The 56,164-nt window shown below is 65.1% G+C and carries 55 protein-coding genes, 1 tRNA gene and 1 pseudogene (1 of these 57 cut by a window edge); 41 read left to right on the top strand and 16 right to left on the bottom strand.

Annotated features, from left to right (window positions below):
• The 4 genes in view from IM784_RS07585 to IM784_RS07570 are tightly spaced (at most 13 nt apart) and all read left to right on the top strand, a layout consistent with a single transcriptional unit that may run on beyond the window.
• Positions 1-205 carry the end of an SDR family NAD(P)-dependent oxidoreductase gene (locus tag IM784_RS07585; protein WP_199554719.1) on the top strand. Its footprint begins 587 nt before the window's first position, so 205 of the gene's 792 nt are visible here — the last part of the coding sequence; the start codon falls outside the window, past its left edge; it ends in the stop codon at positions 203-205.
• 13 nt (positions 206-218) lie between these two features.
• Complete coding sequence (locus tag IM784_RS07580; protein ID WP_199554718.1) at positions 219-746, top strand: cupin domain-containing protein; 528 nt, start codon at positions 219-221, stop codon at positions 744-746.
• Complete coding sequence (locus tag IM784_RS07575) at positions 743-1,828, top strand: zinc-binding dehydrogenase (protein ID WP_235976676.1); 1,086 nt, start codon at positions 743-745, stop codon at positions 1,826-1,828. Before IM784_RS07580 ends, IM784_RS07575 begins: the two co-directional genes overlap by 4 nt.
• Positions 1,819-2,325, top strand: a complete 507-nt coding sequence (locus IM784_RS07570; RefSeq protein ID WP_199554717.1) for a hypothetical protein — start codon at positions 1,819-1,821, stop codon at positions 2,323-2,325. Before IM784_RS07575 ends, IM784_RS07570 begins: the two co-directional genes overlap by 10 nt.
• A gap of 213 nt (positions 2,326-2,538) precedes the next feature.
• Here IM784_RS07570 and IM784_RS07565 read toward each other — a convergent pair whose 3' ends face one another.
• The 3 genes and pseudogenes from IM784_RS07565 to IM784_RS07555 all read right to left on the bottom strand — a co-directional run.
• Entirely contained in the window at positions 2,539-3,318 is a 780-nt protein-coding gene (locus tag IM784_RS07565; RefSeq protein WP_199554716.1) for an enoyl-CoA hydratase/isomerase family protein, read from the bottom strand.
• A gap of 22 nt (positions 3,319-3,340) precedes the next feature.
• Complete coding sequence (locus tag IM784_RS07560) at positions 3,341-4,519, bottom strand: acyl-CoA dehydrogenase family protein (protein WP_199555056.1); 1,179 nt, start codon at positions 4,517-4,519, stop codon at positions 3,341-3,343.
• Between the two features lie 9 nt (positions 4,520-4,528).
• Positions 4,529-5,194, bottom strand: a pseudogene (locus tag IM784_RS07555) (SDR family NAD(P)-dependent oxidoreductase); the annotation flags it as partial.
• Between the two features lie 60 nt (positions 5,195-5,254).
• On the opposite strand from IM784_RS07555, the gene IM784_RS07550 reads away from it, so the two are divergent.
• On the top strand, positions 5,255-5,947 hold the full coding sequence (locus tag IM784_RS07550; protein WP_328799481.1) for a TetR/AcrR family transcriptional regulator: 693 nt from the start codon (positions 5,255-5,257) through the stop codon (positions 5,945-5,947).
• On the opposite strand, the gene IM784_RS07545 is transcribed toward IM784_RS07550, so the two are convergent.
• Together IM784_RS07545 and IM784_RS07540 are read right to left on the bottom strand one after the other, a co-directional pair.
• The gene (locus IM784_RS07545; RefSeq protein ID WP_199554715.1) at positions 5,895-6,824 is read right to left on the bottom strand and encodes a DUF3667 domain-containing protein; all 930 of its coding nucleotides are present in this window, start codon (positions 6,822-6,824) and stop codon (positions 5,895-5,897) included. The two genes, IM784_RS07550 and IM784_RS07545, sit on opposite strands and share 53 nt — an antisense overlap.
• A gap of 9 nt (positions 6,825-6,833) precedes the next feature.
• Positions 6,834-7,466, bottom strand: a complete 633-nt coding sequence (locus tag IM784_RS07540) for a TetR/AcrR family transcriptional regulator (RefSeq protein WP_199554714.1) — start codon at positions 7,464-7,466, stop codon at positions 6,834-6,836.
• Between the two features lie 219 nt (positions 7,467-7,685).
• Between IM784_RS07540 and IM784_RS07535 the strand changes: the two genes are divergently transcribed.
• Together IM784_RS07535 and IM784_RS07530 are read left to right on the top strand one after the other, a co-directional pair.
• On the top strand, positions 7,686-9,167 hold the full coding sequence (locus IM784_RS07535) for an arylsulfatase (RefSeq protein ID WP_199554713.1): 1,482 nt from the start codon (positions 7,686-7,688) through the stop codon (positions 9,165-9,167).
• A gap of 87 nt (positions 9,168-9,254) precedes the next feature.
• Complete coding sequence (locus IM784_RS07530; protein WP_199554712.1) at positions 9,255-9,977, top strand: hypothetical protein; 723 nt, start codon at positions 9,255-9,257, stop codon at positions 9,975-9,977.
• 127 nt (positions 9,978-10,104) lie between these two features.
• Here the strand turns inward: IM784_RS07530 and IM784_RS07525 are convergent, their stop codons facing one another.
• On the bottom strand, positions 10,105-11,322 hold the full coding sequence (locus tag IM784_RS07525) for an NADP-dependent isocitrate dehydrogenase (RefSeq protein ID WP_199554711.1): 1,218 nt from the start codon (positions 11,320-11,322) through the stop codon (positions 10,105-10,107).
• Positions 11,323-11,361: 39 nt separating this feature from the next.
• The gene (locus IM784_RS07520; protein WP_199554710.1) at positions 11,362-11,952 is read right to left on the bottom strand and encodes an LOG family protein; all 591 of its coding nucleotides are present in this window, start codon (positions 11,950-11,952) and stop codon (positions 11,362-11,364) included.
• 180 nt (positions 11,953-12,132) lie between these two features.
• Between IM784_RS07520 and petA the strand changes: the two genes are divergently transcribed.
• The 9 genes from petA to IM784_RS07475 all read left to right on the top strand — a co-directional run bounded on the left by petA (position 12,133) and on the right by IM784_RS07475 (position 20,045).
• Entirely contained in the window at positions 12,133-12,705 is a 573-nt protein-coding gene (gene petA, locus IM784_RS07515; protein WP_199554709.1) for a ubiquinol-cytochrome c reductase iron-sulfur subunit, read from the top strand.
• A 4-nt stretch (positions 12,706-12,709) separates the two neighbouring features.
• Positions 12,710-14,023, top strand: coding sequence for a cytochrome b (locus IM784_RS07510; RefSeq protein ID WP_199554708.1), 1,314 nt, complete (start codon positions 12,710-12,712; stop codon positions 14,021-14,023).
• Between the two features lie 15 nt (positions 14,024-14,038).
• Positions 14,039-14,854, top strand: a complete 816-nt coding sequence (locus tag IM784_RS07505) for a cytochrome c1 (protein ID WP_199554707.1) — start codon at positions 14,039-14,041, stop codon at positions 14,852-14,854.
• A 161-nt stretch (positions 14,855-15,015) separates the two neighbouring features.
• On the top strand, positions 15,016-15,429 hold the full coding sequence (locus IM784_RS07500) for a hypothetical protein (RefSeq protein WP_199554706.1): 414 nt from the start codon (positions 15,016-15,018) through the stop codon (positions 15,427-15,429).
• Positions 15,430-15,479: 50 nt separating this feature from the next.
• Entirely contained in the window at positions 15,480-16,850 is a 1,371-nt protein-coding gene (locus tag IM784_RS07495; RefSeq protein ID WP_199554705.1) for an ABC1 kinase family protein, read from the top strand.
• Positions 16,851-16,973: 123 nt separating this feature from the next.
• Complete coding sequence (locus IM784_RS07490; protein ID WP_199554704.1) at positions 16,974-17,144, top strand: aa3-type cytochrome c oxidase subunit IV; 171 nt, start codon at positions 16,974-16,976, stop codon at positions 17,142-17,144.
• Between the two features lie 45 nt (positions 17,145-17,189).
• Positions 17,190-18,311, top strand: coding sequence for a Re/Si-specific NAD(P)(+) transhydrogenase subunit alpha (locus IM784_RS07485; RefSeq protein WP_199554703.1), 1,122 nt, complete (start codon positions 17,190-17,192; stop codon positions 18,309-18,311).
• Positions 18,312-18,321: 10 nt separating this feature from the next.
• Entirely contained in the window at positions 18,322-18,609 is a 288-nt protein-coding gene (locus IM784_RS07480; protein WP_199554702.1) for an NAD(P) transhydrogenase subunit alpha, read from the top strand.
• A complete protein-coding gene (locus IM784_RS07475) occupies positions 18,609-20,045 on the top strand; it encodes an NAD(P)(+) transhydrogenase (Re/Si-specific) subunit beta (RefSeq protein ID WP_199554701.1) in 1,437 nt (478 codons plus the stop codon). The genes IM784_RS07480 and IM784_RS07475 overlap by 1 nt, the downstream gene beginning before the upstream one ends.
• A gap of 73 nt (positions 20,046-20,118) precedes the next feature.
• On the opposite strand, the gene IM784_RS07470 is transcribed toward IM784_RS07475, so the two are convergent.
• A complete protein-coding gene (locus IM784_RS07470) occupies positions 20,119-20,430 on the bottom strand; it encodes a hypothetical protein (protein WP_199554700.1) in 312 nt (103 codons plus the stop codon).
• A complete protein-coding gene (locus tag IM784_RS07465; protein ID WP_199554699.1) occupies positions 20,427-20,753 on the bottom strand; it encodes a hypothetical protein in 327 nt (108 codons plus the stop codon). Before IM784_RS07465 ends, IM784_RS07470 begins: the two co-directional genes overlap by 4 nt.
• A 132-nt stretch (positions 20,754-20,885) precedes the next feature.
• Between IM784_RS07465 and IM784_RS07460 the strand changes: the two genes are divergently transcribed.
• From IM784_RS07460 to IM784_RS07445, 4 genes are all read left to right on the top strand, one after another.
• Positions 20,886-22,124 carry a sulfotransferase family protein gene (locus IM784_RS07460; RefSeq protein ID WP_199554698.1) on the top strand — a complete coding sequence of 413 codons (1,239 nt, stop codon included), beginning with the start codon at positions 20,886-20,888 and terminating at the stop codon, positions 22,122-22,124.
• Between the two features lie 27 nt (positions 22,125-22,151).
• A complete protein-coding gene (locus tag IM784_RS07455; protein ID WP_199554697.1) occupies positions 22,152-22,532 on the top strand; it encodes a VOC family protein in 381 nt (126 codons plus the stop codon).
• Between the two features lie 11 nt (positions 22,533-22,543).
• Positions 22,544-23,746: a serine hydrolase domain-containing protein gene (locus IM784_RS07450; protein ID WP_199554696.1), complete on the top strand. Its 1,203-nt coding sequence runs from the start codon at positions 22,544-22,546 to the stop codon at positions 23,744-23,746.
• Positions 23,747-23,834: 88 nt separating this feature from the next.
• On the top strand, positions 23,835-24,635 hold the full coding sequence (locus IM784_RS07445; protein ID WP_199554695.1) for a THxN family PEP-CTERM protein: 801 nt from the start codon (positions 23,835-23,837) through the stop codon (positions 24,633-24,635).
• Positions 24,636-24,682: 47 nt separating this feature from the next.
• Here the strand turns inward: IM784_RS07445 and IM784_RS07440 are convergent, their stop codons facing one another.
• Both IM784_RS07440 and IM784_RS07435 read right to left on the bottom strand, forming a co-directional pair.
• Positions 24,683-25,600 carry a TraB/GumN family protein gene (locus IM784_RS07440; protein WP_199554694.1) on the bottom strand — a complete coding sequence of 306 codons (918 nt, stop codon included), beginning with the start codon at positions 25,598-25,600 and terminating at the stop codon, positions 24,683-24,685.
• Positions 25,597-27,111, bottom strand: coding sequence for an AMP-binding protein (locus IM784_RS07435; protein ID WP_199554693.1), 1,515 nt, complete (start codon positions 27,109-27,111; stop codon positions 25,597-25,599). Before IM784_RS07435 ends, IM784_RS07440 begins: the two co-directional genes overlap by 4 nt.
• Positions 27,112-27,175: 64 nt before the next feature.
• Between IM784_RS07435 and IM784_RS07430 the strand changes: the two genes are divergently transcribed.
• The 13 genes from IM784_RS07430 to IM784_RS07370 all read left to right on the top strand — a co-directional run bounded on the left by IM784_RS07430 (position 27,176) and on the right by IM784_RS07370 (position 44,070).
• Positions 27,176-29,251, top strand: a complete 2,076-nt coding sequence (locus tag IM784_RS07430) for a molybdopterin oxidoreductase family protein (RefSeq protein WP_199554692.1) — start codon at positions 27,176-27,178, stop codon at positions 29,249-29,251.
• Positions 29,252-29,292: 41 nt separating this feature from the next.
• Positions 29,293-30,240, top strand: coding sequence for a glycine--tRNA ligase subunit alpha (locus IM784_RS07425; RefSeq protein WP_199554691.1), 948 nt, complete (start codon positions 29,293-29,295; stop codon positions 30,238-30,240).
• Positions 30,240-32,348, top strand: a complete 2,109-nt coding sequence (gene glyS / locus IM784_RS07420; protein WP_199554690.1) for a glycine--tRNA ligase subunit beta — start codon at positions 30,240-30,242, stop codon at positions 32,346-32,348. The genes IM784_RS07425 and glyS overlap by 1 nt, the downstream gene beginning before the upstream one ends.
• A gap of 7 nt (positions 32,349-32,355) precedes the next feature.
• The gene (gene ppdK / locus IM784_RS07415; protein WP_199554689.1) at positions 32,356-35,031 is read left to right on the top strand and encodes a pyruvate, phosphate dikinase; all 2,676 of its coding nucleotides are present in this window, start codon (positions 32,356-32,358) and stop codon (positions 35,029-35,031) included.
• Between the two features lie 33 nt (positions 35,032-35,064).
• Positions 35,065-35,994: an alpha/beta fold hydrolase gene (locus IM784_RS07410; RefSeq protein ID WP_199554688.1), complete on the top strand. Its 930-nt coding sequence runs from the start codon at positions 35,065-35,067 to the stop codon at positions 35,992-35,994.
• Positions 35,991-37,121, top strand: a complete 1,131-nt coding sequence (locus tag IM784_RS07405; protein WP_199554687.1) for an NAD(P)/FAD-dependent oxidoreductase — start codon at positions 35,991-35,993, stop codon at positions 37,119-37,121. The genes IM784_RS07410 and IM784_RS07405 overlap by 4 nt, the downstream gene beginning before the upstream one ends.
• A gap of 90 nt (positions 37,122-37,211) precedes the next feature.
• Positions 37,212-37,952 carry a DsbA family protein gene (locus IM784_RS07400; RefSeq protein ID WP_199554686.1) on the top strand — a complete coding sequence of 247 codons (741 nt, stop codon included), beginning with the start codon at positions 37,212-37,214 and terminating at the stop codon, positions 37,950-37,952.
• A gap of 19 nt (positions 37,953-37,971) precedes the next feature.
• A complete protein-coding gene (smc, locus tag IM784_RS07395) occupies positions 37,972-41,436 on the top strand; it encodes a chromosome segregation protein SMC (RefSeq protein ID WP_199554685.1) in 3,465 nt (1,154 codons plus the stop codon).
• A gap of 153 nt (positions 41,437-41,589) precedes the next feature.
• Positions 41,590-41,937, top strand: coding sequence for an AtpZ/AtpI family protein (locus IM784_RS07390; RefSeq protein ID WP_199554684.1), 348 nt, complete (start codon positions 41,590-41,592; stop codon positions 41,935-41,937).
• A gap of 14 nt (positions 41,938-41,951) precedes the next feature.
• Positions 41,952-42,698 (top strand): F0F1 ATP synthase subunit A, encoded by a 747-nt coding sequence (locus tag IM784_RS07385; protein WP_199554683.1) that lies wholly within the window; start codon positions 41,952-41,954, stop codon positions 42,696-42,698.
• Between the two features lie 39 nt (positions 42,699-42,737).
• On the top strand, positions 42,738-42,965 hold the full coding sequence (locus tag IM784_RS07380; RefSeq protein WP_199554682.1) for a F0F1 ATP synthase subunit C: 228 nt from the start codon (positions 42,738-42,740) through the stop codon (positions 42,963-42,965).
• A 26-nt stretch (positions 42,966-42,991) separates the two neighbouring features.
• A complete protein-coding gene (locus IM784_RS07375; RefSeq protein ID WP_199554681.1) occupies positions 42,992-43,471 on the top strand; it encodes a F0F1 ATP synthase subunit B family protein in 480 nt (159 codons plus the stop codon).
• Positions 43,471-44,070 carry a F0F1 ATP synthase subunit B family protein gene (locus tag IM784_RS07370; protein WP_199554680.1) on the top strand — a complete coding sequence of 200 codons (600 nt, stop codon included), beginning with the start codon at positions 43,471-43,473 and terminating at the stop codon, positions 44,068-44,070. The genes IM784_RS07375 and IM784_RS07370 overlap by 1 nt, the downstream gene beginning before the upstream one ends.
• A 67-nt stretch (positions 44,071-44,137) precedes the next feature.
• Here the strand turns inward: IM784_RS07370 and IM784_RS07365 are convergent, their stop codons facing one another.
• Both IM784_RS07365 and IM784_RS07360 read right to left on the bottom strand, forming a co-directional pair.
• On the bottom strand, positions 44,138-44,509 hold the full coding sequence (locus IM784_RS07365) for a hypothetical protein (RefSeq protein WP_199554679.1): 372 nt from the start codon (positions 44,507-44,509) through the stop codon (positions 44,138-44,140).
• Positions 44,510-44,530: 21 nt separating this feature from the next.
• Entirely contained in the window at positions 44,531-44,860 is a 330-nt protein-coding gene (locus IM784_RS07360; RefSeq protein ID WP_199554678.1) for a chorismate mutase, read from the bottom strand.
• Between the two features lie 46 nt (positions 44,861-44,906).
• Here IM784_RS07360 and IM784_RS07355 point away from each other — a divergent pair, with 46 nt between their 5' ends.
• From IM784_RS07355 to IM784_RS07335, 5 genes are all read left to right on the top strand, one after another.
• Positions 44,907-45,917 carry a polyprenyl synthetase family protein gene (locus IM784_RS07355; protein WP_199554677.1) on the top strand — a complete coding sequence of 337 codons (1,011 nt, stop codon included), beginning with the start codon at positions 44,907-44,909 and terminating at the stop codon, positions 45,915-45,917.
• A 22-nt stretch (positions 45,918-45,939) separates the two neighbouring features.
• A complete protein-coding gene (hrpB, locus tag IM784_RS07350; RefSeq protein ID WP_328799480.1) occupies positions 45,940-48,372 on the top strand; it encodes an ATP-dependent helicase HrpB in 2,433 nt (810 codons plus the stop codon).
• A 61-nt stretch (positions 48,373-48,433) separates the two neighbouring features.
• On the top strand, positions 48,434-49,630 hold the full coding sequence (locus IM784_RS07345; RefSeq protein WP_199554676.1) for a M48 family metallopeptidase: 1,197 nt from the start codon (positions 48,434-48,436) through the stop codon (positions 49,628-49,630).
• A 31-nt stretch (positions 49,631-49,661) separates the two neighbouring features.
• The gene (locus IM784_RS07340; RefSeq protein WP_199554675.1) at positions 49,662-49,943 is read left to right on the top strand and encodes an ETC complex I subunit; all 282 of its coding nucleotides are present in this window, start codon (positions 49,662-49,664) and stop codon (positions 49,941-49,943) included.
• 57 nt (positions 49,944-50,000) lie between these two features.
• Positions 50,001-50,077: transfer RNA gene (locus IM784_RS07335), tRNA-Arg, on the top strand.
• 109 nt (positions 50,078-50,186) lie between these two features.
• On the opposite strand, the gene IM784_RS07330 is transcribed toward IM784_RS07335, so the two are convergent.
• Entirely contained in the window at positions 50,187-50,834 is a 648-nt protein-coding gene (locus IM784_RS07330) for a thioredoxin domain-containing protein (RefSeq protein WP_199554674.1), read from the bottom strand.
• Positions 50,835-50,897: 63 nt separating this feature from the next.
• Here IM784_RS07330 and IM784_RS07325 point away from each other — a divergent pair, with 63 nt between their 5' ends.
• A complete protein-coding gene (locus IM784_RS07325) occupies positions 50,898-52,628 on the top strand; it encodes an N-acyl-D-amino-acid deacylase family protein (RefSeq protein WP_199554673.1) in 1,731 nt (576 codons plus the stop codon).
• Between the two features lie 54 nt (positions 52,629-52,682).
• Positions 52,683-53,330 carry a hypothetical protein gene (locus IM784_RS07320; protein WP_199554672.1) on the top strand — a complete coding sequence of 216 codons (648 nt, stop codon included), beginning with the start codon at positions 52,683-52,685 and terminating at the stop codon, positions 53,328-53,330.
• A gap of 33 nt (positions 53,331-53,363) precedes the next feature.
• Here the strand turns inward: IM784_RS07320 and IM784_RS17145 are convergent, their stop codons facing one another.
• A complete protein-coding gene (locus IM784_RS17145; protein ID WP_199554671.1) occupies positions 53,364-53,645 on the bottom strand; it encodes a helix-turn-helix transcriptional regulator in 282 nt (93 codons plus the stop codon).
• Positions 53,642-53,950: a hypothetical protein gene (locus tag IM784_RS07310; RefSeq protein ID WP_199554670.1), complete on the bottom strand. Its 309-nt coding sequence runs from the start codon at positions 53,948-53,950 to the stop codon at positions 53,642-53,644. Before IM784_RS07310 ends, IM784_RS17145 begins: the two co-directional genes overlap by 4 nt.
• 482 nt (positions 53,951-54,432) lie before the next feature.
• Here IM784_RS07310 and IM784_RS07305 point away from each other — a divergent pair.
• A partial coding sequence (locus IM784_RS07305; RefSeq protein WP_199554669.1) for a DUF262 domain-containing protein occupies positions 54,433-56,164 on the top strand: 1,732 nt, incomplete at its 3' end.

The raw sequence follows: 56,164 nt of genomic DNA, 5'->3' as shown, positions 1-56,164 counted from the left end.
CCCCGGCCTGCGCGCCGAATGGGAGGCGATCATCCCATCGAAACGCTTTGCCCGCGCAGACGAGATAGCGGCGGTCGCCGCCTTCCTCGCCTCCGACGACGCAAGCGGCGTGACAGGGGCCGCGATCCCCGTCGACGGCGGCCTGACCGCCCATACCGGACAACCCGACCTGCGCGACCGCATGGCCGCCGCAGCCAGCGCCTGAGGAGGAACTGACCATGGCTTCCGAACCCAAGAGCGACGCCCCCCGTTTCCAGATCTACCGCGCCGCCGACGCCACACCCTACAGCGAGACGACCGTGATGGACGTGGCCGGAATGAGCGATATCCTCGCCGACGCCTTCGTCCGAGCCGCCGAAGCCGGCGACGCCGACGGCAATGAGGTAAAGCTGCTGTTCGCGATGCCGGGCATGAGCCTGACCTATGCGTGGTTCAAGAGCGGCTTCCCGCTGCCGCTGCACACCCACAATGCCGATTGCCTCTATTATATCGTCGCGGGCACGCTGAAGCTTGGCACCGAACAGCTGGGGCCCGGCGACGGCTTTTTCGTCGGCAGCGACGTTCCCTATACCTACAAGCCCGGCCCGGAGGGCGTGGAGGTGCTGGAATTCCGCACGTCCAGCAGCTTCGACATCCAGTTCATGGGCAAGACCAAGGCCTATTGGGACAAGACCATCTCGGCGCTGAAGGCCGAGCATCCCAAATGGGAAGGCCAGCGGCGTCCATCCGAGCTCAGCAAGGCATGACCAGCATGCGCGCGGTGGTGCGGCGGGGGCCGCGCCTGCTGCTGGCGGATGTGCCGGATGCCGTGCCGGGGGCAGGGCAGGTTGTCGCGAAAACGCTCGCCTGCGGGATCTGCGGCTCCGACCTCCATGCCGTCCACCATCTGGAGCATGGGGTGGAAATCGGCCTGCGCTCCGGTGCATCCGACACCATCGATCCAAGTCAGGATCTGGTGCTGGGGCACGAGTTCTGCGCCGAGATCCTCGACCATGGGCCGGGCACCGAAAAGACGCTGAAGGTGGGGACGCGGGTAGTGTCCACGCCCTTCGCATTCGGGCCGGTCGGGCCGGAACTGATCGGATTTTCGACCCGCTATCGCGGGGCGTTCGCCGAGCGGCTGGTGCTGACCGAAGCGTTGCTGCTGCCGGTACCGAACGGGCTGGAGCCCGAGGCTGCTGCGCTTACGGAACCCTTGTCGGTGGGCGAACATGCAGTCGGTATTGCCGCGCCGTCGAAGCAGTCGGTGGCGCTGGTTGTGGGCTGCGGCCCGATCGGGCTGGCGGTGATCGTGGCGCTGAAGCGGCGCGGCATCGGGCCGGTGATCGCCGCGGACTTCTCGCCCGCGCGGCGGGCGCTGGCCGAGAAGCTGGGAGCGGATATCGTCGTCGATCCCGCGGTTGCCTCACCGCAGGGTAACTGGTCCACCTTCGACGTGCCGGCGACGCTGGCCGAGGCCGGGCAATGGGCGATGACCGGTCGCTCCACCCGCGACGCAATCGTCTTCGAATGCGTCGGCGTGCCGGGCATGTTGCAGAATTTGATCGAGAATGTGCCGCCCACCGCGCATGTGATCGTCGTCGGCGCCTGTCAGGAGGATGACCGCATCCTGCCCGTTATCGCCATCAACAAGCAGCTGCGCTTCAGCTTCGTCTTTGCCTATTCACCGCCGGAATTCGCGGAGGTGCTACGGGCACTGGGCGAGGGCGAGATCGATAGCGGCATCTTCCTGACCGGCAAGGTGGCGTTGGCTGAAGTGCCGGCCGCCTTCACCCGGCTGGAAACGCCGGGTGCAGACGTGAAAATCGTGGTACAGCCATGGCGGTGAACGAACCCGATCAGGCACCGATGGGCATCGGCATGGCGGCGCTGATAACGCTGGGCGTTGTGCTTATCATCGTCGGATTCCTCGTCCTGGGGGGAACGCTGGGGCTGGTGCCGCTCTATGCCGGCTTTCTGCTGCTCTGGTATTTCGCCGGGATCGACGTGCTGGACACCGGGGCACTGCCGGCGCTGGCCGTTGGAGCGGTTTGCGGCACGCTGACCGCCTGGTTGCTGCAATATGGGGTGGCGGCCTGGGGTGCGGCGGGGGCGATTCCGGCGTTGGTGGTGATCATCCTCGCCATCTTCCTGCAACTGCTGGGCAAGCTGCCGATCGCCATCAACCGCGCCTATATGCTCTATGTGACGGTGCTGGCCGCGCCCTTGCTGCAGCAGCAGGAATCGTTCGGGCGGGTGCTGCTGACCATTGCGCTGGCCACCGTCTATTTCGGCGGCATTGTCTGGCTGGGGCGCTGGATCGCCGCACGCCGAAAGGCCGGCTGACGCTGCACATCATCGCGCCGTTGCACCGGGCGTTGCAGGATTCTCCCGGGGGCAATTGCCCCCATCGACGGTGACCGCCCGCGGAGCTGGGCCGCCTACAGGAGCCCGCGCAGCATCGGCTTCCGCGAGGCGATGCCGCTCTCTGCTGCGGGCAAGATTCTGAAAGCCGATCTGCGGGCGGCGCTGCTGCAGCCGGAAGCCGCCTGACCCACCCTAGGCGTTGCGAAAATCCGGTTTGCGCCGCGCCAGAAACGCCGCGACGCCCTCGCGGCCTTCGGGGCCGGCGCCTGCGGCGGAGATGCTCTGCGCCTCCAGCTCCAGCTGCTCTGCCAGTGTCGTGTCCTGCCCCTTGCGGAGCAGGTTGCGGGTCGCACCCAGGGCGGCAGTCGGGGCTGCCACCAGCTTTGCGGCCAGCGCATCGCCTTCCGCCTGCAAGTCCGCGTCGTCCACCGTGCGCGTCACCAGGCCCAGATTTGCGGCCTCCTCGGACGGCACGCGGCGGTTGGTCAGCACCATTTCCTGTGCCTGCCGCATCCCGACCAGCCGCGGCAGCAGCCAGCTCATGCCGCCGTCCGGCGTCAGCCCGATGCCGCCATAGGCCGGCGTAAAGCTGGCGGAACGCGCCGCAATCACGATATCGCCCAGCGCGGCAAGGCTCATGCCTGCACCGGCCGCCGGGCCATTGACCAGAACAACGAGCGGCTTTGCCATTTCCGCCAACGCCGAGACCGCGACATGCAGCGTATCCGCCAGCAGTTGCAGGAACGGCCCGGCCTCGTCCCCGGCAGAAGCGAAGCTGCCGATGTCGCCACCAACGCAGAACATCCGGCCTGCTCCCGTCAGCACCACGCAGCGGACCGCGCTGTCGGCGGCCACATCCTCGGCAGCCGCAACCAGATCCTTCGCCAGCTGCAGGTCGATGGCGTTCCCCTGGTCCGGGCGGTTCAGCGTGATGCGCGCAACGCCATCGGCTTTGGTCAGGCTGATCGTCATCGACAGGCTCCTAGTTCACGTCCTAGTGGCTGTTCGCGGCCTTCCAGTCGCGCTTGATCTTCTTGGCGAGGCTCCATTTGTGCACCTCGGTCGGGCCGTCATAGATGCGGAAGGCGCGAATCTCGCGGAACACCTGCTCGACGATCGTGTCGGAGGTGACGCCGCTGCCGCCCATCACCTGCACGCAGCGGTCCGCGATCCGCATCAGCGCTTCGGAAACGGCGACCTTCGCCATCGAGCTTTCGACCGTGCCCATTGCGCCGGTATCCAGCACGCCGGCGCACCAGTCGATCATCAGCTCGGCCTGCTTCAGGTCGATCAGATTTTCCGCCAGCATGAAGCCGACGCCCTCGTGATCCACCAGATGCTTGCCGAACGCCTGGCGGCGGTTGGCATAATCGGTGGCGATCTCGTTGGCGCGCTGGCAGGCGCCCCACCAGCGCATGCAGTGCGAAAGCCGTGCCGGCGCCAGCCGGATCTGGGCATATTTGAAGCCCTCGCCGGCGTTGCCCAGCATCTGGTCCGCCGGCACGCGCAGATTGTCGATGCGGACGGTGGCGTGGCCGCCGGGCATCGAGCTGTCGATGGTGTTCGGCACCCGTTCGATGCGGATCGCCGGGTCGGGCAGGTCCACCAGGAACATGCAGGCGCCCTCGTCGGACTTTGCCATCACGATGCCGACCTTGGCGCCTTCGGCACCGGTGATGAAGGCCTTGCGGCCATCGATCACCCAGTGGTTGCCGTCGGGCTTGCAGGTCGTCTTCATCATCGACGGGTCGGAGCCGGCGCCATCCTCGCTGGCCGGCTCGGTCATGAAGAAGGCCGAACGCGCGCGCCCTTCCACCAACGGCTTCAGGAAGCGCTGCTGGATATCGGCGCTGCCCACCTTGCCCAGCAGATACATATTGCCTTCGTCCGGCGCTGCCGTGTTGCAGGCAAGCGGGCCAAGCGGCGAGAGGCCGGTGCGCTGGAGGACGATGGCGGTCTCGCGCTGCGAAAGATGGCTGCCGTCGGGCAGAATGTGCGGCGTCAGCACGCCGGCCGCGCGGGCCTTCTCGCGCATTTCGATCACCAGCTCGTCGGTCGGGCAATCATGATAATCGCGGCGCGGGTCCTGCTCATAGGGGACCACGACGTCGCGAACGAACTTTTCGACGCGATTGGCGATCTCGAGCGTGCGCTCGGCACCCACCCCGCTCATCGCGGCGCCATCCGGATCGCCCAGCCGGCTGGGGAAGGGCACCTGCTGGCCCAACGACTTCTGCGCCTCTTCCGGCAGCGAGGCGAGGAGCGGCGTCATGAACAGGCCCGGCGCAATCGTCATCACCCGGATGCCATAGCGGGCAAGCTCGCGGGCGATGGGGAGCGTCATGCCGACGATACCGCCCTTTGATGCCGCATAGGCAGCCTGCCCGATCTGCCCGTCAAAAGCGGCAACGCTGGCAGTGTTGATGGCAACCCCGCGCTCTTCGCCGACCGGATCGGCCGTATGCAGAGCGGCGGCGAACTTCGCCAGCACGTTGAAGCTGCCCAGCAGGTTGATGTTCACGATCCTGGCGAAATCGGCCAATGGCAGGGCGCTGCCGTCGCGGGCGATCACCTTGGCCGGCGGGCCGATGCCGGCGCAGTTGACCAGGATGCGCGCCTTGCCGTTCAGACCTTCGGCTTCGGCGATGGCGGCAGCGACCTGTGCTTCGTCGGTGACATCGACCTTGGCAAAGCGGGCGCCGATGGCCTTGGCGTGGGAACTGCCGAGTTCGGCGTTGAGGTCGAACAGGGTGACCTTTGCGCCGGCCCTTGCCAGCCGGGCGGCGGTGGCACCGCCGAGGCCGGATGCCCCGCCGGTGACGATGGCTGCGACGCCGTTCATGTCCATGCAGACTCTCTCCCGTGTACCCACTGGAATAATATCTACCCGGCAGTATAAATCGCCGTTGTGGACGTCAAGCAGCATCGCCCGGTGGAAAGTAAAAGTGGGAGCCCGTTCCGCTCGCGCGACGAGCGCGCCGCGGAGCGCGCAGAGAAGCGTGCGGCGCTGCTGAAGGCGGCAGTGCAGATGTTCAACGAGCGCGGTTTCCACGCCACGTCGCTGGATGAGGTGGCTGCCAGCCTGGGCGTCAGCAAGCCGACCGTCTATCATTATCTGGGCAACAAGGATCAGGTGCTGCTGGAGTGCGTCTCGCGCGGTATTGCGGAGCTTCGCGAGGCGGCCGACGAAGCAGCAAAGGCGCCAGGGCAGGGCGTCGACCGGCTCCGCGCCTTTCTGTGCCGCTATGCCGAGATCAATATGGGCGACTATGGCCGCTGCGTGATCCGCACTGGCGACGAAAGCCTATCGGCGGATAGCGCGCTCCGATTCCGGGCCCTGAAGCGCGAGATAGACCGGGCACTGCGGGCGCTGATCGAGGAGGCAATGGCGGACGGCTCGATCGCCCGCGGCGATGTGAAACTTATCGCCTTCACGCTTTCCGGTGCGCTTAACTGGCCGGCGCGCTGGTTCCGGGCGGATGGCGAGCAGAGCGCGGAAGCCATCGCCCGGACGATGGTAAACCTGCTGCTGAACGGGCTGGTCGGCCCTAAGCCTGCAGCCCCAGCGCGAGCACCAGCAACAGGAAGCCGGCGAGCGTGAGGATGGCCGCACCCACCAGCAGGGCGGTGCGCCAGAGGGCGGAAAAGCTGCCGAGCGCAAATCCTTCCCGGACATGGCGGTACATATGCAGCGGCGGAATCACGAGGAGCATCAGCGCGGCTGCCTGCCACGGCACCCGATCACTCGCCCCCACCAGTATCGTGACGGTCAGCAGCACCGACATGAAGGCAATCGAGTGCAGCGAGAAGACGGCAAGGTCATAGGGTTGCACGCCAGGCAGCCGGCCAAACAACAGCCACAGCGCCGGCAGCGACAGCGGCACCAGCAGGAAGCCGAACTTGTAGGCCTTCTGCTTCAGCTGCAGCATCACATAGTCCGGATTATTGGCGGCCTTGCCCAGCGTCAGGCGCATGGAATGGGGAAGGCGGTCGCCGACATGGGTTACGCCCATGGCGATGCCCGTGGTGAACAGCCGTGCGACCGGGCCGCTGCGCCTGGCGGTGTCTTGCAGGCCGGATTGAACCCGCGTTTCAAACCGATCCAGTGCGATTTCGGCGCTGGGGGCATGGCAGGCCGCAACCATCGGCTTCACGCCGACGACGTTGAAGGCGAGGAACATGAAGAAGGCCGAGGCGAGGAACAGCGTGCCGGGGGATAGATAGCGGGTCCGTTTCCCGTCCAGGAACGCCCGGGTCAACCGGCCCGGATGGAGCGCCAGCAAAGGCAGGGTTCGCCAAAGCTTGCTGTCCACATGGGTGATGCCGTGTAGCAGTTGCTCGATCATGCCGAACAGCGTGGCTCGATGCTCGCGCGGCTGGCCGCATACCGGGCAGAAGCTGGCTGTTACGGCCGCGCCACAGTCTTCGCAGGCCATGGGCCGCTCGATCTCCTGTACCTGACCAGCGGCGGACAGCATCCGCCGCCCCTAGTACGCAACGGCGGCCGGCAAGCCGACACCGACGATTTCATCGGCCATTTGCGCCGCCATCTGGTTTGCCTCGTCGGATTCAACGCCCAGTCCTCTCAGCATCATCATCACCAGCTGCTGGGATTTCGAGACCGCCAGCGCCGGGTTACGCTCCTGCAGGATGCTGATCAGGCCCACCTGCACGATGCCGATCACCAGCAGCACGCCGGCGTCCAGCGTCGGGATACGAAAACGGCCGCTGGCCAGCCCGCGACGGATGTCGGCGACCAGCGGCTCGTTGAACGGCGCATCGACCGACAGGTATGTGCCGTGGATACGGGCAAGGGCGCCGCTGCCCTCAGGCTCCTCCACTGCATAGCGCAGAAAGACGCAGACGGCGCGCGCCACCCGCTTGGCGGCATCGGTTTCCTGTTCGTTTACCCTGACGACAATGCTGTGCAGATGATTGCGGACATCGCCGACAACCGCTTCCACCAGCTCCTGCCGGTCGGTGAAATAATTGTAGAAGCTGCCTTTCGAGACACCGGCCTCGATCACCACCGCATCGATGGAAATGGCTTCGACCGGCCCCGCCGCAAACAGGCGCCGGCCGGCTCGCAGCAGGGCTTCCCGCGTCAGCGCCTTTTTCACGGATCGAGGGGTCGAGGCATGCATTGGCACTGAATCTGGTCTCCGCAACGATGGAATACCCTGTGTCGCACGGCTTTGCCGATAAACGACGGTTCAGTCAATATCTGGATTTTGGCAAACGCGGGAAGGCAAGAACAATAGGGTATTGACAGGTGTATGCCGGATAGATCAATGACCATTTAGTCATTTAAGCCTATGTGGGAATCGGGAAGGGACGACATGAGCGAGCTATTGCCGGCGGCAACGCCTGCGCCAGAACTGAAAACGGACGGAATGGACCGGCGCGGATTCTGCGCCAGCGCCGGCTTTGCGGCTGCAATTGCCACACTCTCGGGCACGGCGGCGCTGGCACGGGGGAAGGCGCCCAGGCCCAATATCGTCTATATTCTCGCCGACGATCTGGGCTGGGCCGATCTTGGCCATCGTGGATCGGACATCCGCACGCCGAACATCGACAAGCTGGCCAGAGAAGGCGCCCAGCTAGAGGATTTCTACGTCCAGCCGATGTGCACGCCGACGCGGGCGGCGCTGATGACCGGGCGCTATCCGCTTCGCTATGGTCTGCAGACAGCGGTTATCCCTGCAGGCGGCACCTATGGTTTGGCGACAGACGAATATCTTCTGCCGCAGGCGCTTTCCGACGTCGGCTACAAGACGGCACTGGTCGGCAAATGGCACCTTGGCCACTACGACACCGATTTCTGGCCGCGCCAGCGCGGCTTCCAGCACTTCTATGGCGCACTTATCGGCGAGATCGATCACTTCAAGCATTCCTCGCTTGGCGTGGTCGACTGGTATCGCGACAACGAGCGCCTCATCGAGGAAGGCTATGACACGGAGCTGTTCGGAAACGAGGCGGTGAAGCTGATCGGCGCGCACGACAAGGCGGTGCCGCTGTTCCTCTATCTGGCCTTCACGGCCCCGCACACGCCCTATCAGGCGCCCGAAGCGGAACTGGCAAAATATGCCCATATCCAGGATCCGCAGCGCCGCGCCTTTGCAGCGATGATCACCGCGATGGACACCCAGATCGGACGCGTCGTGGCAGAGCTGGAAAAGCGCGGGATGCGCGACAACACGCTGATTGTCTTCCACAGCGACAATGGCGGCACGCGTTCGAAGATGTTCGTCGGTCAGGAAGCTGTCGAGGGCGAATTGCCAGCCGACAACGGCCCGTACCGCGAAGGCAAGGGAACCCTGTTCGAAGGGGGCGTGCGCGTGGGCGCCATCGCCAACTGGAAGGGCCGTATCAAGCCGGCGAAGCTGGGCGGCATCTCCCATATCACCGACATGCTGCCGACGCTTGCCGGATTGGCCGGCGCCTCGCTGAAGAATTCGAAACCGCTGGACGGCAAGGACATCTGGCCTTTGATCGCCGGCGGCGCCTCGCCGCGAACCGATGTGGTGCTGAATGTGGAGCCGACGCAGGGATCGATCCGCGAAGGCAAGTGGAAGCTGGTCTGGCTTGCGCCGCTGCCGTCCAGCGTGATGCTGTTCGATCTCGAAGCCGACCCTTCCGAGAAGACCGACGTCAGCCAGCAGAATCCGCGGATCTTCGCCGACCTGCAGAAGCGGGTGATTGCGCTGGCGACCGAGATGAAACCGCCGCTGTTCATGGAAACGGCCGTAAGCGCGGTGCTGGCGCTTCCGCCGAACATGCCCGCGGGATTGGGTGAGGCTCGGCCGGCGGCCAGGCACTAGCGAAGCGGCTGGGCGCGATTGCAACAGTTCGCACATCCCCAGGGATCGTTTGCGTCCAGCCGCACCATGCATTCGGGAAAGAAGGTTATGACGATAAAGAGATTTTGCCTGTCCGCGCTCGTCGTGGGCCTGCTGTCCTCCGGCGCACAGGCGCAGGGCTGGGAGTTCAGTGTCACCCCCTATCTGATGGGGCCCTTCATGGACGGCCAGACAGGGGTCGGCCCGGTCGACGCCAATGTGTCGGCAAGCGCCGGAGATGTCTTCCGCAACCTCAACTGGGGCGCCATGGGCATCCTGGAGGCAAATAACGGGAAGTTCGGCGTGGCCGCCGACCTCACCTACATGAACCTGAAGGCCAACCACGACGGCGCGATAGACCGGGTTGGCGGTCACCAGGGTTCCTACACGGGCATGTTGCTGGCGCGCATCGACCCGCATGCGGAAATCTATGTCGGCGCCAGGGTCAACGATCTGGGCGTGTCGATCTCCGGCACGGGGCCGCTGGGCAATGCGCGCTCCGCCAGCGGTTCGCAGACGTGGGTGGACCCGATTGTCGGCATGCGCGTCATCCTGCCGTTCAGCGAAAAGGTCGACCTGACCATGATGGCCGATATTGGTGGCTTCGGCATCGGTTCGGACATTGCAGTGCAGGCCTGGCCGTCACTCGGACTCAAGCTGGGCAGCAGCGTGAAGGCAATGGCAGGCTATCGGCTCGTCTATGTCGACTATTCGACAGGCGAAGGCGCGGACCGGTTCAAGTACGACGTGCTGACCCACGGGCCGACCGTGGGTTTCCAGATCCGCCTCTGAGTCGTCACTGCGCAGGAAAGCCGGCAGGATGTCACCCTGCCGGCTTTCGGCCGTTGGCGGCCCTTTTGGCTCCGCTCTTGGCGGCCCATTTCGCCGCCGCGTTTAGCGGCCCATTTCGCCGCCGCGTTTAGCGGCCCATCTCCTTGTCGAGATTGTCGACGATCGCCTGGAAGAACATTTCCGTCGTCATCCACGCCTGATCCGGGCCGATCAGCAGCGCCAGGTCCTTCGTCATCTTGCCCTGCTCGACCGTCTCCACGCAGATGCGCTCGAGGTCTTCCGCGAACTTCGTGACTTCCGGCGTGCCGTCCAGCTTGCCGCGATGCTTCAGGCCACCTGTCCAGGCAAAGATCGACGCGATCGGGTTGGTGCTGGTGGGCTTGCCCTGCTGGTGCATGCGATAGTGGCGCGTGACGGTGCCATGGGCGGCCTCTGCCTCCACGGTCTTGCCGTCCGGCGTCAGCAGCACCGACGTCATCAGGCCCAGCGAGCCGAAGCCCTGCGCCACCATGTCGGATTGCACGTCGCCGTCATAGTTCTTGCAGGCCCAGATGAACTTGCCGCTCCACTTGAGAGCGCTGGCCACAAGATCGTCGATCAGGCGGTGCTCATAGACGATGCCGAGCTTCTGGTACTGCGCCTTGAAGTCCTTGTCATAGACTTCCTGGAACAGATCCTTGAAGCGGCCATCATAGGCCTTCAGGATGGTGTTCTTGGTCGACAGATACACCGGCCACTGCCGCAGGATGCCATAGTTCAGGCACGAACGCGCGAAATCGCGGATGCTGTCGTCCAGGTTGTACATGCCCATGGCCACGCCGGACGACGGAAACTGGAACACTTCATGTTCCAGCTCTTCCTTGCCGTCTTCACTGACCCACTTCATCGTCAGCTTGCCGGCGCCGGGAACCTTGAAATCGGTGGCGCGGTACTGGTCGCCAAAGGCATGGCGGCCAACGACGATCGGGTCGGTCCAGCCCGGAACCAGCCGCGGCACGTTGGAAATCACGATCGGTTCGCGGAAGACGACGCCGCCCAGGATGTTGCGGATGGTGCCGTTGGGCGATTTCCACATGCGCTTCAGGCCGAATTCCTCGACCCGCGCCTCGTCCGGCGTGATGGTCGCGCACTTCACGCCGACGCCGAATTCTCGGATGGCGTTGGCAGCGTCGACGGTAACCTTGTCGTCGGTGCGGTCGCGCTCCTCGATGCCGAGGTCATAATAGCGCAGGTCGATGTCCAGATAGGGCAGGATCAGCTTTTCGCGAATCCACTGCCAGATGATGCGGGTCATTTCGTCGCCATCAAGCTCGACGACGGGGCCCTTCACCTTGATCTTGCTCATGCTACCTCGGATTGATCGGATGGAATGTCGGGGCAGTCCTTAGGGGCGGGAAAGGAGCGCCGCAAGCGCATCGGTGCCATCCAGTGTTTCCAGGTGGCTAAGCGTATCGATGCCGGCGAAGCCAGAATCGACACTGTGTCGCATCAAGGCGAGGAACGGCGCCCAGAAATCGCCGTCTCCCAGCAGCCAGACCGGCTTCGCGTGCAGGCGAAGATTCCGCCAGGAAAGCACTTCGATCAACTCGTCGAGCGTCCCGAGGCCGCCGGGCAGGGCGAGTATGGCGTCGCAGCGGTCGAACATCAGCGCCTTTCGGGCGTGCAGGCTGTCGGTGACGGTCATGTCGTCGCACAGCGGCTCGGCAACTTCCCATTCCTTCAGGAAGCGCGGGATCACGCCCTGCACATGGCCGCCTGCAGCAATCGCCGCCCGGCCGATTTCGCCCATCAGCCCCAGCGCCCCGCCACCATAGATCAGCCCGACGCCGTGCAAGGCAAGCGTACGGCCGATTTCCGCAGCCTGTGTCGCATGGCGAGGATCGCGCCCCAGGCGCGAGCCGCAGAAGACCAGGACGTTGCGGATCGGCTGCGCCGTGGGCGCAGTTGCGGGCGAATCGAGAGGATGGGTCACCATCGCGCTTCCTTAAGCGCCCGGGCTTCGGCCGCCCAGCAATCGAATTTTCCGCAATTTTGTGCGAACGGTTTGCAACAGCGCGCCGACTAGCTGTGCCAGCCCCGCTGCGATACATTTGCCCATTGCGGTTATTGCATTACGGGCGCTAAAGGCCGCGAAATTTCAATGCAGGGACCATGAATGGGAACCACAGCTGAAGCTCTCCCGCCGGAGCGCGCGCCGGAAGGCGAAGACGGGGTCCGCCGTCGTGATTTCATCTATGTGGCGACAGTCGCATTTGCGGGTGTCGGGGCAGCAGCTGTTGCTGTGCCGCTGATCAACCAGATGAATCCGTCTGCCGACGTGCTGGCGATGGCCTCGGTGGAGGTCGATCTGGCACCGATCCAGCCGGGCATGGCAATCAAGACGGTCTGGCAGTCGAAGCCGGTGTTCGTCCGCAACCTGACGCCAGCCGAGCAGGCCGAGGCCAACAAGGTGCCGCTGTCCGAACTGCGCGATCCGCAGACGCTGGCCGAGCGCACCAAGGAAGGCCACACCAACTGGCTGATCACACTGGGCGTCTGCACCCACCTGGGCTGCATCCCGCTGGGCGCAGCCGAGGGCGAGAACCGCGGTGACTATGGCGGCTATTTCTGCCCCTGCCACGGTTCGCACTATGATACCGCCGCCCGCATCCGTCGCGGCCCGGCGCCGACGAACCTCGTGGTGCCGAACTACGCGTTCAAGACCCCCACCCTCGTCGAGATTGGATGACCCGATGAGCTTCCCCTGGGCCAACCAATATAACCCCCAGCATCCGGTGATGCAGTGGGTAGACAGCCGGCTTCCGCTGCCGCGCCTGATATATAACGCCGTCGGCGCCGGCTATCCGGTGCCGCGCAACATCAATTACTGGTATAATTTCGGCGTGCTGGCCGGCGTGGCGCTGATGGTGCAGATCATCACCGGCGTGGTGCTGGCGATGCACTTCTCGGCGCATACCTCGACGGCGTTCAACTCCGTCGAGCACATCATGCGCAACGTGAACTCCGGCTGGCTGCTGCGCTATGCGCATGCCAACGGTGCGAGCTTCTTCTTCATCGTGGTCTACTTCCACATTTTCCGCGGCCTCTACTACGGAAGCTACAAGAGCCCGCGCGAAGTGGTGTGGATGCTGGGCGTCGTCATCTTCCTGCTGATGATGGCAACGGGCTTCATGGGCTATGTGCTTCCCTGGGGGCAGATGAGCTTCTGGGGGGCGCAGGTCATCACCTCGCTGTTCTCGGCCATCCCGCTGGTGGGTGAAGCGATCCGCACCTGGCTGGTCGGCGGTTTCGCCCCCGACAACGCCACGCTGACGCGCTTCTTCTCGCTGCACTATCTGCTGCCGTTCGTGATCCTGGGTGTCGTCATTCTGAAGATCTGGGCGCTGCACATCCCCGGCTCCACCAACCCGACGGGCGTGGATGTGCAGGGGCCGCAGGATACGCTGCCCTTCCACCCCTATTTCACCGCGAAGGATTTCGTGGGAATCTGCGTTTACCTGCTGATCTTCTCGGTGTTCATCTTCTTCATGCCAAACGCGCTGGGGCACCCGGACAACTATATCCCGGCCAACCCGCTTTCGACGCCGGCGCATATCGTGCCCGAATGGTACTACTGGCCCTTCTACGCGATCCTGCGCGCCTTCACCGTGAACTTCCTGTGGATTCCGGCGAAGCTCTGGGGTGTGATCGCGATGTTCGCCTCCATCCTGCTGCTGTTCTTCCTGCCCTGGCTGGACAGCAGCCGCGTGAAGTCGACCAGCTATCGGCCCCTCTATCGCTGGTTCTTCTGGCTGCTGGTGCTGGACGTGCTGGTGCTCGGCTATCTGGGCGGCGCGCCCGCCGAAGAGCCCTATGTGCGGTTTAGCCAGTTCGCCTCGGCCTATTATTTCGCGCATTTCCTCATCATCCTGCCGCTGCTCTCATTCTTCGAGAAGCCGCTGCCCCTGCCCAACAGCATCGCCGAAAGCGTGCTGGCGAAGGCCGGCAAGAAGGCACACACCCCGGATGCGGCGCCCGCAGGCGCAGCTCCCACGGTTGCTGAATAAGGGGGCTAGAGAGCCATGGTTCGTTTCTTCGGCTTCGCCGCCGGCCTCGTCTTCGTGATCGCTCTTCTCGTCGGGGCGCTCATGCCCCGCGAGGCGGCGGTTCCGGATCCCATCAAGGCAATCCACCTGCCTCCGCGGCATGTGAAACTGCAGCATGACGGCCCGCTCGGCATGGGCGTGTTCGGCACCTTCGACCGGGCGCAGCTGCAGCGCGGTTTCCAAGTCTACAAGGAGGTCTGCTCGGCCTGCCACGGGCTGGAGCGCATTGCCTTCCGCAACCTGTCCGCGCTCGGCTTTTCCGAGGCGGAAGTGAAGGCGCTGGCCAAGGCCAGGGAAGTGCCTTCGATCGACCCGGCAACGGGCGAACCGTCGACGCGCCCGGCGCTGCCGTCGGATCACTTCCCCAGCCCCTTCCCGAATGAAGTGGCTGCCCGCGCTGCGAACAACAACGCGCTGCCACCGGATCTGTCGCTGATCATCAAGGCCCGCCCGAAGGGGCAGGATTATGTCTATTCCCTGCTGACGGGCTATGGAAAGCCGGTGCCGAAGGGCCTCGAGGTTCCGGAAGGCCTTCACTTCAACCCCTATTTCCACTCCGTTAACATCGCCATGGCGCAGCCGCTGAACGATGGTCAGGTGGAATATGCCGACGGCACGCCCGCCACTGTCGACCAGATGGCGAAGGACGTTGTCACGTTCCTGCGCTGGACATCCGAGCCGGAGCTGGAAAAGCGTCGCCAGATGGGCGTCGCGACGGTGATCTTCCTGTCGATCCTGACGCTGCTGGCGTTCCTGACCTATCGCAAGGTCTGGGCAGGGATCGAACACTAGGATCCGGAGATCCGGAGCCCGGTGCGAAAATCAAAGGGCGGAGGCAGTGCCTCCGCCCTTTTTTCCTGGCTCCGGATTCTGTCCAATGGCGCCTGCGATGCAGGCTTGACCTCCAGCGGACGCAGGTATGTTATGCCGTTGCACAGGACGGGGAGAATTTCATGCAAAGGATTTTGCTTGCCGCAGCTCTGATGGGGCTGTCCGCTGCCGCGATCGCGCAGACCGCTCCTGCCGAGCCGGTACCGCCGACTGCCCCGGCCGCCCCCGCCGCTCCGGGCGCGACCGCAACGCCTGCAGCTCCGGCGATGCCAGCCCCGCCGCCACTACCGGAAGACAAGCGGGATCGGGTCACCAAGATCTGCATGGATGCGGCCGAGGCCAAGGCCAAGACGCTGAATGCCACGGTCGCTCTGGACAAGGTGCAGGATACCGACGTGAAGAGCGACGGCTATGCGTCGATGCGGGCGAAGGTGAAGCTGACGACGGTCGACTCCAAGGGCAAGAGCAAGACCAGGAAGGGCACCTTCGGCTGCGCGACCAGGAATGACGTGGTAACCAGCTTCAACTACGACTGAAAGGCCGATGCTCTGGCGCTGGGACAAGCCAGCGCCTAGAGACGGCCACCATGGCCGATACTTCAACATTCTCCGGCCGCCTTGCCCGCATGGCGAAGGTGGGTGCGAACCTGGGTGGCTTTGCCGCCGGTGCGGCGGTCGCGCGGGCAGGTGGACGCTCGCTGGACGATCCCAGGAACGCTGCCGAACTGAAGCGGGTGCTTGGCGAGCTGAAGGGCCCGCTGATGAAGCTGGCGCAGATACTGGGCAATATCCCCGATGCCGTGCCGCCGGAGTTCGCCCGCCAGCTTTCCGAACTGCAGGCAAATGCGCCGCCGATGGGGCAGGGCTTCGTGCGGCGACGGATGGCCGGCGAACTCGGCGCGGACTGGCGGCAAAAGTTCGTGGACTTTTCGCCGGAGGCGGTGGCGGCGGCGTCGCTGGGCCAGGTGCACAGGGCTACGCTTGCCGGCACAGCCGGCGGGGCCACCCAGCAGGCCGGCGAAACGGTCGCGGTAAAGCTCCAGTATCCCGACATGGGTTCGGCGGTGGAGGCCGATCTTGGCCAGCTGGACCTGATCCTCTCGCTGTTCCGGCGGGTGGATGGATCGATCAACACCAGCAAAATCCGCGACGAGCTGGCAGCCCGACTGCGTGAGGAGCTGGATTACACGCGCGAGCTGAAGCACCTGTTGCTCTATCGCTCGATCCTGCAGGGCGATGCGCATGTACGGGTGCCGCGACCGGTCCCGGAGCTTTCGACCGGGCGCCTGCTGACGATGCAGTGGCTCGACGGGAGCCGGCTTCTGGACTGGAAGGAGGCTCCGGCCGAGGTGCGCAACCGCATCGCCGAGGCGCTGTTCCTTGCCTGGTATCGGCCCTTCTATCGATTCGGCATCATCCATGGCGACCCGCATCTGGGCAACTACAGCGTGGCCGAGGCCAGCGCCGACTCCGCAATCGTGAACCTGCTCGATTTCGGCTGCGTCCGGGTGTTCCCGCCCGCCTTCATCGAAGGCGTGAACGAACTCTATCACGCGGTGGCAGCAGAGGATGGCGAGCGGGCAGCCCACGCCTTCGAACTGTGGGGCTTCAAGGGCCTTACGCCCGAGATCCGCGACGTGTTGCTGGTGTGGGCCCGCTTCCTCTATGGCCCGCTGCTGGATGACCGGGTGCGGCCGATCGATCTGGAGGGCAAGCCCGGCGAATATGGCCGGGCGACCGCGGCCAAGGTGCATGGCGAGCTGAAGAAGCTGGGCACCGTGACAATCCCGGCGGAGTTCGTGTTTATGGATCGCGCTGCGATCGGCCTCGGCGGCGTGTTCATCCAGCTTGGCGCCGAACTGAACTGGCACCGCCTGTTTCGCGAGCTGATGGCGGATTTCGATGTCTCGGCCGTAGCGCAGCGGCAGGCGGCGGCGCTGGCAAAGGCAGGGCTGTAAAGCACAGCTTTCCTCTCGCCATGCGGTTTTGCCATTGCTAATCCGTGGATGGAACGGCACGCCGTCGGCAAGCCGAAACGCATCGCAGAATGTTTGGCCGAAATTTTTGCATGAGGGGATATCATGGCTGAAGCGCATCACGGGGCAGACCCGCACGGCACCACGCAGGGCGTGAGCTGGGAAACCGCCAACGGCGACCATCGCGAGGTCTACACCGGCTTCCTCGGCCTGACGAAATGGGCAATCCTGTTTGTCGTTATCGTGCTGATCGGGATGGCACTCTTCCTCGTCTGATTTCTGCCCCGGCCGATGCCGGGGAGCGCCTGCCCAGGAGCGCACATGAAAATTGCAGTTCTGGCCGAGACCGCGGCCGGGGAGAAGCGGGTTGCCGCGACGCCCGAGACGGTGAAGAAGCTTATCGCGCTGGGAGCCAGCGTGGCCGTTGAAGCCGGCGCCGGCGCCGGCGCACGGATTTCCGATTCCGCCTTTTCGGATGCCGGCGCGAGCATCGGTTCCCGCAAGAATGTGCTGGAAGGCGCCGGGTTGGTGCTGGCCATCCAGGGCCCCGACGCAAACGGACTTCCCAAGGGCGCGCTTCTGGCGGCGAGCCTGAACCCCTACCAGTCGAAGGACAAGCTCGCGGCCTATGCGGCGGCTGGCGTCGAGGCGCTGGCGATGGAGTTCATGCCGCGCATCACCCGCGCGCAATCGATGGACATCCTGTCGAGCCAGGCCAATCTCGCCGGCTACAAGGCGGTGATCGATGCCGCCGAGGCCTATGGTCGAGCCTTCCCGATGATGATGACGGCGGCGGGCACGATTTCGGCTGCACGGGCTTTCGTGATGGGCGTCGGCGTGGCCGGGCTGCAGGCGATCGCCACCGCAAGGCGACTGGGGGCAGTGGTCTCCGCAACGGATGTGCGGCTGGCGACCAAGGAGCAGATCCTGTCGCTGGGCGGCAAGCCGGTCTTCATCGAAGATGAGGAAACCAAGGCCGCCGAGACGGCAGGCGGATATGCCAGGGAAATGAGCGACGCCTACAAGGCGAAGCAGGCAGCGCTGGTCAGCGAGACGATAGCCAAACAGGATATCGTCATCACCACGGCGCTGATCCCGGGGCGCCCCGCACCGCGGCTGGTGACGGCCGCCCAAGTGGCAACGATGAAGCCCGGCAGCGTCATCGTCGACCTGGCGGTGGAGCAGGGCGGCAACGTCGAGGGTTCGGCCGCAGGCGAAAGCGTTGTGACGGATGGCGGCGTCACCATTATCGGCCATCGCAACTATCCCAGCCGACTGGCGACCGATTCGAGCGCCCTGTTCGCCCGCAATCTGCTGACCTTCGTGACCACCTTCTGGGACAAGGACGCGAAGAAGCTGCTTCTTCCCGAAGACGACGAGATCGTGAAGGCGATCCGCGTGACGGGCGGCGGCGCGATCGTCCACCCGAACCTGCAGGCCTGAGGAGGCACAAATGGACTTTATCGCCATCCTGTCGATCTTCGTGCTGGCCTGCTTCGTGGGCTATTACGTTGTCTGGTCGGTCACGCCGGCGCTGCATACGCCACTGATGGCCGTCACCAACGCCATCTCCTCCGTCATCATTGTCGGCGCGCTGATCGCCGCCGCTGCCTCGGGCAGTCCGGCAGCGAAATGGCTGGGTCTGGCTGCAGTGGTGCTCGCCAGCGTGAACATCTTCGGCGGCTTTGCCGTCACCGAGCGCATGCTCGCGATGTACAAGAAGAAGGAAAAGAAGGGCTGATGGAACACGTAAGCTCCACGCCCGTAGTCGGGCATCTGGCGGCTGCGCCCGCCTGGGCGATGCTCGCCTACCTCGTCTCCGGGGTGCTTTTCATTCTGGCGCTGCGCGGGCTTTCCAGCCCCGAATCCAGCCGCGCGGGCAATCGTTTCGGCATGATCGGGATGCTGATCGCGGTCATCACCACGATCGTCACGCACAGCCTTGCGAACATTGCCGAAATCGGCATCGCCATCGCGATCGGCGGGGCCATCGGCTATATCGTGGCCCAACGGATCGCCATGACAGCGATGCCGCAGCTGGTCGCGGCCTTCCACTCGCTGGTCGGCCTCGCCGCCGTGCTGGTGGGGGTGGCCGCTTATCTGAACCCGGAAGCCTTCGGTATCCTCGACACCACGGGCCAGATCTTCAAGGGCAGCCGCATCGAGCTGGGCCTGGGCGTCGCCATCGGGGCGATCACCTTCTCCGGCTCGGTCATCGCCTTCCTGAAGCTGAACGGCAACATGTCGGGCGCGCCGATCCTGCTGCCGGGCCGGCATATCCTGAACCTCGGCGTGCTGGCCGGCATCCTGGTCCTGGTGGCGATCTTCGGGCGCGAAACGCCGGAGCTGTTCTGGGCGATCCTGATCCTCAGCTTTGCCATCGGCTTCCTGCTGATCATCCCCATTGGCGGGGCCGACATGCCGGTCGTCGTCTCCATGCTGAACAGCTATTCCGGCTGGGCGGCGGCGGCGATGGGCTTCACGCTGCAGAACACGGCGATGATCATTACCGGGGCGCTGGTCGGCTCCTCGGGCGCGATTCTCTCCTACATCATGTGCAAGGCGATGAACCGCAGCTTCATTTCGGTGATCGCCGGCGGCTTCGGCGCCGAGGCTTCCGCCGGGCCGGCTGCAAAGACGGACCGCCCGTGGAAACGCGGCAGTGCCGACGACGCCGCCTTCATCCTGAAGAATGCCGAGAAGGTCATCATCGTCCCCGGCTATGGCATGGCGGTATCGCAGGCGCAGCACACATTGCGCGAAATGGGCGACGTCCTGAAAAAGGAAGGGGTGGAGGTGAAATACGCCATCCATCCCGTCGCCGGGCGGATGCCGGGGCACATGAACGTGCTGCTGGCCGAAGCCAATGTGCCGTATGACGAGGTTTTCGAGCTGGAGGACATCAACAGCGAGTTCGCGCAGGCCGATGTAGCGTTCGTGATCGGCGCCAACGACGTCACCAACCCGGCCGCACAAACCGACAAATCCAGCCCCATCTACGGCATGCCCGTGCTGGAGGTCTGGAAGGCAAAGACGGTCTTGTTCGTGAAGCGCTCGATGGGCGGCGTCGGCTATGCCGGGGTCGACAATGATGTGTTCTACATGGACAACACGATGATGTTGCTTGGCGATGCCAAGAAAATGACCGACGAGATCGTGAAGGGGCTGGCGCACTAGGACGTGAACCCCATGTTGAACGGCGATGCGCTGCGGACAGAGGCCGGCCTTACGGGGATGCCGAAATAAGCGCCTAACCCCGCAGGAAGCACCCCACGCCCGCCCTTACCACGACAGCCACCGTCTCCGGATCCAGATCCCGGCGGAGGATGTCGATCAGCTCGCGCTGGCTGTAGGTCCTGCCGCTGTCCCGCAGCGCCTTGGCGACGCGAGACATCGAGCGGAGTTGATCGGTGGAAAGATCGCGCGCCATCGGTTGCGCCATGCACTGCGCCGTCGCGGGCGGCATGCCGGCATCGGTGAGTGCCGATCGGACCTGCATTTCCTTGGTGGCGGTGCAGCCGGCCGCGGTCAGCAGCAGAGCGGCGAGAACAGCGCGGGTCATTGCGCGGGGGTCTCGGCGACGCGCGCCTGCCTCTGTTGTGCGCATTCGGCGCCGATCCGGGCGACCGTCGCCAGCGTGGAGGGCTGCACATTTTCCGTGAAGGCGTCCATCACATCGCCCACCTTCATTTCACGGACGGGCTGCTGCAGGCGGCTTGCGGCGCGCTGCAGCGAGATGAGCTCGCGTGCGCTCAACTGCCGGCCCGCACGCGCTCCGGCGCACCGCGCATCTTCCTGGGTGAAGCCCACGCCCTGCATCGCTGTCTGCACCTCGCTTTGCTTGATCGCGCTGACGCAACCACTTGTAGCGAGCGCCAGTGCCAATATTGCAACAAGTCTCTGCAAAACGCCGCCCCTGCTTTCAATTCCCTGGCACGAGACCTAACAGTGCAGCCGATCATGGACAACAACAGTCTCCCGCCTGCCAGTCATTTCCGGCCCCTGCATCTGAAGTTCATGATGCGCTCGCTGAAGTCGGCCTGGTCCAGCGGCCTGCTGCCTCCGGCAGACCTACGCCCTGACCGGCTGCGCGGGATCGCCGAGAAGGAAACCGGGCTGTCCATCGACACGCTGGATCGCGACCATCTGGAGGCGCAGCTGGCCGTGCTGCTGCCGGCCCTGCACGAGGAAGCCCGACTGACCGATTTCGGCCGGCTGGTGGCGCATGGCTCGCTGCTGAAGGTGATGAAGGAGCGGATGTGGTTCGAGCAACTGCTGGCTGATCATCCCGAGATTGACCGCATCGAGCTCGCCCCTCCGATCTTCGTTGTTGGCTCGATGCGTTCGGGCACCACGCGGATGCAGCGGTTGCTGGCCTCCGATCCGTCGCACATGGCGCTCAGGCTGTTCGAAGCACAATGCCCGGTGCCGGGGCCGCGTTCGATGGCGGTGCGCGGCACGCGCAAGCCCGATCCCCGCAACGCGCAGGTGGGGCGGATGCTGAAACTGATCACGTCCATCAACCCGGCGGTCACCGATATCCACCCGACCGGACCGATGGAGTTTGACGAAGAGCTGGGCCTGCTGGAGCAGAGTCTTTCCAGCGCGATGATCGAAGCGCAACGTCGGGTGCCAAGCTTTGCCCGCCATTGCGAAGCCGTGGACCAGACGCCGGCCTATGCACGGATGAAGCAGCTGCTGAAGCTCCGCTGCTGGTTCGAGGGCAGCGACCCTTCGAAGCCGTTCGTGTTGAAAACCCCGCAGCATATGCAGGATATCGCCGCACTGCACACCGTGTTCCCGGATTCGAAGCTGGTGTTCCTGCACCGCGATCCGGTGCAGCTCGTGGCATCGGGCGCCAGCCTGGCCTGGAACCAGATGATCATCCAGTCAGACGATGTGGACGCCCGCTGGGTGGGGCAGGAATGGCTGCACAAGACCCATCACCGGTTGCAAGTGGTGCGCGACGTGCGCACGCGGATTCCGCAGGCCCTGCAGTTCGATCTCGACTTCGACGAAGTCAGCGCCGACTGGCGCGGCTGCATCAAGCGGACCTACGCGTTTCTGGGCACTGAACTGCAACCGCAGGCTGTTTCGGCGATGGCGGCCTATCTCGATCGCGCCCGGCTGGAACATGGCTACAGCCGCCACCGCTACCGGCTGGAACAGTTCGGGCTGACCGCCGGGGAGGTGCGCGAGCGGCTGGCGGACTGGTGCGAAGACACTCGTCTTGAACAGGAAACATGTGCGGCCTAACCCTCCGGTAAACGGAGGAGAATCGACATGATCGGATATGCAATGCTGGGCACCAACAACCTGCCCGCCGCGAGCGCCTTCTATGACGCGCTGTTCGACAGCATCGGCATCAAGCGGTTGATGGAATTCCCCAAGGGCCCCGCCTATGGCGTGTCGTGGGACAAGCCTATGCTGGGCATTACCATTCCCTACGACGACCAACCGGCTACCGCCGGCAACGGCACGATGATCGCGCTGGCCGCCGGTAGCCGCAAGCATGTCGATACGATGCACGCCAGGGCTCTGGAACTGGGCGGAAGCTGTGAAGGCAAGCCGGGCATTCGTGGCGAAGAGGCGCAAGGTTTCTATGGTGCCTATTTCCGCGACCTCGATGGCAACAAGCTTTGCGCCTTCCACGTCGGAGCCTGATCCTTCTCGCCTTGCTGTCGGCGGCGCCCGCTCTTGCAGGTGAAGCGCTGCCGCAACTGGGCGGCATCGAGGTACCCGGATACGCGGCGGTTTTTGCAGGTCCCGGCCAGCGGCACCTTCGGGCGGCGGGCGCAGCCGAGCTGACGCCCGACGGCAAGGTCCTGCGGCGGATGCGTACCGACACACCCGTGCGTATCGCCTCGATATCGAAGGTTGTAGTGGCGCTGGCCCTGCACCGGCTGGCGGATGCCGGCCGCATACGCCTCGACGGCGATGTTTCGGAATATCTCGGTTGGCGCCTGCGCAATCCGGCCTATCCCGATGTGCCGATCACCATCCGGCAGATGATGCGCCACGAAAGCTCGCTGTCGGATGCAGGCGGCTATCTCTCCGTGCTGGGGGAACGGCTGCGCGACAAGATCGGGAAGGACAGCTTCTCCAAGGCCGCGCCCGGCACGCTGTTCGATTATGCCAATCTGAACCAGGCGATCCTGGGCGAAGTGATAGAGCAGGTGACAGGCAAGCGCTTTGACGTCGCGGTGCGCGAACTGGTGCTGGCCCCGCTTGGGCTGGAGGCCTGCTACAACTGGTCGGGCTGTTCGGCGCAAACAGCGGCGGCCGGCGCCGTTCTGTACCGCAAGGCGCCCAGCGATGCCGGGCCTTGGGATGCAGCGGGGCCGTGGCTTGCACAGATCGATGCCATGCGCCCCGCTCCATGCCCGGTGCGCACCGACGAAGGCGCTCCCTGCGATCTTGAAGCCTATGTGCCAGGAACCAACGGCAGCCTGTTCTCGCCGCAGGGTGGGCTCAGGATCTCCGTTGAGGGGCTGGCAAAGCTCGGGCGTCGCCTGCTTCGGGACGACGGCTTCCTGAAGCCGGATACCCGCGCCAGCCTGTTTCGTGCCGTTCGGGTGAAGGGCGCCGGCAGGGGTGCGGAAACCGATGCCGGCCTGATGCAATATTGGTCTGAGGGCGGCCTGCATTGCTTCTCCGGAGACGGTAAACCCGGGGGCGACCAGCCGCTTGCACCAAGGCCGATGCCGGGCTGCGGGCATCTGGGCGATGCCTACGGCCTGCGCTCAGGGCTGATTATCGACCCCAGGGCAGGATCGGTGCTCGCATATGTCCTGACCGGCGTTTCAGCTCCGCCGCCACCCGGGCTGCACAGCCGCTTCAGCGCCCCGGAAGAAGAGTTGATCGGCAAACTGCGCTGAATCGTTAAGTATCTTTCCCTATCGTTAACTATCCTGAAGCAAGACTCGACGAATAGATCGGGTGCAGGAAAGAATCGGGCCGCGGACCGTGGCCCGCAACAGGGGACTTCACATGGGCAAGCTTACGTCCGCGCTGATCGCGGGTATGGCCACAATTGCGTTTGCTTCGTCGGCAAGTGCATCGACCACGATCGATTTTTCCAACATCAAGGCGACATGGTTCGATGTCCAGGGCGGTGCCAATGTCAACACCAGCGGGAACGGAACTGGCGATGCGTCTGTCAGTTGGGGAATCGGCGCCAACCAGTCGGGATATCGCTTTCAGGCAATCGGCATCCCGACGCTGATCGTCGATCCGATTACCGATCTCAGTGCGATAACCAATATCGGGCAGTTCACCCATTTCAATTTTCCCATTGATTCGGGCACCTCGATCACGGGCGTCAAACTGCAGTTCTCCACGGATGTGCTGGTGAATGGAGACCCGTTCGGGACCGTGAACTTCATCTATGCCTTCGACCATGAAGAAACGCCGAACGCGGACAATCCCTGCGCCTATGGCGGCGCCAACAGCCAGGGCGTCAACATCAACGGTTGCGCCGATAGAGTGGCCGTGAACTTCAACCAGTCGTCCGGCTTTTTCAGCATTGGCCAGGTTGATTATGCCCTGGATGTCCGCGGCTTTCTGGTAGGCGGGAATCCGGCAAGCAGCTTCCTGACTGTGGAGAGCCAGACCAACACCGCGTTTCTGCGCGGGCAGGTGGTGCTGCGTGAAAATGCCGGCGCCGTCCCGGAACCGGCTTCCTGGGCCATGATGATTCTGGGCTTCGGCCTTGTCGGTGCGGCGAAACGCAAGCGCGATCCCCGAATGGCGCGGGTGGCGAACTGAGCAGGACTGCCGCGGCGTCCAGGCGCCGCGGCAGGTTCCGGCCGGGTTCAGCGGCGGCGCTTCTTCGCGGGGGGCTCCGGCATCACCCGCTTCACCTTCAGGCCGCGCTTCTCCAGTTCGTCGATCAGGCTGCCCTTGCCGGCAAGGTGACCAGCGCCAACGGCAACGAAAGTCGGGCCGTCCTCGGCCTTCATCTGCTTCACCAGCCAATCGGCCCAGCGCTGGTTGCGATCCTCCACCAGCAGCCGCCGCAACATCGGCGAGCGCTCGAAATTGCTGTTCACGCGGTTCGCGAGCGCATCGGTATTGCCCTGCATCCAGTCGCCGATCAGCAGCGTCGTCTCCGCTTTCGAATTGGCCAGATCCTCGATCGAGGACAGCAGAAGTTGCTGCTGATCAGCCTCCGACAGGGAATCGAAGAAGATCAGCTGCTGCTCGACCGTTTCCAGCGGCGTTATCGGAATGCTGCGCATCCGCGCGCGCTCAGACAGCACGGCCTCGACTCCGATGCGCGGGTCCATCCCGTCTTCCAGCGCCTGCAGATTGGTCAGCGTCAGCGCCACATACCAGGTTTTGTACCAGTCCATCGGGCCGGGCTTCAGCCGCTGGACTGCCGAGTTCAATGCGGGCCGCCAGCTTTCCGGCACCCGATCGGCAAGCGGGCGCTCCTGCTGCAACCGCGTCAGCCGCAGCAGGACCGGAAGCACCGAGCCCGGGCCGTCCGGGACTTCGGTCTCCAGTACCAGACGCTTCGAACTGTCGAGTGCGCGGGTGACATGCGGCCGGAACCAGTCCACGCCCCTCGGCAGGGTGTGGACCGTCCCAAACAGATAGGCCGTGGATTTACCGTCCTGCACCACCCACAGGGCCGGCTTCTCCGGCTGGGGCGGCGCTTGCTGCTGCTTCTGGGCGTATGCGGTGGCCGGCCCCAAAAGGGCCAAAAGCAGCAGCAGGAAACGGATCATCCGCCGGTCTTAGGCCAGTAGCGGTCTTTCACAAGGCGCTTGTAGAGCTTGCCGGTATCGTGCCGGGGCAGTTCCGGATCGAAATCTACCGAGCGCGGGCATTTCACATGGCTCAGCCGTGACCGCGCAAACTCGATGATTTCGGCCGCCAGCTCGGGGCCTGCATCGGCCCAGTCGCGCGGCTGCACAACCGCCTTCACTTCCTCGCCCAGCTCTTCCGAAGGCACGCCGATCACCGCCACGTCGGCGATCTTCGGGTGCATCACCAGCACATTCTCGGTTTCCTGCGGATAGACGTTCACGCCTCCGGAAATGATCATGTAGCTCGCGCGGTCGGTGAGGAAGAGATAGCCCTCCTCATCGACATAGCCGATGTCGCCGAAGGTGGCGCCATGCTGGTTCTGCGCTTCTGCGGTCTTCTCGGGGGAGTTGTGGTAGGAAACCGGCGGCCCGCCGTGGAAATAGACCCGGCCTTCGCGGCCTGCCGGCAGAACATTGTCCTCGTCGTCCAGGATGCGGATCTCGCCCAGGATGCTCCTCCCGACCGACCCCTTGTGCGTCAGCCACTCTTCCGAATTGATCGCGGTAAAGCCTGAGCCTTCGGTGGCGGAATAATATTCGAAGATGCGCGGCCCCCACCAGTCGATCATCTGTTCCTTGACGGCGACAGGGCAGGGCGCAGCGGCATGGATGACGGCGCGCAGGCTGGAAACGTCGCGCTTGCGGTCTTCCTCCGGCAGCTTCAGCATCTTGACGAACATGGTCGGCACCACCTGGCTGTGGGTGATCCGATGCGTCTCGACCAGCTCCAGATAGCGCGCAGCGTCGAACTTCTCCATGATGACGACGGTGCCGCCGAACTTTTGCACCGCCATGCAATACCGCAGCGGCGCGGCATGATAGAGCGGTGCCGGCGACAGATAGACCATGTCGGGAGCAAAGCCGTAAAGCATCCCGACAAGACCGGAGAGGGAGTCGACCTGATCGATCGGGCCTTCCGGCAGCGGACCGATGATGCCCTTCGGGCGGCCGGTGGTGCCGCTGGAATAGAGCATGTCGCGGCCCGCGCTTTCGTCTGCAATCCGCGTTGTGGGCCGCCCAGCGAGAGCCGTCTCGAGCGGCAGGAAGCCGGGGATCTCGCCACCCACCGAATAGCGGTTGGCGACCGCGGGCAGGTCCTTCGCCACGCCACCCAGCGAAGCACCGGCAACCAGCAGCTTGGCGCCGCAATCCTTGACGATATAGCCTGCCTCATCCGCCGTCAGCTTGGTGGAGATGCAGGTGAAGATCAGACCGGCCCGCTGCGCGCCCCAGCAGAGCGGCAGATAATCGATATGGTTTTCCAGGAAGATGGCGATGGCATCGCCGCGCTTCAGGCCGTTGGCGCGATAGAGGTTGGCGGCCTGGTTGGAGCGCGCCTCCAGCTCGGCATAGCTCATCGACTGTCCGGAGTTGGCCATGACGATCGCTGGCTTTTCTGGCGAGTTGGCGGCGTGGTGGAACGGATGCATAGTCTCTCCCCGATAGGTCCTCACTGGCGGATGTAGGCCGGGAGAGCGGCCAAGGGGAGAGGTCATGGCCCAAGTTCACACCCGCACCTGCCACATCTGCGAGGCGAATTGCGGGATTTTGGTGGAGTTGGAAGGCGAGCGGGTCATTTCCATCAAGGGCGATCCCGACGATGTGCTGAGCCGGGGGCATGTTTGCCCGAAAGCGACGGCGATTTCCGACCTGCAGACAGACCCTGACCGGCTGCGTGCGCCGGTGAAGCGCGTTGGCGGCGCATGGGTGGAAATCGGCTGGGAACAGGCCTTTGCCGAGATCGGTCAGCGCTTTGCGTCGGTCAGGGCCGGTGGCGGCGCCGGCGGGCTGTATGTCGGCAACCCGACAGCGCACAACTATTCCGTCGGGATGATGGTCGGGCATCTGAAGAAGGCCTTGGGGACGCGTTTCGTCTGGTCGGCCTCGACCGTCGACCAGATCCCGCACCAGCTGGTGCAATATTGGATGTTCGGCCACAACGCGCTGTTCCCGGTGGCGGATATCGACCGCACGGAAACGATGCTGATCGTCGGCGGCAACCCGATGGCGTCGAACGGATCGGTGTGGACGGTGCCGGGCATCCGCCATCGGATCGCGGCCTTGCAGGCGCGCGGCGGCGAACTGATCGTGGTCGATCCCCGCCGGACGGAGACGGCGGAGCTGGCCGATCGGCATCTGTTCATCCGGCCCGGCACGGACCCCGCATTCCTCATCGCCCTGCTGCTCGCGCTGGACGAGACGGGCACGGTGCAGCCCGGACGGCTGGCACCTATGCTGGAGGGATTCGATGAGGCGCTGGCAGCGCTGCGGGCGTTCGAGATCGCGGTGCTGGCGGCGCATTGCGGCATTGCCGAAGCGGATATCCGCGCCGTTGCCGCGCGCCTCGGCTCCGGCGCGCCGGCCGCCGTCTATGGGCGCATGGGCGTTTCGGTTGCGGAATTCGGCACGCTGAACCACTGGCTGATTCAGCTGCTGAATATCGCCACCGGCAATCTGGATCGGGTGGGGGGCGCGATGTTCACGCATCCTGCCGTCGATGTCGTGGGGATGACGGGCGCGGGCACGCAAGGCCGCTTCACCAGCCGGGTGTCGGGCATGGCGGAGATCATGTCCGAGCTGCCGGTGGTCACCATGGCCGAGGAGATCGCGACACCGGGCGACGGGCAGGTGCGGGCGCTGGTGACGATAGCCGGAAATCCGGTGCTGTCCTGCCCCGATGGCGCGGCGTTGGACGAAGCGCTGGAAACGCTGGAGCTGATGGTCTCGGTGGACATGTATGTGACGGAGACGAGCCGCCATGCCCACTATATCCTGCCGCCGTGCGGGCCATTGCAGAAGGACCATTATCCGCTGTTCCTGGGCGCCATCGCCGTTCGGAACTACGCCAAATACAGCCCGCCGCTGCTGCCCATGGGCGCCGACAAATCCGATTGGGAGATCGTCGCCGGGGTGGCGAGTGCGATGGCAATGGCTGAGGGCCAGCCGGCGCCCAACATCCGCCACCCGCGCGACACACTGGACCATATGCTGAAACAGTCGCCGCACGCGCTGACCCTGGAGCAGGTGGAGCAGCACCCGCACGGGCTGGATCTGGGCGAACTGCGCGAAGGCCGCTTTCCCGAGCGGCTGCGGACGCCCGACAAGATGATTCGCTGCGCACCAGAGGCCTGCATCGGCGATCTGGGTCGCTTTGCCGAGGTGCTGGCGGAAGCGCCGGCCGAGGGTCTGGTGCTGATCGGGCGGCGGCATATCCGGTCCAACAACAGCTGGCTGCACAATTCCAAACGGCTGCTGAAGGGCCCGGATCGCTGCACGTTGATGATCCACCCCGACGACGCCGAAGCGCGCGGCATCGGGGACGGAGCCAAGGTGACGGTGACGAGCCGCGTCGGCGAAGTGACGGTTGCAGCCGAAGTGACCGACGCCGTGATGCCCGGCACGGTAAGCCTGCCGCACGGCTTCGGCCATGGTCGTGCAGGTGTGCAACTCAGCGTCGCGCGCGAGAAGCCGGGGGTCTCGCTCAACGACCTCACCGACCGGCGGCGGTTCGATCCGCTTTCCGGCAATGCGGCGCTCAACGGCACGCCGGTAACCGTGCTGGCTGCCTGAATCACTTCCCCTTTTGTGCTGCACCCGCTAACCGCGCGGCTGTGAGCACGAAACCCAAATGCTTTCAGGACATCATCCTGACGCTTCACGCGTATTGGAGCGCGCGCGGCTGCGCGATGCTGCAGCCCTACGACATGGAGATGGGGGCAGGGACCTTCCACCCGGCAACCACCCTGCGCGCGCTGGGGCCGAAGCCGTGGAAGGCGGCCTATGTGCAGCCCAGCCGCCGCCCGTCGGACGGGCGATATGGCGAAAACCCCAACCGGCTGCAGCATTATTACCAGTATCAGGTGATCCTGAAGCCTTCGCCCGACGATATCCTCGATCAGTATCTCGGCTCGCTGGAAGCCATCGGCATCGACCTCAAGACCAACGACATCCGCTTCGTCGAGGATGATTGGGAGAGCCCGACGCTGGGCGCCTGGGGCCTCGGCTGGGAGGTGTGGTGCAACGGCATGGAGGTGACGCAGTTCACCTATTTCCAGCAGGTGGGCGGGCAGGATTGTGCGCCCGTCGCCGGCGAGATCACCTACGGGCTGGAGCGGCTGGCGATGTATATCCTGGGCGTCGAGAACGTCTATGACCTGCCGTTCAACAATGACGGCCTCTCCTATGGCGAGGTTTTTCTGGAGAACGAGCGCCAGTTTTCCGCCTATAATTTCGAGCATGCCAACACCGAGGCACTCTTTGACGGCTTCCGCAAGAGCGCAGACGAATGCCGCGCGCTGGTGGAGGCAGGGCTGCCGATGCCCGCCTATGACCAGGCGATCAAGGCCAGCCACCAGTTCAACCTGCTGAATGCGCGCGGGGTCATCTCGGTGGCGGAGCGGCAGGCCTATATCGGGCGGGTGCGCGACCTGGTGAAGGCCGTGGCTGACCTCTATGTGGCGAAGGAGACGGCCGAGCTCCGGGGCATACCGGTGGACGATTTTGCCGAGCCTGAAGATGACCTTCCGACCTATGACGACCCTGCGTTTGGTATGTTCTAATGGCTGATTTCCTGCTTGAGTTGTTCTCCGAAGAAATTCCGGCGCGGATGCAGCCGGCTGCGGCGACGCAACTGCGCGAAAAATTCGCCGCCCTTCTGGCCGAGGCCGGGCTGAAGGCGGCTTCGGTGGAAACACACACCACGCCGCGGCGGCTGGCGCTGATGGCGCGCGGGCTCCCCGAGTCGAGCGAGGCGGTTTCCGAAGAGCGGCGCGGGCCGCGCGCGGATGCGCCGGCACAAGCTGTCGAAGGCTTCCTGAAATCAACCGGGCTTTCGCGCGATCAGCTGGACGAACGCGATACCGGCAAGGGAGTGTTCCTGTTTGCCAACCTGTCGCGCGCCGGGCGGCCGACCAGCGAGATACTGGCTGAGCGTTTGCCCGCGCTGATCTCCGGCTTCCAATGGCCGAAGTCCCAGCGCTGGGGCGCCGCCAGCGCCTCGACCGCCAGCCCGCGCTGGGTGCGGCCTCTGCGCGAGATCGTGGCGCTGCTGGACAGCGAGATCGTCGAATTCGACGCACTGGGCATCCAGTCCGGCCGCACGACCTGTGGCCACCGCTTCATGGGGCAGAAGGGCTCGCTCTGCATTTCCAGCGCCGGCGCCTATGCCAGGGAGCTGGCGGCAGACTTCGTCGTGCTCTCCGAGAATGAGCGGCGGGCGGAAATCCGCAACGGCGCCGAACAGGCCGCTTCCGAGGCCGGATACCGGCTGCGGCCCGACGAGGGCCTGGAAGCGGAAAATGCCGGGCTGACGGAATGGCCGGTGCCGCTGCTGGGGCGATTTGACGAATCCTTCCTCTCGGTGCCGCCGGAAATCATCCAGCTGACGATGCGCACCAACCAGAAATACTTCGCCGTCGAAGACGCCGAAGGGAAGCTGGCCCCGGCCTTCGTCTGCGTCGCCAATCTGGTGGCCGCCGACAAGGGCTGGACCATCGCCCGCGGCAACGAACGGGTGCTGTCCGCGCGGCTGGCCGACGCCCGCTTCTTCTGGGAGCAGGACAAGTCGAAGCCGCTGGAGAGCTTCGGCGAGAAGCTGAAGGACATCGTCTTCCACGAAAAGCTCGGCACCATGGCCGAGAAGGTGGAGCGGGTGGCAAAACTGGCCCGCTGGCTGGTGGAATCGGGCGCGATCCCGAACCCGACACCTGAGCAGTTTTCCGATGCCGAGTTCGCCGACCGGGTGGAACGCGCAGCCCGGCTGGCAAAAGCCGACCTGACGACCGGCACGGTCGGCGAGTTCCCGGAGCTGCAGGGCATAATCGGCGGCTATCTGGCCGAAGCGCAGGGTGAGAAGCCGGGCGTGGTGGCGGCACTGAAGCAGCATTATGCGCCAGTGCCCGAGGGCTGCATTCCGGTGGCGGTGGCCTTAGCGGATCGGCTGGATACACTTGTCAGCTTCTTTGCCGCCGATATTCGCCCAACCGGTTCCAAGGATCCTTTCGCGCTTCGGCGCGCGGCGCTTGGCGTGCTGGACATGCTGGTCATCGAGGGACGGCGCATCCCCTTGCAGCACGCGCTGAAAGTGGCCGGTGCCAAAGATGCGGACGAGCTGATTGGCTTCTTCGCGGATCGCCTGAAGGTCCAGCAACGCGAAGCCGGCGTTCGCCATGACCTGATCGACGCCGTATTCGCGCTCGGCGGCGAGGACGATCTCGTCCGCCTGCTCGCGCGCGTGAAGGCGGTGCAGGCCTTCACCGAAACCGACGACGGCAGGAACCTGCTCGCCGGCTACAAGCGGGCCGCCAACATCCTGAAGGCCGAGGAGAAGAAGGACGGCAGGAGCTATGCGGTCGAGCCGGTAGATCTTGCCTCCATCGAGAGCAAATATATCGGCGAGACGGAAAAGAACCTCGCCCGGCTGTTCGCGAAATCTCAGAAGACCGGCAATGCCCTGCTGTTCGACGAGGCAGACGCGCTGCTGGGCCGCGAGGATTTCGAAGGCGCGATGAAGCTTCTGGCATCCCTGCGAGAGCCGGTGGACCGCTTCTTCGAGGAAGTCACAGTGAATGACCCTGTGCCCGAAGTGCGGGCGCGACGACTGGGCCTCTTGGCCGGGGTTCGCGACGCAATGCACAAGGTTGCGGATTTTTCGAAGCTCGAAGGTTAGGACCCATATGCCCCAGCGTCTTCTCATCCCGTTCGGCGGAGCGGCCCCTTCGGCCCATCACCTCGGGAAGGCGCATCTGGGCGGAAAGGGCGCGAACCTGGCCGAGATGGCGGGCATCGGGCTACCGGTGCCGCCAGGCTTCACCATTCCCACCACTCTGTGCGCACTCTATTACGAGGCCGGCGGCCGCCTGCCCGATGATCTGAAGGCACTGCTGCCCGAGGGCCTCGCCCACATCGAAAAGGTGGTGGGCATGGAGTTCGGCTCCGCCACCAACCCGCTGCTGGTCTCCGTGCGTTCGGGTGCGCGCGTGTCGATGCCCGGCATGATGGACACGGTGCTGAACCTCGGCCTCAACGACGTGACGGTGGAGGGCCTCGCCACCCGTTCCGGCAATGCCCGTTTCGCATGGGACAGCTATCGCCGCTTCATCCAGATGTATGGCGACGTGGTGCTGGGCCTCGATCACTATCTGTTCGAGGACGCCCTGGAGCTGATGAAGGACGACCGGGGCGCGAACCTCGACACCGACCTGACCGCAGAAGACCTGAAGGCGCTGGTGGGGCAGTATCTCGCCATCGTCGAGAACGAGACCGGCAAGCCCTTCCCGCAGGATCCGACGGACCAGCTGGAGGGCGCGGTGGCTGCCGTGTTCGGCAGCTGGCGCAGCGAGCGCGCCGCCGTCTATCGGCGGCTGAACGACATCCCCGAAAGCTGGGGCACGGCCGTCACCGTGCAGGCGATGGTGTTCGGCAACATGGGCGACACCTCGGCGACGGGCGTGGCCTTCACGCGCGATCCGGCCAACGGCGACCGGCTGATCTATGGCGAATATCTGATCAATGCCCAAGGTGAAGATGTCGTCGCCGGCATCCGCACGCCGCACTATCTTACGCTGGCGGCGCGCGAGCGGGCGGGTGCCCGGGGCCTGTCGATGGAAGAGGCCATGCCCGTCGTGTTCGCCGAGCTGGCGGAGATGTTCAAGCGGCTGGAGACGCATTACCGCGACTGCCAGGACATCGAGTTCACCGTGCAGGAAAACAAGCTCTGGCTGCTGCAGACGCGGGCCGGCAAGCGCACGGCAAAGGCCGCGCTGAAGATGGCCTGCGATATGGTCGACGAGGGGCTGATCGAGACGGACGAGGCAGTTCTACGCGTCGATCCCGCGGTGCTGGACCAGCTGCTGCATCCCACGCTTGACCCGAAGGCCGCACGCAATGTGCTGGCGGTAGGCTTGCCGGCCTCCCCGGGCGCTGCTTCCGGTGCCATCGTGCTGGACAGCGCGACCGCGGCGGAAAAGGCGAGCCAGGGCGAGGATGTGATCCTCGTCCGCATCGAGACCAGCCCCGAGGACATCGCCGGCATGCACGCGGCGCGCGGTATCCTCACGGCGCGCGGCGGGATGACCAGCCACGCCGCCGTGGTGGCGCGCGGCATGGGCCGCCCCTGCGTTTCGGGCGCGGGCGGTATCTCCATCGACATGGACAGCCGCATACTTCGCATCGGCGGGCGCGAGCTTGCGGAAGGCACCGTCATCACGCTGGACGGCGCCAGCGGCGAAGTGATGGAGGGCCGCGTGCCGACGGTCGAGCCGGAGCTTTCCGGCGATTTCGCCCGGCTGATGCAATGGGCCGACGGGCACCGCCGCATGAAGGTGCGCGCCAACGCCGAAACGCCCGAGGATTGCACCACGGCAGTTCGCTTCGGCGCCGAGGGTGTCGGCCTCGCGCGCACCGAGCACATGTTCTTCGGCGAGCAGCGGATCGTGCACGTCCGCGCCATGATCCTGGGCACCGAGGAAGCGCAGCGACGCTCTGCCCTGGAGAAGCTGCTGCCTTCGCAGCGGGGGGATTTCGAGGCGATCTTCCGGATCATGTCCGGCCTGCCGGTGACGATCCGCCTGCTCGATCCGCCGCTGCACGAGTTCCTGCCGGCGCGCGAAGCGGAAATGGTGGAAGTCGCGGAGACGACGGGCCTGTCGGTGGCCGCCGTTCGCCGCCGGGTGGCAGAGCTGCACGAATCCAACCCGATGCTGGGCCATCGCGGCTGCCGCCTGCTGATCTCCTATCCGGAGATCGTCGAAATGCAGGCCCGCGCCATCTTCGAGGCGGCGCTGGCAGTCGGCGGCAACATCGTCCCCGAAATCATGGTGCCGCTGGTGGCGACCGCCCGCGAGCTGGAGCTGGTGAAGGGCGTCATCGACCGGACGGCTGAAGCCGTTTTCGAAGCGTCGGGCAAGCGCCTGGACTATAGCGTGGGGACGATGATCGAGCTGCCGCGCGCAGCGCTGAGAGCCGGCGAAATCGCCGGAGCTGCCGAATTCTTCAGCTTCGGCACCAACGACCTGACCCAGACGACATTGGGCATCAGCCGCGACGATGCGGCCCGCTTCCTGGGCGAATATGTCGAGGCCGGGATCTATCCCCGCGATCCGTTCGTCAGCCTCGATGTCGAGGGCGTGGGCGAGCTGGTGGCGCTGGCGGCCGAGCGCGGCAAAGCCGCCCGACCGGCGCTGAAGCTGGGCATTTGCGGCGAGCATGGCGGCGATCCGGCGACCATCGCCTTCTGCGAAGAGCAGGGGCTGGACTATGTGAGTTGCTCGCCCTGGCGGGTGCCGATTGCGCGGCTGGCAGCGGCGCAGGCTGCACTCCGGAACAAGCAGGGCGGCAAGCAGGCCGGTTGAGCGCCAGCCGGGATGAGCGCCCCCGCCTTTCATTTGCCAAAGGACGCGATCGTCGGCCGCGAGGCCATGGCGGACGGCGCCCAGATCCGTACGCTCCTGTTTCCGCACGAACAGCCGATCGCCAATCTGCTGCTGCTCACCGGGCGGGCCGATTTCCACGAAAAATGGGCCGACGCCATCCGCCTCCTGCACGACGAGGGCTTTGCCATCGCCAGCTTCGACTGGCGCGGGCAGGGCGGCTCTACCCGGCTGACCGACAGCGGCGCTGGGCATATCGACAGCTTCGACACCTGGCTGTCCGATCTGGACCGACTGAGCGGATGGGCGATGGAGTCGCTGGGACAAGCGCCGTGGCTGGCACTGGGGCACAGTATGGGCGGGCATCTGCTGACGCGCTGGATCGCAGATCCGGCACGAACCGATCTGCCGCTCCGGCGCGATCTGCAAGGCGCCATCCTTGCGGCACCCTTTTATGGAATGGGCGGGCCGATGGCCATGAAGGCGGCGGCCATGCGGCTGGCGCCGCTGCAGGTGGCGCGCGGGTTGCAGGCGAACTTCGCCTGGGGCCAACGCCCCTACGGCCGCCTGCAGCAGCGTCCCGAGCGCCAGTTGCTGCTCACCGGCAGCCGGGCGCATTTCGAAGACGAAGGGCTTTGGGTGGCGGCAAGGCCGGAACTCGCGACCGGCGGCGTCAGCTGGGGCTGGATCAAGGCCTTTGCCGACAGCCAGCGGCAACTGGAGGCCCTGCCGCTGGAGCAGGTGCAGTTGCCCCTGATGGTGCTGATGGCTTCGAACGAGCGACTGGTGGACAACAAGGCGACCATGCGCATCGCGGCGCGGCTTCCCAATGCCGAACGGCACATCGTGGAGGGGGCAGCACACGAACTTCTGCGCGAGGCCGAGCCGGCGCGAAGAGCCGCACTTCAAAAGATCAGGGAATTCACGCTAGACAGGCTGGCATGAGCCAGTTCGACATTCTGATCGTCGGCGCCGGCATTGCCGGAGCCTCTCTCGCCTGGTCGCTGATGCAGCGCGCGCCGGGGCTGAAACTGTTGATCCTGGAGGCCGAATCGCAGCCGGGTTATCACACCACCGGCCGCTCGGCCGCCTTTTATGCCGAAACCTATGGCGGGCCGACGGTGCAGCCGCTGACCTCGGCTTCAAAGCGGTTCTTCCAGCGTCCCCCCAAAGGTTTCTCCGATACGGCCATCCTCTCGCCGCGCGGCGCCCTGCACATCCGTCATGCCGATGCGCCGGGCACGCTGGCGGCACTGGAGGCGGAGTTCGAGCATGGGCATGTCGCACACCAGCGGCTGGGACGTGAAGGCATATTGAACAAGGTTCCGTTCCTGCGCGAGGAATGGTCGCAGACGGCCATCTGGGAGCCGGGCTGCTCCGACATCGATGTGGCGGTCCTGCACCAGAGCTATCTGCGCGGCGCCAGGCAGGCAGGCGCCGTGCTGGCGACAGACGCGCGGACTCAGGCGATTTCGCACACCCGCGGCGAGTGGAAGGTCGAGACATCCGCGGGCGAATTCCGCGCCAGAACGCTGGTGAATGCGGCTGGCGCCTGGGCCGACGAGGTGGCCGCCCAGGCGGGCGTGCAGCCGATCGGCGTGCAGCCGCTCAGGCGGACGATCGTGGTGACGGAGGTGCGTCCGGACGCACCGGCCGACCTGCCGGTGGTGATGGATGCGGGCGGCTCGCTCTATTTCAAGCCCGATGCCGGCAGGCTCTGGATTTCGCCGCACGACGAAACGCCCGACACGCCCCACGACGTCCAGCCAGACGAGATGGACATGGCCATCGCGCTGGACCGCTTCGAGCATATGTGTGACTGGCCGATCCGGCGGCTGGCCTCAAAATGGGCGGGCTTGCGCAACTTCGCGCCGGACAGGCTTCCCGTGCTTGGGCCGGATCCCGCAGAGCCGGCGTTTCACTGGTGCGCGGGGCAGGGGGGCTGGGGCATCCAGACTGCACCCGCCTGCGGGGCGATAGGCGCAGGCCTGCTGCTCGGCCTGGCCGTAGAGGCCGACTATGCGGGAATCGACGTTTCGCCCTACGCCCCCGCGCGGTTTGCGACAGCCTGAATTTGCAGCGGCGCAGCTTTGCGCTAGCTGGCAGTGCGGGTGCTGGTACGGCTTGTCACCACTACTAGATATGGTAAGGTTTTCCGTCTGATGACCAACATGTTGAAAGTATCGCTCCTTTTGGCAGCAACGCTTGCGGTGGCAGCGTGCGATTCGGGTACCTCGACCGCGGCTCCGGCCGGCAAGGCTGCGGATGCTGCAAAGTCGTCACCCGCCGCCAGGGACTGGACGCAGACGGTCGTCGAGACGCCGGAAGGCGGCTATCGGATGGGCAACCCCGACGCCAAGGTAAAGGTCGTCGAGTTCGCCTCGTTCACCTGCAGCCATTGCCGCGATTTCCATAAGGAGGCCGAGACCACGTTCAAGCCGACCTATGTGAAGACCGGCCAGGTTTCTTATGAATATCGGCCGTTCATGCTGAACGTCTATGACTTTGCCGCCGTGAAGCTGGCCACCTGCGAAGGGCCGTCGCGCTTTTTCACCTGGGCGAACGAGCTCTACACCCATTCCGATGCCTGGATCACGCCCTTCACCAAGCTGACCGAAGCCGATGTCGCGCCGCTGCGGGCGCTGCCGCCCGGCGAGCAGATCAAGGGTCTTGCGACGGCAGGCCAGCTGCACGAGTTCGCCAAGACCCGTGGGCTGCCGCGCGCCAAGTTCGATGGCTGCATGTCCGATCAGAAGACGCTCGATACGCTGACGGCCCGCCAGCAGGCGGCTGTGGACAAGTTTCAGGTGCAGGGCACGCCCACCTTCCTGCTGAACGGCAAGAAGCTGGAAGGCGTTGCCAACTGGGCGACGCTGGAACCGAAGCTGAAGGAAGCCCTGTAGTGATCGCGGCCCGGCAGGCATGAGGTTTGACCGCCTCCGCCTGGCGGGCTTCAAATCCTTTGTAGAGCCGGCGGAGCTGCACATCCGCGACGGGCTGACCGGCGTGGTCGGCCCCAACGGCTGCGGCAAATCGAACCTGCTGGAAGCGCTGCGCTGGGTGATGGGCGAAAGCTCGGCCCGCTCGCTGCGGGTCGCCGCCGGTGGCTCGGGCATGGACGACGTGATCTTCGCCGGCACCGCAAAGCGGCCGAGCCGCGATCTCGCCGAAGTGCGGCTGACGCTGGACAACAGCGCGCGCCGGGCGCCGGCCGAGTTCAATTCCGACGACAAGCTGGAAGTCTCGCGCGCCATCGTCCGCAGCGAAGGCTCGACCTATTCGCTGAACGGGCGCGAAGTGCGGCTGAAGGACGTGCAGTTGTTGTTCGCCGATGCGGCGACGGGCGCGCATTCGCCGGCACTGGTCAGCCAGGGCCGGGTGGCGGCTATCATCAACGCCAGGCCACAGGAACGGCGGCAGCTGCTGGAAGAAGCGGCCGGGATATCCGGCCTGAACGTGCGCCGCCGCGAAGCCGAAACCCGGCTGCGGGCGGCGGATGCCAACCTGCTGCGGCTCGACGATGTGATGAAGGCGGCCGACACGCAGGCGGCGGGCCTGAGGCGGCAGGCAAAATCGGCGCAACGCTACCGGGAGCTGAGCGAGCGGATCCGAGCGCTGGAAGCGACGTTGCTGCGCCTGCAATGGATGGCGGCGATCGAGGCCTTGCAGGCGGCCGAGCGCTCCCTTCAGGGGTCCGATGCGGCGTTGACAGAGGCGGTTCAGGCGGCAGCGCGGGCGGCAACCGCCCAGGCGGATGCCGCGGCAGGCTTGCCGGCCAAGCGGCAGGCAGAGGCGGCGGCGGCAGCAACGCTGCAGCGGCTCACCACCGAACGGGCAACCCTTGTCGCCGAACGGGCAGGGCTGGTGCAGCGGCTGCAGGATCTGCAACGCGCGCTGGACAATGCAGCCGCCGATTCGGAGCGCGAACGCGCCCGGGTGCGCGATTCGGCAGCAACACAGGAGCGGCTTGCCGAGGAACTGGCAGGCCAGCAGAAGGCGCATGCCGAGGCAGAAGTTGCGATGCCGCCGCAGGCTGCAGAAGTCCGCTCTGCAGAAGCCGCAGCGACGGAGGCGGAACGGGCGCTGGCGACGGCGGTGGAAGGGCATGCCGCGCTGATGGCAGAGGCCCGCAGCGTGCGGGCGCAGGCAGAAGCCGCGCGCGGACGGCATGAACGGCTGGAAGGCGAGCGCCGGCGCCTGCAGGCCGAGCTGGATCGCTTGCGGGCAGGGAGTTCCGGTACGGAACTGGAATCGCAGCTCGCGGAAGCCGAAGCCGCGCTGGCGACACGCACATCCGAAGCCGAAGCCGCCGCAGAAGCCATCGCGGCCGCCGAGCGAGATGCTCTGGCAGCGCGCGCGGTGGCAGAGACAGTGGAGCGTGCACTGGCAGCGGCGCGGACTGAAGTGGCGAGCCTGGAAGCGGAAGCCGCGGCGCTCGAGCGCCTGCGCACGGCCAAGCAATCGCCGGCAAATCTCGGCGCCCGGGCATCGCTGTCGGCGCGTCCGGGATTTGAAGCTGCGGCAGCCGCGGCGTTGGGTGACGATCTGAACGCCGCTCTCGGTGCTCCGGAAAAGCCTGCGCGGCATTGGCTGCGGGTGGCGGCAGCGGCGGACGATCCACCGCTTCCGGCTGTGTGCGAGCCGCTGGCGGCGCAGGTGACGGCACCTGCCGAGCTCGCCCGGCGGCTGGCGCAGGTGGGCGTTGTCGATTCGCCGCCGTCAACCGAAACGCTCGCCGCCCTGAAGCCCGGCCAGCGGCTGGTGACCCGCGACGGCTGGCTGTGGCGCTGGGACGGGTTTGTGGCGCCCCCCGGCGGACAGGCCGCTGCCGTCGCCGAGGCGCTGGCGCAGGACAACAGGCGGCGGGAGATCGCCGATAGCCTGGCGGCTCCCCGCGAACGGCTGGCGGCAGCGGAAGCCGAGCTGGCGCAGCAGAAGGCGATGCTGGCCGACGCACAGCAGGCCGAGCGAACTGCCCGTGCCGCCCGATCCGAAGCCGAGCGCGCCCGCGATCAGCTCGCCGGACGCCTGCAGGGATTGCGAACGGCGCTGGCACAGGCCGCCGCACGCACGAGCGCGATGGAAGCCTCCATCGAAAGGCTGGTTGCCGAGGGAAGCGGAGCCGCCGCCGAAGCCGAGGCTGCAGCCGTGGCGATCGGTGCGTTGCCCGACGCGAGCGCAGCCGCCGCTGCGGTCGCCGAAGCGCGGACACAGGCCGAGCGAAGCCGCGCCCGTCTCGCGCAGGCCCGTGCCGAAGCGGCAGCACTGGAAAGAGGATTGGCCGAGGCCCTGGCTCGGATCTCCAGGCTGGGGCGGGAAATTGCCGATTGGCAGGCGCGCGACCGGGACGCAACGGCAGCGAGAGAAGCGCTGGCCGCCCGCGTTGAAAAGCTGAACGAGGAACGGGCGACCCTGGTGGCGGAGCCGGAGGCTCTGGATGCCCGGCTCGGGATACTGGACAGGGAGATAGGCATCGCCGAGGCGGCGCGTGCAGCTGCCGCCGAATCGGTGATGGCTGCGGAACTGTCGCAAGGCGATCTGGACCGGAGTTCGCGCAGCGCCGAGGCGCTTGTGGCCGACCTGCGCGAAGCGCGTGCCACGCATAGCGCGCGTACGGAGCAGTTGCGCGAAAAGGCGGCCGAGCTGGTGGCGGATGCGCGGGAGCGCTTCGGCGAGGAACCTGCGAAGCTGGAGCAGGTCGAGGGAGCCGAAGCCGACCGCATCGAGCAGAACCTGACGTCCATGCGGGCCGAGCGAGAGCGAATCGGCATTGTGAACCTCCGAGCCGATATCGAACTCGCGGAAATCGAGGCGGCGCTGGCCGAACAGGCGCGCGAGCGGGGCGAGCTGGAAACAGCGATCAACCGTCTGCGCGGCTCCATCGGTACCTTGAACCGGGAAGGCCGGGCGCGACTGATGGCCGCCTTTGCCGAGGTGGACCGCCAGTTCCGCGAGCTGTTCGTGACGCTGTTTGGCGGCGGCTCGGCCGAACTGACGATGATCGAGAGCGATGATCCGCTGGAAGCCGGGCTGGAAATCCGCGCTCAGCCGCCGGGGAAAAAGCTGCAGTCGCTGACGCTGCTTTCCGGCGGGGAGCAGGCGTTGACTGCGATTGCCCTCATCTTCGCACTGTTCCGTACCAATCCGGCCCCGATCTGCGTGCTGGACGAAGTGGATGCGCCGCTCGACGACGCCAATGTCGAGCGCTTCACGCGGCTGCTGAAGCATATGGCCGATGTGACCGACACCCGATTCCTGATCGTCACGCACAATGCGGTGACGATGGCAGCCATGCACCGGCTGTATGGCGTCACCATGAGCGAGCCGGGGGTTTCCCAGCTTGTCTCGGTCGAATTGCGGGAAGCTGAACGGCTGGTTGCGGCCTGACGGCGGAATCGGGCGCTGCGCCTCTATCCCCCGATGCTTGACCTTTGCGCGAGTGCAATCTAACGAACCCGCGCTTCGGCGGCTCTTGCGGCCTGCGGAGCCCTAGGCGCATTTGCCGCCGATGGCCGACCTGACAAGCGAAGGGCCTGCCTCTTGCCCGATTCTGCCGACAAGCGTGACCTCGAAGACCTCGAGGCCCGGCTGAAAGCAGCCAAGGCAAGGCATGATCCTGAGCCCCGGCAGGTCGCCGTTTCGGCATTGGCCCAGGGCACCCGTCATGCCTTCGAGATCGCGGCCACCACCATTGTGGGCGGGGCGATCGGCTGGATGCTGGATCGCTGGCTTGCAACAGGGCCCTGGATGCTCCTGCTCTTCCTGCTTTTGGGAATTGCGGCGGGTTTCTGGAACCTGATCAAGGCGGTGAACAAGGAAGCAGCCGTCGTGCGCGAGCGCGACAATCAACGCCTGCGCGAGCAGGCGGCAAAACGAGACGATCAGTAGGGACGAGACAGAAGGTGGCAAATCCCCTCGAGCAGTTCGCGATCAAGCGCTATGCCGACCTGAGCGTCGGAGGCGCCGACGCTGCCTTCACCAACGCCTCGATCTTCATGCTGATCACGTTGGCGCTGATCCTTGGCTTCTTCTGGCTGGGCAGCCGCAATGCCGGGCTGGTTCCTGGCCGCTGGCAGGCAGCGCTCGAAGGCGTGACCGGATTCATCTCCGACATGGTGGACGAGAATATCGGGCCGAAGGGCCGGGCTTTCGTTCCCTTCATCTTCTCGCTTTTCATCTTCATCCTGGTGGCGAACCTGATCGGGCTCTTCCCCTTCACCTTCACCGTCACCAGCCATATCGCCGTCACCTTTGCCTTTGCCGCGCTGATCTTCCTGATCTGTGTGCTCGTTGGCATCGCGAAGCACGGTCTGCACTTCTTCTCGCTGTTCGTGCCGGCAAACACGCCTGCCATCCTGCTGCTGCTGATCGTCCCGATCGAGCTCATCTCGTTCCTGTCGCGGCCGCTCACCCTTTCGATCCGTCTGTTTGCGAACATGACCGCCGGCCACATCCTGCTGAAGGTGTTCGCGGGCTTCGTGATTTCGCTGGGCGCCGCCGGCGGCATCTATGCCGCGATTGCGCCGCTGCCCTTCGTGATGACGGTCGCCTTCTACGGTCTCGAACTGATCGTGGCCGTGGTGCAAGCCTATGTGTTTGCCCTGCTGACCTGCATTTACCTCAACGATTCCATCAACCTGCATCACTGATATTCAAGATCACTGATACCCCAAGGAAGGACTGAAACTATGGACGCAGAAGCCGCAAAGCTCCTCGGAGCCGGCATCGCCTCGATCGGCATGGGCCTCGCCGCCATTGGCGTGGGCTTGCTGTTCGCAATGTTCCTGTCGGGTGCGCTCCGCAACCCGGCCGCCGCCGACAGCCAGCGCCCGAACCTGATCTTCGGCTTCGCCGTGACCGAAGCTCTCGGCATCTTCGCCTTCCTCGTCGCCCTGCTGCTGCTGTTCGCGGTCTGATCCCGAACCGGTAGACGGAGGCACCGATGCCCCAGTTTGACTTCACCCAGGCGTTGCCACAGGTCCTGTGGCTCGCGCTGGTCTTCGGCATCCTTTACCTCTGCGTGCGCGGCATGGTTCCGCGCGTTCAGAAGGTGGTGGAAAACCGCAAGGCACGCATCGCGTCCGACCTCCGGGAAGCGGAGGCTGCCCGCGATGCGGCGGAAGCCGCTTCCAGCGGCGGCACGACGGCGCTGGCAGATGCACGGGCCCGTTCGCTTGCCGTCACCGGCAAGGCGCGCGATCTCGCCGCCTCGCAGACTGCAGCCAAGCTTGCGTCGGTTGACGAGGAGCTGAAGCTGCATTCCGAAAGGGCAGCCGTGGCGCTGGCAGACACGCGTACGTCGACGATTGCCGAACTGGATGCCGTTGCCAGCGAAGCGACGGTGGAGCTGGTCAAGCGCGTTGCCGGGCTTGATGTCTCTGCCGATGAAGCTGCCAAGGCTGTCAAGAAGGTGGCCGCGTAATGGCTGAGACTGCAGAAACCGCTGCCGCTTCGCCCGGCACATCGGAAGTGGCCGATCATTCGACCGCCCAACCGGGGACCGTCGCCGAGGCCGAGCACGCCGTTCATCATGAAACCTTTCTGGGCATGGACAGCTATACCTGGGTTGGCCTCGCCTTTCTGGCGTTTGTGCTGCTGCTGTGGAAGCTTGGCGCCTTCAAGATGATCACCGGTGCGCTCGACAGCCAGGCGGAGAAGGTGAAGGCCGATCTCGCCGAAGCTGCCGCCCTGAAGGCCGAAGCCGAAGCGATGAAGGCACGCGCCGCGGCCGAAGCCGCCGAAGCGGAAGCCGCTTCGAAGGCGATGCTGGCCAACGCCGAAGTGGAAGCAAAGCGTATCGTCGAGCAGGCCGTGGTCGATGCCGACACCGCTATCGGCCGCCGCACGCGGCTCGCTGAGGACCGCATCAACGCCGAAGCCCGCTCGGTCGAAGCCGAGCTTCGCGCCCGCGCTGCCGACATCACGGTGAAGGCAGCGGAAGCGTTGCTGGCGGAGCGCTCGAAGAAGGGCGACCTGGCCGAGCTGACCGACGCCTCGATCGCAGCACTCGACAAGCGCTAACGGGCTTCGCGTAAAGGGAATTCGGCCGGCCGGAAGCTCAGCTTCCGGCCGGCTTCCTTTTGCCGGCTCAGCCGGAAATCTGATGTACCTGCTTTTCGCCTTCCTCGCGGGCGTCCAGCACAGTCTCGAACTCTATCCTGTCGATCGATTCGAAGCGGGCGATGGCGATGCTCAGCGTCATCCACGCCTGCCGATAGCGCACGGCGCGCTCGTTCGGGCGGAACAGCGTCAGGGCGCCGGTAACCACGGCCAGCACCCAGGCAAGGAACTGATAGACGTCGTCGCTCCAGCCGAGGAGCGCCGGCTTCGCCGCGATCAGCGTCGAAAGCATGATGGCGAGCAGGCTGAAGACGTAGAAATAGCTGTACCATGTCCAGTGGAGGCGCCGCCAGGTGGAGGCAATCTCCTTCTGGTCGGCAAGCGCGGCATCTGTGTTCATCGTCTGCCCCCTTGTCTTGGATCAGCTGTCGCCCGGCGCTCCGCTGTTTTTGGCCGTGGCATGGTGGCGGATCACTTCGTCGATGATGAACCGCAGGAACTTCTCGGAAAACTCCGGATCCAGATCGGCATCTGCGGCAAGCGCGCGCAGGCGGGCGATCTGCTCCTCTTCGCGCCGCGGATCGGCGGGCGGCAGGCCCGTTGTCGCCTTGTAGGCGCCCACCTTCTGCGTAACCTTGAACCGCTCGGCGAGGAGAAAGACGAGGGCGGCATCGATATTGTCGATGGAGCGGCGGTATTCAGCCAGCTTGCTGACAGCCTGTTTTTCCGTTCCTTCGGTGCCCAACGCCATGAAGCCCCTTTCCCTCGGCGCCGCGAAGCCGTAGCGGTTCGGCGCCATGACAGCCACAGTCCACAGCCTTCGGCAGGATACGCCCAGCCTTCAGCCCCTGATGGCGCTGGTGGCACCCGGCCTCAACAACGTCAACCGCGTGATTCTGGACCGGATGCAGAGCCAGGTGGCGTTGATCCCCGAGTTGGCCGGCCACCTGATCTCCGGCGGCGGCAAGCGGCTGCGGCCCATGCTGACGCTGGGATGTGCGGCCGCGCTGGACTATGCGGGCGACAGGCACCACAAGCTGGCAGCCGCCGTCGAGTTCATCCACACGGCCACCCTGCTGCACGATGATGTGGTCGATGGCTCCGATCTCCGGCGCGGACGGGCGACCGCCAACACCATCTGGGGCAATGAGGCCTCGGTGCTGGTGGGCGATTTCCTCTTCTCCCGCGCGTTCGAGCTGATGGTGGAGGACGGCAGCCTGAAGGTGCTGAAGCTGCTCTCCAACGCCTCTGCCGTGATTGCCGAGGGCGAAGTGCACCAGCTGACGGCGCAGCGGGTCGTGGAAACGACCGAAGAGCGCTATCTGCAGATCATCCAGGCAAAAACCGCGGCGCTGTTTTCCGCCGCCTGTGCCATCGCCGCCGTAGTAGCCGAGCGGGATCAGGCGACCGAGGACAGCCTCGAAGCCTATGGCCGCAACCTCGGCATCGCCTTCCAGCTGGTCGATGATGCGATCGACTATGTTTCCGACGCGCAGACGATGGGCAAGGACACCGGCGACGACTTCCGCGACGGCAAGGTGACGCTTCCCGTCATCCTCGCCTATGCACGCGGCGACGAAGCGGCGCGGAAATTCTGGCAGCGGGCCATGACCGGCCGCGCCAATGGCGAGACCGAACTGGCAGAAGCCGTGCAGCGCCTGAACGACACCGGCGGCATCGCCGACACCATGGCCCGCGCGCGGCTCTACGGCAGCCGGGCGATCGATGCGCTGTCACGCCTGCCCTCCAGCGTGGCGAAGTCGGCGCTAGTCGAGACAGTCAAGTTTGCCATCCAACGCGCCTATTGAGCCTGCCGCCACCGGACTGCCGGTGGAGGAGATACTGCCTGCACTTCGGGCGAGCCTCGCCGCGTGCCGCAATGCCGTGCTGGTCGCGCCGCCGGGCGCCGGCAAGACAAGCCTGGTAGCGCCGTCCTTGCTGTCCGCTGACTGGCTGGACGGCCAACGAATCCTGTTGATGCTGCCGCGCCGGTTGGCGGCACGGGCCGCCGCCGAACGGATTGCGGCGCTGCTTGGCGAGGCTGTGGGGCAACGCGTGGGCTATCGCACCCGTCTGGAATCGAAGCCCGGAAGCCGGATCGAGTGCGTGACCGAGGGACTTTTCGTGAACCGCCTGCTGGGCGATCCGGGGCTGGAAGGCATCGGCGCCCTGCTGTTCGACGAAGTCCATGAGCGCAATCTGGAAGGCGATCTGGGGCTGGCGCTGGCGCTGGATGCACAGCAGTTGCGCCCGGATCTTCGCATCGTCGCCATGTCCGCAACGCTGGACGGTGCCCGCTTTTCCCGCCTGATGGGCGCGTGCCCGGTGCTGGAATCGGACGGGCGGCAATATCCGGTGCGCGTTCGCCACGCCGGCCGCAGCGAGGCGCGGATCGAGGATCGCATGGCCTCTGCGATCCACGCGGCGCTTCGGGAGGAACAGGGAAATATCCTGGCCTTCCTGCCCGGCGTGGGCGAAATCGAACGGACGGCAGAGCGCCTCACCGTCGGAGGCAATGTGGCGCTCCACAAACTGCATGGGCAGGCCGACCCCTCTGCGCAACGCGCGGCACTCGCGCCCGAACAGCGGCGCAAGCTGGTGTTGGCGACAAGCATCGCCGAAACCAGCGTCACCATCGACGGTGTGCATGTGGTGATCGACTCCGGGCTGGCGCGGCGCCCCCGCTTCGATCGCGCCTCGGGCCTTACCCGGCTGGTAACCGAGCGGGTCTCGCAGGCGGCCGCAACACAGCGCGCCGGGCGGGCAGGGCGGCAGGCACCGGGTGTCGCCATCCGGCTGTGGGAGGAAGGCGAGACCCGCGGCTTCATCCCCTTCGATCCGCCGGAAATACTGGAAGCCGATCTCTCGCCCCTGCTGCTCCGGTTGGCGGCGTGGGGCGTGCGCGAACCGAACGACCTGAACTGGCTGGACGCTCCCCCGGCCTCAGCGGTCAATGCCGCCCGGGATCTGTTGTCGGAGCTTGGGGCGCTGGATGCCGAAGGCCGGCTCACGCCGCATGGTCGGTTGGTGGCGCAGTTGCCACTGGCACCACGCATCGCGCACATGATTCTGGCGGGAGCCGCTCGCGGGCAGGCCGGGGAGGCAGCTGATCTGGCAATCGTCCTGGAAGAGCGCGGGCTGGGCGGCCAATCGACAGATATAGAGGAGCGGCTGCGGCGACTGCCGGGAGACCGCGGCCAACGCGCCGGGCAGGCACGGAAGCTGGCCCAACGCTGGGCAGAACTGGCCCGGCGTCTGCAGCCGGCAAATTCGCAGACCGTATCGCCGGCCCTGCTGCTGGCCGAGGCATTCCCGGACCGGGTGGCCAAACGCCGCCGCGCAGCGGGGCCTTCGGACGCGACCGTCGACTATCTGTTGGCAAACGGGCGCGGGGCCGCAATCGAGGCCGGCGATCCACTGGCCCGGCAGGAATGGCTGGTGGTCGCCGATGCCGGCGGTGCGGGTGCCGCCTCCCGCATCCGACTGGCGGCGGCGATACCGGCCGACGAACTGCCCGCATGGCTGGAGGGCAGGACGCGCACGGAGGAAGCGCTGGCGCCCGATCCGGCAAGCGGCAGGCTGGCGATGCTGCGCACCACCCGGCTCGGTGCCATCGAGGTGGCCCGCGTGCGAGCGCCGGCCACGCGGGAGGCGGTAGAGGGCGCGCTGCTTGCCGACGCCAGAGCGGGCGGATTGGCAGCACTTCCCTTGTCCGAAACCGAACTGGCGCATCTGGCACGCATGCGCTTTGCGGCAGCGCATGGACTCGAAGGCCTCCCCGACCTCACCGACGCCGGGCTGATGGACGCGGCAGCGCTATGGCTCGCGCCACGCCTGACCGGGGTCAGCAAATTGGCCGACGCCCGGCTGGACGGCGCCTTGCTGGAACTGCTGGACTGGCAACAGGGGCAGGCTCTGGAACGCCATGCGCCCGCTCGCTTCGCCTCGCCCGCCGGAACCAGCCATGTCATCGACTATGCGGCTGACGGCGGTCCAGAGGTGGAAGTGCGCGCGCAGGCCTTGTTCGGCCTCTCCGCGCATCCGATGCTGGCGGGCGGCAAGGTGCCACTTGCTCTGGCGCTCACCTCTCCTGCCGGACGGCCGCTTGCAAAAACACGCGATCTTCCAGCCTTCTGGAAGGGCGCGTGGAAGGATGTGCAGCGCGAGATGAAGGGGCGCTATCCAAAGCATCCGTGGCCCGACAACCCGGCAGAAGAAAAGCCCACGGTGCGCACCAAGGCCGCCGACGCCCGCCGTAGTTGACAGGCCGGGGCGGAAGTCTAGGACGTGAACTTCATGAGTTCACGTCCTAGCTTCACGCCCCATGTCATTTGATCCTGCGCAGGCCACCGCCGCCTATATCGACTCCCTCGGCCCCGAAGCTCTGGCGAAGGCTGCAGCCTATACCAGCGGTGGCCACTGGCTGCTGTTGTGGGGGCTTCTGGTGTCGGCCGTCACCACATGGCTGCTGATCCGGTCCGGGTTGTTGGAGCGGCTTGCCGCAAGGCTGAACAGGCACCGCAAGCGGCCCAATCTCACGGCCTTTCTGGTCAGCGCAGCCACCTTCCTGCTGCTGGCGCTGCTGGCCCTGCCCTGGACCCTCTATGAGAGCTATTTCCGCGAGAAAGGCTATGGCCGCACCAGCCAGCCGCTCGCGGATTTCCTGGGGCAGTCCGCCACCTCACTGGCGATCTCGGCGGTCGTGTCCGGCCTGCTGTTCGTCGGCGTTTATGCCCTGATCCGCCGGGCCGGCAAGAGCTGGTGGATCTGGTCGGGCGGGCTGGTGGCAGCGGGCCTGACTGCTGTGATGCTGCTTGGCCCCATATTCATCGAACCCATCTTCAACGACTACAAGCCGGTGCCCGCGGGCGAGGTCCGCGATGCGCTGGTCGTTCAGGCGGCCGCCGCGGGCGTCCCGGCTGACCGGATCTTCGTTTTCGACGGCTCGCGCCAGTCCAACAATTTCACCGCCAACGTCTCCGGCCTGTTCGGCTCCGCCCGCATCGCCATCTCGGACATCGCCTTCAAGGGGGCTTCGCTGGATGAAGTGAAGGCCGTGACCGGGCACGAAATCGGCCACTATGTCTCGGGCCATATCTGGCGGATGGTGGGCGTTGTCGCCCTGCTCGCCATGCTGTTCTTCTGGCTGGCCGATCGCCTCTATCCCCGCTTTGCACGGCTGTTCGGCAGCCGGGCCTCGCTGGCCGACCCCGTCGGTCTACCGGTCCTCCTGTTCATCGCCGGCCTGTTCGGCCTGCTCGCTACGCCTTTGATGAATGCGATCTCCCGCATCGACGAAAAAGAGGCAGACGACTACAGCCTGAAGACTGTGAACCTGCCGGATGCCCTTTCGACGGCGCTGGTGAAGACGGCCGAGTATCGCTACCCGCGCCCGACGGATCTGCAGGAAATGCTCTTCTATTCGCACCCCTCCGTCGAAAAGCGCGTGCGCTCGGCGATGGAATGGAAGGCGGCGCACCCGGCGAATGCCAAAGTGCCAGAGACTCCGTCAGGCGGTTGACCTTCGCCTCCAGTCGTGGCTTTGGGTTTTCATGCCCAACGCCCGCATCTTCCAGCAGGGAACGCCTGCAACGCAATCCGGAAAGGCCCGCTCCGGCCAATGGATTCTCGAGCATGAACCGCTGGAGGCCAAGCGCCCCGATCCGCTGATGGGCTGGGCCGGCAGCGGCGACACCGAACAACAGATTCGTCTGACCTTCCCCACGCTGGAGGCAGCACAGGCCTATGCGGAACGACAAGGGCTGGATGCAGAGATCGTGCCGCCTGCGCAGCGCCGGCTCATCCTGCAAAGCTATGCGGAGAATTTCCGCTAGCCGCGGAACTACGCTATCGCGCACAGGAGATCTGAATTTGCGCTATCGCGCAAACGGGCGCCCGTAGCTCAGCTGGATAGAGCATCCGCCTTCTAAGCGGAATGTCGCAGGTTCGAGTCCTGCCGGGCGCGCCAGTCTTGTTTGCGGCCTTTGGCCACGTTCCGAACGATTTCAGGCCGAAATGCCCGGTGGAGGTGGCATAACCGCCGTCGCGACCGAAGAGCAGTCCGGACCAATTTGCGATCATGCGGACAGATTTCTCGCCTGCCGGATGGCGCGGGCGAATTCGCGCCGCGAGACCGCGCCGCGCACCAGGACACGGTCGATCAGATGCCCTGGCGTTCCGCCCAGCCCCAGCGCAAACGCGTGGCGGGCATTGCGGACCAGCGCGGCGTCTATGACGGCCCCGGCCGAAGCAAGCCTCCGGTATAGTAGCTCGACGTCGCCGCCAGCCGCAGCGATGGCCTTCTCGGCGGCGGCAGCATCCGCGCGCCCGCCCTGCATCAGAGACGTGTGAACCGGCAGATACAGACCCTGCGCGTCGGCGGCGATAGCCATTCGGGCCGCGGCGCGGCTGTCTGCCCCGAAGATTGGCCAGTCGAGAAAGCGCAGGCGCACGCGGCCATCCTCCTCCACGGCCTCCAGCATCGGCGGGTGGGCGATGCGGCAGGCGGCGCAATTGAAATCGGTGAAGACAAGGAAGGTCACGTCGCCGCGCGGGTTGCCGGCTTCCGGTCCGGGCTCAGCCAGTGCCGCCGTCACGACGGGTGTCAGCTCCAGCTCCCGACCGACCGGCTGGAAATGCCGGACTGCAGCCAGCGAAAGTCCAGCCGCCCCGAACAGGCCAGCCAGCACCAGCGCCTCGCGTCGCTGCAGGGCGGGCGACTTCATACCGGCTTTTGGCAGGTTGACTGGCGGCGCAAACGGGCGACCATGGCGCGAGGGAGAAGGACCATGCTGGATATTCTTATCCGCGACGCGACGCTTGTCGACGGTACAGGAGCAGCGCCGCGCCGCGCCGATGTGGGCGTGAAGGACGGCCTTATCGTGGAAGTCGGCTCCGTCTCCACGCCGGCCGCGCGCGTCGTCGATGCCGGCGGCAGGCTGGTGACTCCGGGCTTCGTCGACATCCACACCCACTATGACGGCCAGGCCAGCTGGGATCCCTTCCTGGCCCCCACCAGCCTGAACGGAGTCACGTCGATCGCTATGGGCAATTGCGGCGTCGGCTTTGCCCCGGCAAAGCCCGACCGGCACGATTGGCTGATCGCGCTGCTGGAGGGCGTGGAAGACATACCCGGCACCGCGCTCGCCGAGGGTCTCACCTGGGATTGGGAAAGCTTCCCCGACTATCTCGACGCCCTTGGCCGCCGGCAATATGCCATGGACGTGGCGGCGCACCTGCCGCACGCCGCGCTCCGCACCTATGTCATGGGGGAGCGCGGCGCCAACCATCTGGAGCATCCGGACGCGGGCGAGATCGCGGAAATGGCGCGGCTGACCGAGCAGGCGCTGGCGGCGGGCGCGCTCGGTTTCTCGACCTCGCGGACCTTCGTGCACAAGAGCAGGTCGGGTGAAAATATCGGCACACTCGAAGCCGGGCGGGCCGAACTCCTGGGGATAGCCGATGCCATGCGCCGCAGCGGCAAGGGGGTGATCCAGCTCATCTCCGATGCCTATCTGACGGCAGACGACGCATTCGCCGAGCGCGAGCTGGACCTCATCGCGGAAATGGCGCGCGCAGGCGGGCGCCCGCTCAGCTTCACCGTCCAGCAGACGGACGAGGCGCCGGACCGGTTCCACCACATCTTCGATCGGATCGGCGGCATGGTGGGGCAGGGGCTCGATGTGAAGGCACAGGTAGCCTGCCGTCCCATCGGCGCGGTGCAGGGGCTGGAAGCGACGCTGAACCCCTTCCTGTTCTGCCCGGAATGGCGGCGCATCGGGCATCTGCCGCTGGCCGCAAAGCTGGAGGAACTGGCAAAGCCCGACGTGCGGGCGACGCTGCTCGCCCAGCATGCCGCCATCCGCCCCGAAGGCTTTGGCGAACTCATCGCGCACGGATTTTCGCGCATGTTCCGCGTTTCCGATCCTGTAGACTATGAGCCGACGGCGGATCGATCGGTGGCGGCAGAAGCTGCCGCGCGCGGGGTGAACCCCCCCGAACTGATGCTGGACCTGCTGGCCGAGGAGGCCGGGCATCGCCTGCTATATATGCCCCTCATCAACTATGCGCGTGGCAACCTGGACGACGTGCACAAGATGATGACAGCCCCGCACACCCTGTTCGGGCTATCCGATGGCGGCGCCCATTGCGGCACCATCTGCGACGCCAGCTTCCCGACCAGCACCCTCGCCATCTGGGCAAGGGGCAACAAGGCCGAAAGCCGTATCCCGCTTGAAACGCTGGTGCACGGGCTGACACAGCGCAACGCGGCGCATGTCGGCTGGCACGATCGCGGGCGGGTGGCGCCGGGCCTTCGTGCCGACCTCAACCTGATCGATCTCGACGAGCTTGCCGTACCACCGCCGCAAATGGTGCGCGATCTGCCCGCCGGCGGCGGGCGTTTGCTGCAGCGGCCACGCGGTATCGAAATGACCGTTTGCGCCGGTACCGTCACGTTCGAGCAAGGCGAGGCAACCGGCGCGCTTCCCGGCCGGCTGCTGCGCGGCGCAAAGGGTTAACGCAGCCGCCCCTCCGTGCTAGCTTCCCCTCAGGGGACAGGGGAGAGGCTGGCAATGGCCGACGAACTTCAAGAGCCGGTATTCCGCGGCTGGCTGAAGCGGCTTTATGGCGCGCGCATTCCGGCAACGCTGCAGGTCTCGCGGCAATATGCCAATGTGATCGATGCCTATGGGCGGTCGCTCCGAACCCGTATCGAGGGGGGCGCCGCGCGTGCCGCCGTTCGCGGCGAGCCTGCGCGCGACGCCACGCTGAGCGCACAGGCGAAGAGGATAGACGATCTGCTGGCGGCATTTGCCGCCGATGGCCTGGCCGGCGCCAAAGATGTGTTCGCCCGCATTCTGGGTGTGGAACTGGCCTATTTCCACGCCACCGACGAAGCGGACCAATATGCGACAGCCCGGGCAGCGCGGGAGCGGTTCCAGCGCGTCGCGGCGCCGCAGGCGGTGGCGCTCCGCAACAGCTCGCAGGTGCCGGAACTGACGCTGCCGCTTTCCGAGCCGGCCATGTCCGATACCATCGAGCTGCTGAACTATATCCACGCGCAATATATCCTGGAGATCGCGCGCGAGGTTGAAGTCACCGACCAGAAGAGGGACCGTGACGTGTCGACAAGGCGTTACATCACAACGCTTTATCGCCCTGATTCGCTCATTCGATACCGTCAAAAATACCGTATCGCGCTCCGGCTTGGTCCTCGATGAGGACTCAAATCTCTGCGGGCAGTGTTTCGACGCTCAGCGACCTCCCTTGTAGATGCCGGCCTGTGCTTTGGCCAGAAGGGCTTTGAGCGCATCGACCGTCACCAAGGTGCACCTGCCGATCTTGATCGTTTCCAGGTCGCCCGAGGCAATCAACTCGTAGAGCTTCGACCGGCCTATTCCGGTCATCCGCACGGCATCGGGAATCCGGACGGCGAGCGGTTCTGCATGGTTGGTCCGGGTCGCCTTGGGGCGGCGATCGAACGGGAGGTCGAGTTGCTCGTCGCTGACAGGCGACTTGGCTTCCCTGCGCTTCATTCTCCCCGCTCCTGCGCAAGCTTGTCGAGCTGCCGCTTATGCGCTTCATGCACTTTCGCTCGGAGGGTCGCATCTGGATGGGCCAGAAGCAGGCCATCGAGAGCGCACATGATGAAGATCAGCCGACGTTTGATGAACTCGGCGTTCTGCCGCGCTTCCTCGCGAAGCTCCTGGCCTTGGAACAGGTCCGTGACGATGGCACCGATCCATTGGCTGCGGCTCTGTTTAGCGCGGGTGGCTTCATCCTGAACCCAGGCTGCGACATGCTTGGGCAGGTAAGTCTGGATGGAAACATTGCGTGTCATGCTGGACTCCATGGTGGTGGAGCCTGGAACGCACTGCGAAAGGCAAGTTTGTTCTACTTATGTTCGATGGCGCCGTCAAGCCGGTTGAAGCTGGCGAATTTCCTCGCCTTTTCGCCAGATGTGATTTGCGTGGATAGCGAGGGCTACTCGCAAGTCAGATTTGACGGAGAACCTGCCAATTTCGCGTAGCGCTATTATCATGCTGATAAAACTATATTTTATTCCGATTTTTACCTGCGATTTGTCGCGTTCGGTGTGCTCTGCACTGTACCCAACTTTTGTGGCTGGTCCCGGATTTGCCCCTCGTACAACACGCTGCCGTCCTGCGATGCCTTACCTGCGGGACGGCATGTGCCAACCTTGCCGAGATCTGAACTTGGCATCGACTCGCCAGGCGGTATGATGCGTGAAAGCAAAAACTGAACATCACCGTGGGTTTAGCCGCGAGTATTGGTTTTGCTTTCCATTTATGGGGGCTGATCTTGACGACGTCGTTTCAAACCAATCCCGTTTCGTTAAAAGATCTCATGCGCGAATGCCATGAGGGGAAGTTGCAGCTCCCCGATTTTCAGCGCGGATGGGTTTGGGATCAGGATCGGATTATTGATCTGCTTGCCTCAATCTCCGAGGGCTTTCCTGTTGGCGCCTTGATGACATTAGATGCGTCGGGAGAAGTATCTTTTGCCGTGCGGCCCGTAGAAGGCGCTCCTGCACCGATTAAGCCCCTCGAAGCGTACCTGCTCGATGGCCAGCAGCGGATGACTTCGCTGTATCAGTCGACCTTCTCGCCTGCGCCGGTAGCTACCCAGACGGCCAAGAAGCGGCCGATCAAGGTACATTTCTATTTCGATATCCGCGCCGCGCTCAATCCAGATGTGGCGCGTTCCGATGCCGTGCTTGCCGTGCCAGAGGACCGAATCATCCGGGAGAATTTTGGCCGCGACGTTAAGCTCGATCTGTCGTGCGAGGAGCACGAATTCGAGGCGCTTCATTTTCCAATCGATCGGATTTTCGATGAGAACCGGTGGCAGATTTCAGCAGCGCAATGGATGGCTAAGGATCCAGTTGCTCGGCAGGAGAAATGGGAACTTATCAACCGCTTCGCCCAGGAGGTCGTGAACAACTTCACGTCCTACCACGTGCCCGTCATCAAGCTGGGCAAGGATACGTCGCGGGCCGCCGTGTGCTTGGTCTTCGAAAAGGTCAACACGGGTGGCAAGCCGCTCGATGCCTTCGAACTGGTCACGGCAATTTATGCCTCCGAAGAGTTCCATCTCCGCGATGACTGGAAAGCCCGGCGTGAACGGCTGATCAAGCAGAAGGTCCTCGCCAAGATCGAACCAGTGGAATTCTTGCAGGCCGTATCCCTCCTCCACACAAAGGAGCGCCGGGACGAAGCGATTGCGAATGGGGCGGAACCGCCAGCGATCAGTGCTACGCGCAACAGCCTGCTGCAGGTGCCGCTGGCGGCCTACAAGAAGTGGGCGGACAAGGTTGAGGCAGGCTATGTTGCCGCAGCAAAGTTCCTCCATTCCCTGAAGATCTTCAACTCGCGCGATCTGCCCTACCAGACACAGCTGGTGCCGCTTGCCGCAATCCTTGCCGAGCTTGGCACAGCCTGGGAAAACGATGCCGTTCGCCAGAAGCTGGCCAAGTGGTACTGGTGCGGTGTTTTTGGCGAACTGTACGGATCGGCAGTGGAAAGCCGCTTTGCGCTCGATATTCGGGATTTTTCGCCCTGGATCAGTGGCGGTGCCGAACCGCAGACGGTCCAGCGCTCAAGCTTCGAGGAAAAGCGCCTTCGCACCCTTCGCTCGCGCTTGTCTGCTGCGTACAAGGGCGTCCACGCCCTGCTGATGAAGTCTGGGGCCGAGGATTTCAAATCTGGCCAGCCCTATGACCAGACCGTGTTCTTTGACGAGAACGTGGACATCCATCACATCTTCCCGGAAGCCTGGTGCAAGAACCAGAAGATCGAGCCCGCGATCTACAACAGCATCGTCAACAAGACCCCGCTGGCGTCCGCCACCAACCGGATGCTGGGCGGTGTTGCTCCGTCGGCCTACCTCGGCCGATTGACGAAGGGGAATCCTGACGTTCGGTATGGGCTTCCAGCCCGGCGACCTTGGCTTGCATCGCTGCAAACGCCTCACGCACGGCGGGCGGAAGGCTGTCCAGATCAAAGGGGAGATCGGCGGGCGCAGACATGGCGAT

The sequence above is a fragment of the Sandaracinobacteroides hominis genome, from assembly GCF_016464365.1.
Taxonomy (GTDB): domain Bacteria; phylum Pseudomonadota; class Alphaproteobacteria; order Sphingomonadales; family Sphingomonadaceae; genus Sandaracinobacteroides; species Sandaracinobacteroides hominis.
This window is presented reverse-complemented; position numbering and strand designations above follow the sequence as displayed.

Bases quoted from the DNA above. Each gene is read 5' to 3' on its own strand.
- IM784_RS07580 (WP_199554718.1), top strand. From the start codon at position 219: ATGGCTTCCGAACCCAAGAGCGACGCCCCCCGTTTCCAGATCTACCGC.
- IM784_RS07575 (WP_235976676.1), top strand. From the start codon at position 743: ATGACCAGCATGCGCGCGGTGGTGCGGCGGGGGCCGCGCCTGCTGCTG.
- IM784_RS07570 (WP_199554717.1), top strand. From the start codon at position 1,819: ATGGCGGTGAACGAACCCGATCAGGCACCGATGGGCATCGGCATGGCG.
- IM784_RS07565 (WP_199554716.1), bottom strand. From the start codon at position 3,318: ATGACGATCAGCCTGACCAAAGCCGATGGCGTTGCGCGCATCACGCTG.
- IM784_RS07560 (WP_199555056.1), bottom strand. From the start codon at position 4,519: ATGAGCGGGGTGGGTGCCGAGCGCACGCTCGAGATCGCCAATCGCGTC.
- IM784_RS07545 (WP_199554715.1), bottom strand. From the start codon at position 6,824: ATGCTGTCCGCCGCTGGTCAGGTACAGGAGATCGAGCGGCCCATGGCC.
- IM784_RS07535 (WP_199554713.1), top strand. From the start codon at position 7,686: ATGAGCGAGCTATTGCCGGCGGCAACGCCTGCGCCAGAACTGAAAACG.
- IM784_RS07530 (WP_199554712.1), top strand. From the start codon at position 9,255: ATGACGATAAAGAGATTTTGCCTGTCCGCGCTCGTCGTGGGCCTGCTG.
- IM784_RS07525 (WP_199554711.1), bottom strand. From the start codon at position 11,322: ATGAGCAAGATCAAGGTGAAGGGCCCCGTCGTCGAGCTTGATGGCGAC.
- IM784_RS07520 (WP_199554710.1), bottom strand. From the start codon at position 11,952: ATGGTGACCCATCCTCTCGATTCGCCCGCAACTGCGCCCACGGCGCAG.
- petA (WP_199554709.1), top strand. From the start codon at position 12,133: ATGGGAACCACAGCTGAAGCTCTCCCGCCGGAGCGCGCGCCGGAAGGC.
- IM784_RS07510 (WP_199554708.1), top strand. From the start codon at position 12,710: ATGAGCTTCCCCTGGGCCAACCAATATAACCCCCAGCATCCGGTGATG.
- IM784_RS07505 (WP_199554707.1), top strand. From the start codon at position 14,039: ATGGTTCGTTTCTTCGGCTTCGCCGCCGGCCTCGTCTTCGTGATCGCT.
- IM784_RS07500 (WP_199554706.1), top strand. From the start codon at position 15,016: ATGCAAAGGATTTTGCTTGCCGCAGCTCTGATGGGGCTGTCCGCTGCC.
- IM784_RS07495 (WP_199554705.1), top strand. From the start codon at position 15,480: ATGGCCGATACTTCAACATTCTCCGGCCGCCTTGCCCGCATGGCGAAG.
- IM784_RS07490 (WP_199554704.1), top strand. From the start codon at position 16,974: ATGGCTGAAGCGCATCACGGGGCAGACCCGCACGGCACCACGCAGGGC.
- IM784_RS07485 (WP_199554703.1), top strand. From the start codon at position 17,190: ATGAAAATTGCAGTTCTGGCCGAGACCGCGGCCGGGGAGAAGCGGGTT.
- IM784_RS07480 (WP_199554702.1), top strand. From the start codon at position 18,322: ATGGACTTTATCGCCATCCTGTCGATCTTCGTGCTGGCCTGCTTCGTG.
- IM784_RS07475 (WP_199554701.1), top strand. From the start codon at position 18,609: ATGGAACACGTAAGCTCCACGCCCGTAGTCGGGCATCTGGCGGCTGCG.
- IM784_RS07470 (WP_199554700.1), bottom strand. From the start codon at position 20,430: ATGACCCGCGCTGTTCTCGCCGCTCTGCTGCTGACCGCGGCCGGCTGC.
- IM784_RS07460 (WP_199554698.1), top strand. From the start codon at position 20,886: ATGATGCGCTCGCTGAAGTCGGCCTGGTCCAGCGGCCTGCTGCCTCCG.
- IM784_RS07455 (WP_199554697.1), top strand. From the start codon at position 22,152: ATGATCGGATATGCAATGCTGGGCACCAACAACCTGCCCGCCGCGAGC.
- IM784_RS07440 (WP_199554694.1), bottom strand. From the start codon at position 25,600: ATGATCCGTTTCCTGCTGCTGCTTTTGGCCCTTTTGGGGCCGGCCACC.
- IM784_RS07435 (WP_199554693.1), bottom strand. From the start codon at position 27,111: ATGCATCCGTTCCACCACGCCGCCAACTCGCCAGAAAAGCCAGCGATC.
- IM784_RS07430 (WP_199554692.1), top strand. From the start codon at position 27,176: ATGGCCCAAGTTCACACCCGCACCTGCCACATCTGCGAGGCGAATTGC.
- glyS (WP_199554690.1), top strand. From the start codon at position 30,240: ATGGCTGATTTCCTGCTTGAGTTGTTCTCCGAAGAAATTCCGGCGCGG.
- ppdK (WP_199554689.1), top strand. From the start codon at position 32,356: ATGCCCCAGCGTCTTCTCATCCCGTTCGGCGGAGCGGCCCCTTCGGCC.
- IM784_RS07405 (WP_199554687.1), top strand. From the start codon at position 35,991: ATGAGCCAGTTCGACATTCTGATCGTCGGCGCCGGCATTGCCGGAGCC.
- IM784_RS07400 (WP_199554686.1), top strand. From the start codon at position 37,212: ATGACCAACATGTTGAAAGTATCGCTCCTTTTGGCAGCAACGCTTGCG.
- smc (WP_199554685.1), top strand. From the start codon at position 37,972: ATGAGGTTTGACCGCCTCCGCCTGGCGGGCTTCAAATCCTTTGTAGAG.
- IM784_RS07380 (WP_199554682.1), top strand. From the start codon at position 42,738: ATGGACGCAGAAGCCGCAAAGCTCCTCGGAGCCGGCATCGCCTCGATC.
- IM784_RS07375 (WP_199554681.1), top strand. From the start codon at position 42,992: ATGCCCCAGTTTGACTTCACCCAGGCGTTGCCACAGGTCCTGTGGCTC.
- IM784_RS07370 (WP_199554680.1), top strand. From the start codon at position 43,471: ATGGCTGAGACTGCAGAAACCGCTGCCGCTTCGCCCGGCACATCGGAA.
- IM784_RS07365 (WP_199554679.1), bottom strand. From the start codon at position 44,509: ATGAACACAGATGCCGCGCTTGCCGACCAGAAGGAGATTGCCTCCACC.
- IM784_RS07360 (WP_199554678.1), bottom strand. From the start codon at position 44,860: ATGGCGTTGGGCACCGAAGGAACGGAAAAACAGGCTGTCAGCAAGCTG.
- IM784_RS07355 (WP_199554677.1), top strand. From the start codon at position 44,907: ATGACAGCCACAGTCCACAGCCTTCGGCAGGATACGCCCAGCCTTCAG.
- IM784_RS07345 (WP_199554676.1), top strand. From the start codon at position 48,434: ATGTCATTTGATCCTGCGCAGGCCACCGCCGCCTATATCGACTCCCTC.
- IM784_RS07340 (WP_199554675.1), top strand. From the start codon at position 49,662: ATGCCCAACGCCCGCATCTTCCAGCAGGGAACGCCTGCAACGCAATCC.
- IM784_RS07330 (WP_199554674.1), bottom strand. From the start codon at position 50,834: ATGAAGTCGCCCGCCCTGCAGCGACGCGAGGCGCTGGTGCTGGCTGGC.
- IM784_RS07325 (WP_199554673.1), top strand. From the start codon at position 50,898: ATGCTGGATATTCTTATCCGCGACGCGACGCTTGTCGACGGTACAGGA.
- IM784_RS07320 (WP_199554672.1), top strand. From the start codon at position 52,683: ATGGCCGACGAACTTCAAGAGCCGGTATTCCGCGGCTGGCTGAAGCGG.
- IM784_RS17145 (WP_199554671.1), bottom strand. From the start codon at position 53,645: ATGAAGCGCAGGGAAGCCAAGTCGCCTGTCAGCGACGAGCAACTCGAC.
- IM784_RS07310 (WP_199554670.1), bottom strand. From the start codon at position 53,950: ATGACACGCAATGTTTCCATCCAGACTTACCTGCCCAAGCATGTCGCA.